62 protein-coding genes (2 of these 62 running past the window's edge) are annotated in these 53,118 nt (G+C 63.5%); 37 read left to right on the top strand and 25 right to left on the bottom strand.

Annotated elements, in window-relative coordinates:
• The 3 genes in view from FJ967_RS28210 to FJ967_RS28200 are tightly spaced (at most 23 nt apart) and all read right to left on the bottom strand, a layout consistent with a single transcriptional unit that may run on beyond the window.
• Positions 1-109: the 5' portion of an SRPBCC family protein gene (locus FJ967_RS28210; protein ID WP_140735587.1), read on the bottom strand. The gene continues 359 nt to the left of window position 1, outside the view; the window shows 109 of its 468 coding nt (coding positions 1-109); it begins with the start codon at positions 107-109; the stop codon falls past the left edge of the window.
• A 20-nt stretch (positions 110-129) separates the two neighbouring features.
• Positions 130-492 (bottom strand): hypothetical protein, encoded by a 363-nt coding sequence (locus tag FJ967_RS28205; RefSeq protein WP_140735586.1) that lies wholly within the window; start codon positions 490-492, stop codon positions 130-132.
• Between the two features lie 23 nt (positions 493-515).
• Positions 516-998 carry an SRPBCC domain-containing protein gene (locus FJ967_RS28200; RefSeq protein ID WP_140735585.1) on the bottom strand — a complete coding sequence of 161 codons (483 nt, stop codon included), beginning with the start codon at positions 996-998 and terminating at the stop codon, positions 516-518.
• Positions 999-1,049: 51 nt separating this feature from the next.
• Between FJ967_RS28200 and FJ967_RS28195 the strand changes: the two genes are divergently transcribed.
• From FJ967_RS28195 to FJ967_RS28180, 4 genes are all read left to right on the top strand, one after another.
• Positions 1,050-1,373, top strand: coding sequence for a helix-turn-helix domain-containing protein (locus tag FJ967_RS28195; protein ID WP_140735584.1), 324 nt, complete (start codon positions 1,050-1,052; stop codon positions 1,371-1,373).
• A gap of 237 nt (positions 1,374-1,610) precedes the next feature.
• On the top strand, positions 1,611-2,360 hold the full coding sequence (locus FJ967_RS28190; RefSeq protein ID WP_140735583.1) for a YebC/PmpR family DNA-binding transcriptional regulator: 750 nt from the start codon (positions 1,611-1,613) through the stop codon (positions 2,358-2,360).
• Between the two features lie 104 nt (positions 2,361-2,464).
• The gene (locus FJ967_RS28185; RefSeq protein ID WP_140735582.1) at positions 2,465-3,250 is read left to right on the top strand and encodes an RDD family protein; all 786 of its coding nucleotides are present in this window, start codon (positions 2,465-2,467) and stop codon (positions 3,248-3,250) included.
• Positions 3,247-3,543 carry a SelT/SelW/SelH family protein gene (locus FJ967_RS28180; RefSeq protein ID WP_140735581.1) on the top strand — a complete coding sequence of 99 codons (297 nt, stop codon included), beginning with the start codon at positions 3,247-3,249 and terminating at the stop codon, positions 3,541-3,543. Before FJ967_RS28185 ends, FJ967_RS28180 begins: the two co-directional genes overlap by 4 nt.
• 22 nt (positions 3,544-3,565) lie before the next feature.
• On the opposite strand, the gene FJ967_RS33545 is transcribed toward FJ967_RS28180, so the two are convergent.
• The 3 genes from FJ967_RS33545 to FJ967_RS28170 form a co-directional block, all read right to left on the bottom strand.
• A complete protein-coding gene (locus FJ967_RS33545; protein ID WP_181176174.1) occupies positions 3,566-3,727 on the bottom strand; it encodes a hypothetical protein in 162 nt (53 codons plus the stop codon).
• Between the two features lie 61 nt (positions 3,728-3,788).
• Positions 3,789-4,265, bottom strand: a complete 477-nt coding sequence (locus FJ967_RS28175) for a DUF1772 domain-containing protein (protein ID WP_140735580.1) — start codon at positions 4,263-4,265, stop codon at positions 3,789-3,791.
• Between the two features lies 1 nt (position 4,266).
• On the bottom strand, positions 4,267-5,094 hold the full coding sequence (locus tag FJ967_RS28170) for an NAD(P)H-binding protein (protein WP_140735579.1): 828 nt from the start codon (positions 5,092-5,094) through the stop codon (positions 4,267-4,269).
• 122 nt (positions 5,095-5,216) lie between these two features.
• On the opposite strand from FJ967_RS28170, the gene FJ967_RS28165 reads away from it, so the two are divergent.
• Positions 5,217-5,846 (top strand): TetR/AcrR family transcriptional regulator, encoded by a 630-nt coding sequence (locus tag FJ967_RS28165; RefSeq protein WP_140735578.1) that lies wholly within the window; start codon positions 5,217-5,219, stop codon positions 5,844-5,846.
• A gap of 71 nt (positions 5,847-5,917) precedes the next feature.
• Here FJ967_RS28165 and rpmE read toward each other — a convergent pair whose 3' ends face one another.
• Positions 5,918-6,139, bottom strand: coding sequence for a 50S ribosomal protein L31 (gene rpmE, locus FJ967_RS28160; protein ID WP_010912060.1), 222 nt, complete (start codon positions 6,137-6,139; stop codon positions 5,918-5,920).
• Positions 6,140-6,345: 206 nt separating this feature from the next.
• On the opposite strand from rpmE, the gene FJ967_RS28155 reads away from it, so the two are divergent.
• Entirely contained in the window at positions 6,346-8,145 is a 1,800-nt protein-coding gene (locus FJ967_RS28155; protein ID WP_140735577.1) for an ABC transporter transmembrane domain-containing protein, read from the top strand.
• A 69-nt stretch (positions 8,146-8,214) separates the two neighbouring features.
• On the opposite strand, the gene FJ967_RS28150 is transcribed toward FJ967_RS28155, so the two are convergent.
• On the bottom strand, positions 8,215-10,185 hold the full coding sequence (locus FJ967_RS28150) for a DUF3857 domain-containing protein (protein ID WP_246675418.1): 1,971 nt from the start codon (positions 10,183-10,185) through the stop codon (positions 8,215-8,217).
• A gap of 151 nt (positions 10,186-10,336) precedes the next feature.
• The gene (locus FJ967_RS28145; RefSeq protein WP_140735575.1) at positions 10,337-11,821 is read right to left on the bottom strand and encodes a carboxypeptidase M32; all 1,485 of its coding nucleotides are present in this window, start codon (positions 11,819-11,821) and stop codon (positions 10,337-10,339) included.
• Between the two features lie 239 nt (positions 11,822-12,060).
• Between FJ967_RS28145 and FJ967_RS28140 the strand changes: the two genes are divergently transcribed.
• Positions 12,061-12,414 (top strand): DUF1304 domain-containing protein, encoded by a 354-nt coding sequence (locus FJ967_RS28140; RefSeq protein ID WP_140735574.1) that lies wholly within the window; start codon positions 12,061-12,063, stop codon positions 12,412-12,414.
• Between the two features lie 95 nt (positions 12,415-12,509).
• Here FJ967_RS28140 and FJ967_RS28135 read toward each other — a convergent pair whose 3' ends face one another.
• The 7 genes from FJ967_RS28135 to FJ967_RS28105 all read right to left on the bottom strand — a co-directional run bounded on the left by FJ967_RS28135 (position 12,510) and on the right by FJ967_RS28105 (position 18,702).
• Positions 12,510-12,935, bottom strand: a complete 426-nt coding sequence (locus tag FJ967_RS28135; protein WP_140735573.1) for a hypothetical protein — start codon at positions 12,933-12,935, stop codon at positions 12,510-12,512.
• A gap of 247 nt (positions 12,936-13,182) precedes the next feature.
• Positions 13,183-14,214 carry a peptidoglycan -binding protein gene (locus FJ967_RS28130; protein WP_140735572.1) on the bottom strand — a complete coding sequence of 344 codons (1,032 nt, stop codon included), beginning with the start codon at positions 14,212-14,214 and terminating at the stop codon, positions 13,183-13,185.
• Between the two features lies 1 nt (position 14,215).
• Entirely contained in the window at positions 14,216-15,241 is a 1,026-nt protein-coding gene (locus tag FJ967_RS28125; RefSeq protein ID WP_140735571.1) for a MotA/TolQ/ExbB proton channel family protein, read from the bottom strand.
• 179 nt (positions 15,242-15,420) lie between these two features.
• Positions 15,421-16,107, bottom strand: a complete 687-nt coding sequence (locus FJ967_RS28120) for a hemolysin III family protein (RefSeq protein ID WP_140735570.1) — start codon at positions 16,105-16,107, stop codon at positions 15,421-15,423.
• Between the two features lie 158 nt (positions 16,108-16,265).
• Positions 16,266-17,066 carry an inositol monophosphatase family protein gene (locus FJ967_RS28115; protein WP_140735569.1) on the bottom strand — a complete coding sequence of 267 codons (801 nt, stop codon included), beginning with the start codon at positions 17,064-17,066 and terminating at the stop codon, positions 16,266-16,268.
• A gap of 83 nt (positions 17,067-17,149) precedes the next feature.
• Positions 17,150-17,716: an elongation factor P gene (gene efp, locus FJ967_RS28110; protein ID WP_140735568.1), complete on the bottom strand. Its 567-nt coding sequence runs from the start codon at positions 17,714-17,716 to the stop codon at positions 17,150-17,152.
• 116 nt (positions 17,717-17,832) lie between these two features.
• Positions 17,833-18,702: a LysR family transcriptional regulator gene (locus FJ967_RS28105; RefSeq protein ID WP_181176172.1), complete on the bottom strand. Its 870-nt coding sequence runs from the start codon at positions 18,700-18,702 to the stop codon at positions 17,833-17,835.
• Positions 18,703-18,807: 105 nt separating this feature from the next.
• On the opposite strand from FJ967_RS28105, the gene FJ967_RS28100 reads away from it, so the two are divergent.
• Positions 18,808-19,824 carry an NAD(P)-dependent alcohol dehydrogenase gene (locus FJ967_RS28100; RefSeq protein ID WP_140735566.1) on the top strand — a complete coding sequence of 339 codons (1,017 nt, stop codon included), beginning with the start codon at positions 18,808-18,810 and terminating at the stop codon, positions 19,822-19,824.
• A 6-nt stretch (positions 19,825-19,830) separates the two neighbouring features.
• Here the strand turns inward: FJ967_RS28100 and FJ967_RS28095 are convergent, their stop codons facing one another.
• The 4 genes from FJ967_RS28095 to FJ967_RS28080 form a co-directional block, all read right to left on the bottom strand.
• Positions 19,831-20,871, bottom strand: a complete 1,041-nt coding sequence (locus FJ967_RS28095) for a tetratricopeptide repeat protein (protein WP_140735565.1) — start codon at positions 20,869-20,871, stop codon at positions 19,831-19,833.
• Between the two features lies 1 nt (position 20,872).
• Entirely contained in the window at positions 20,873-21,520 is a 648-nt protein-coding gene (locus FJ967_RS28090) for a thiamine phosphate synthase (RefSeq protein ID WP_140735564.1), read from the bottom strand.
• Between the two features lie 84 nt (positions 21,521-21,604).
• The gene (locus FJ967_RS28085; protein WP_140735563.1) at positions 21,605-22,270 is read right to left on the bottom strand and encodes a PH domain-containing protein; all 666 of its coding nucleotides are present in this window, start codon (positions 22,268-22,270) and stop codon (positions 21,605-21,607) included.
• Positions 22,271-22,277: 7 nt separating this feature from the next.
• Positions 22,278-23,183 (bottom strand): DMT family transporter, encoded by a 906-nt coding sequence (locus FJ967_RS28080; RefSeq protein WP_140735562.1) that lies wholly within the window; start codon positions 23,181-23,183, stop codon positions 22,278-22,280.
• A gap of 132 nt (positions 23,184-23,315) precedes the next feature.
• Here FJ967_RS28080 and FJ967_RS28075 point away from each other — a divergent pair, with 132 nt between their 5' ends.
• The 3 genes from FJ967_RS28075 (at position 23,316) to FJ967_RS28065 (ending at position 25,435) form a co-directional block, all read left to right on the top strand.
• Positions 23,316-23,768, top strand: coding sequence for an Lrp/AsnC family transcriptional regulator (locus tag FJ967_RS28075; RefSeq protein WP_140735561.1), 453 nt, complete (start codon positions 23,316-23,318; stop codon positions 23,766-23,768).
• Positions 23,769-23,822: 54 nt separating this feature from the next.
• Positions 23,823-24,551, top strand: a complete 729-nt coding sequence (locus FJ967_RS28070; RefSeq protein ID WP_140735560.1) for a class I SAM-dependent methyltransferase — start codon at positions 23,823-23,825, stop codon at positions 24,549-24,551.
• 113 nt (positions 24,552-24,664) lie between these two features.
• Positions 24,665-25,435, top strand: coding sequence for a sulfite exporter TauE/SafE family protein (locus FJ967_RS28065; RefSeq protein WP_140735559.1), 771 nt, complete (start codon positions 24,665-24,667; stop codon positions 25,433-25,435).
• A gap of 35 nt (positions 25,436-25,470) precedes the next feature.
• Here the strand turns inward: FJ967_RS28065 and FJ967_RS28060 are convergent, their stop codons facing one another.
• A complete protein-coding gene (locus tag FJ967_RS28060; protein WP_140735558.1) occupies positions 25,471-26,022 on the bottom strand; it encodes a DUF2269 family protein in 552 nt (183 codons plus the stop codon).
• A 343-nt stretch (positions 26,023-26,365) separates the two neighbouring features.
• On the opposite strand from FJ967_RS28060, the gene FJ967_RS28055 reads away from it, so the two are divergent.
• The 8 genes from FJ967_RS28055 (at position 26,366) to FJ967_RS28020 (ending at position 31,764) form a co-directional block, all read left to right on the top strand.
• A complete protein-coding gene (locus tag FJ967_RS28055) occupies positions 26,366-26,746 on the top strand; it encodes a hypothetical protein (protein ID WP_140735557.1) in 381 nt (126 codons plus the stop codon).
• A 368-nt stretch (positions 26,747-27,114) separates the two neighbouring features.
• Complete coding sequence (locus FJ967_RS28050) at positions 27,115-27,648, top strand: DUF1465 family protein (RefSeq protein ID WP_140735556.1); 534 nt, start codon at positions 27,115-27,117, stop codon at positions 27,646-27,648.
• Between the two features lie 67 nt (positions 27,649-27,715).
• Positions 27,716-28,225: a crossover junction endodeoxyribonuclease RuvC gene (gene ruvC / locus FJ967_RS28045; RefSeq protein WP_140735555.1), complete on the top strand. Its 510-nt coding sequence runs from the start codon at positions 27,716-27,718 to the stop codon at positions 28,223-28,225.
• 61 nt (positions 28,226-28,286) lie between these two features.
• On the top strand, positions 28,287-28,538 hold the full coding sequence (locus tag FJ967_RS28040) for an AbrB/MazE/SpoVT family DNA-binding domain-containing protein (RefSeq protein WP_140735607.1): 252 nt from the start codon (positions 28,287-28,289) through the stop codon (positions 28,536-28,538).
• 2 nt (positions 28,539-28,540) lie between these two features.
• A complete protein-coding gene (locus tag FJ967_RS28035) occupies positions 28,541-28,954 on the top strand; it encodes a type II toxin-antitoxin system VapC family toxin (protein WP_140735554.1) in 414 nt (137 codons plus the stop codon).
• A gap of 15 nt (positions 28,955-28,969) precedes the next feature.
• A complete protein-coding gene (gene ruvA / locus FJ967_RS28030) occupies positions 28,970-29,590 on the top strand; it encodes a Holliday junction branch migration protein RuvA (RefSeq protein ID WP_140735553.1) in 621 nt (206 codons plus the stop codon).
• Positions 29,591-29,633: 43 nt separating this feature from the next.
• Positions 29,634-30,671, top strand: a complete 1,038-nt coding sequence (gene ruvB / locus FJ967_RS28025; protein ID WP_140735552.1) for a Holliday junction branch migration DNA helicase RuvB — start codon at positions 29,634-29,636, stop codon at positions 30,669-30,671.
• A 196-nt stretch (positions 30,672-30,867) separates the two neighbouring features.
• Positions 30,868-31,764, top strand: a complete 897-nt coding sequence (locus FJ967_RS28020) for a metallophosphoesterase (RefSeq protein ID WP_140735551.1) — start codon at positions 30,868-30,870, stop codon at positions 31,762-31,764.
• An 8-nt stretch (positions 31,765-31,772) separates the two neighbouring features.
• Here the strand turns inward: FJ967_RS28020 and FJ967_RS28015 are convergent, their stop codons facing one another.
• Complete coding sequence (locus FJ967_RS28015) at positions 31,773-33,023, bottom strand: cellulase family glycosylhydrolase (RefSeq protein WP_140735550.1); 1,251 nt, start codon at positions 33,021-33,023, stop codon at positions 31,773-31,775.
• 52 nt (positions 33,024-33,075) lie between these two features.
• Between FJ967_RS28015 and ybgC the strand changes: the two genes are divergently transcribed.
• The 11 genes from ybgC to ftsH all read left to right on the top strand — a co-directional run bounded on the left by ybgC (position 33,076) and on the right by ftsH (position 43,583).
• Positions 33,076-33,558 (top strand): tol-pal system-associated acyl-CoA thioesterase, encoded by a 483-nt coding sequence (gene ybgC / locus FJ967_RS28010; RefSeq protein ID WP_140735549.1) that lies wholly within the window; start codon positions 33,076-33,078, stop codon positions 33,556-33,558.
• Positions 33,559-33,654: 96 nt separating this feature from the next.
• The gene (locus tag FJ967_RS28005; RefSeq protein ID WP_140735548.1) at positions 33,655-33,930 is read left to right on the top strand and encodes a type II toxin-antitoxin system ParD family antitoxin; all 276 of its coding nucleotides are present in this window, start codon (positions 33,655-33,657) and stop codon (positions 33,928-33,930) included.
• Complete coding sequence (locus FJ967_RS28000; protein WP_246675417.1) at positions 33,927-34,157, top strand: type II toxin-antitoxin system RelE/ParE family toxin; 231 nt, start codon at positions 33,927-33,929, stop codon at positions 34,155-34,157. Before FJ967_RS28005 ends, FJ967_RS28000 begins: the two co-directional genes overlap by 4 nt.
• Positions 34,158-34,343: 186 nt before the next feature.
• Positions 34,344-35,054: a protein TolQ gene (tolQ, locus tag FJ967_RS27995; RefSeq protein ID WP_140735547.1), complete on the top strand. Its 711-nt coding sequence runs from the start codon at positions 34,344-34,346 to the stop codon at positions 35,052-35,054.
• A 10-nt stretch (positions 35,055-35,064) separates the two neighbouring features.
• Positions 35,065-35,520, top strand: a complete 456-nt coding sequence (gene tolR, locus FJ967_RS27990) for a protein TolR (RefSeq protein WP_140735546.1) — start codon at positions 35,065-35,067, stop codon at positions 35,518-35,520.
• A 7-nt stretch (positions 35,521-35,527) separates the two neighbouring features.
• The gene (locus FJ967_RS27985; RefSeq protein WP_140735545.1) at positions 35,528-36,685 is read left to right on the top strand and encodes a cell envelope integrity protein TolA; all 1,158 of its coding nucleotides are present in this window, start codon (positions 35,528-35,530) and stop codon (positions 36,683-36,685) included.
• Between the two features lie 38 nt (positions 36,686-36,723).
• Positions 36,724-38,028: a Tol-Pal system beta propeller repeat protein TolB gene (tolB, locus tag FJ967_RS27980; protein ID WP_140735544.1), complete on the top strand. Its 1,305-nt coding sequence runs from the start codon at positions 36,724-36,726 to the stop codon at positions 38,026-38,028.
• A gap of 246 nt (positions 38,029-38,274) precedes the next feature.
• Positions 38,275-38,781 (top strand): peptidoglycan-associated lipoprotein Pal, encoded by a 507-nt coding sequence (pal, locus tag FJ967_RS27975; RefSeq protein ID WP_140735543.1) that lies wholly within the window; start codon positions 38,275-38,277, stop codon positions 38,779-38,781.
• A 214-nt stretch (positions 38,782-38,995) separates the two neighbouring features.
• Positions 38,996-40,105, top strand: a complete 1,110-nt coding sequence (gene ybgF, locus FJ967_RS27970; RefSeq protein WP_140735542.1) for a tol-pal system protein YbgF — start codon at positions 38,996-38,998, stop codon at positions 40,103-40,105.
• A 58-nt stretch (positions 40,106-40,163) separates the two neighbouring features.
• A complete protein-coding gene (tilS, locus tag FJ967_RS27965; RefSeq protein ID WP_140735541.1) occupies positions 40,164-41,531 on the top strand; it encodes a tRNA lysidine(34) synthetase TilS in 1,368 nt (455 codons plus the stop codon).
• 84 nt (positions 41,532-41,615) lie between these two features.
• Entirely contained in the window at positions 41,616-43,583 is a 1,968-nt protein-coding gene (gene ftsH, locus FJ967_RS27960) for an ATP-dependent zinc metalloprotease FtsH (RefSeq protein ID WP_348643118.1), read from the top strand.
• Between the two features lie 286 nt (positions 43,584-43,869).
• Here the strand turns inward: ftsH and FJ967_RS27955 are convergent, their stop codons facing one another.
• Positions 43,870-44,328 carry a hypothetical protein gene (locus FJ967_RS27955; protein WP_140735539.1) on the bottom strand — a complete coding sequence of 153 codons (459 nt, stop codon included), beginning with the start codon at positions 44,326-44,328 and terminating at the stop codon, positions 43,870-43,872.
• A gap of 339 nt (positions 44,329-44,667) precedes the next feature.
• A complete protein-coding gene (locus FJ967_RS27950; RefSeq protein WP_348643117.1) occupies positions 44,668-44,988 on the bottom strand; it encodes a winged helix-turn-helix transcriptional regulator in 321 nt (106 codons plus the stop codon).
• A 233-nt stretch (positions 44,989-45,221) separates the two neighbouring features.
• Between FJ967_RS27950 and FJ967_RS27945 the strand changes: the two genes are divergently transcribed.
• On the top strand, positions 45,222-45,986 hold the full coding sequence (locus FJ967_RS27945; protein WP_140735537.1) for an SDR family oxidoreductase: 765 nt from the start codon (positions 45,222-45,224) through the stop codon (positions 45,984-45,986).
• Positions 45,987-46,027: 41 nt separating this feature from the next.
• Complete coding sequence (locus FJ967_RS27940; RefSeq protein WP_140735536.1) at positions 46,028-46,903, top strand: NAD(P)-binding domain-containing protein; 876 nt, start codon at positions 46,028-46,030, stop codon at positions 46,901-46,903.
• 74 nt (positions 46,904-46,977) lie between these two features.
• Here the strand turns inward: FJ967_RS27940 and FJ967_RS27935 are convergent, their stop codons facing one another.
• Complete coding sequence (locus FJ967_RS27935) at positions 46,978-47,811, bottom strand: hypothetical protein (protein WP_140735535.1); 834 nt, start codon at positions 47,809-47,811, stop codon at positions 46,978-46,980.
• Between the two features lie 369 nt (positions 47,812-48,180).
• Between FJ967_RS27935 and glmM the strand changes: the two genes are divergently transcribed.
• The 5 genes from glmM to FJ967_RS27910 all read left to right on the top strand — a co-directional run.
• The gene (gene glmM, locus FJ967_RS27930; RefSeq protein WP_140735534.1) at positions 48,181-49,533 is read left to right on the top strand and encodes a phosphoglucosamine mutase; all 1,353 of its coding nucleotides are present in this window, start codon (positions 48,181-48,183) and stop codon (positions 49,531-49,533) included.
• Between the two features lie 246 nt (positions 49,534-49,779).
• Positions 49,780-50,613 carry an outer membrane protein gene (locus tag FJ967_RS27925; protein ID WP_140735533.1) on the top strand — a complete coding sequence of 278 codons (834 nt, stop codon included), beginning with the start codon at positions 49,780-49,782 and terminating at the stop codon, positions 50,611-50,613.
• 206 nt (positions 50,614-50,819) lie between these two features.
• Entirely contained in the window at positions 50,820-51,602 is a 783-nt protein-coding gene (locus FJ967_RS27920; RefSeq protein WP_140735532.1) for an outer membrane protein, read from the top strand.
• A 63-nt stretch (positions 51,603-51,665) separates the two neighbouring features.
• Positions 51,666-52,238, top strand: a complete 573-nt coding sequence (locus FJ967_RS27915) for a WG repeat-containing protein (protein WP_246675416.1) — start codon at positions 51,666-51,668, stop codon at positions 52,236-52,238.
• A 202-nt stretch (positions 52,239-52,440) separates the two neighbouring features.
• Positions 52,441-53,118, top strand: the 5' portion of a protein-coding gene (locus FJ967_RS27910) for a phosphoserine transaminase (protein ID WP_140735531.1). It continues 498 nt past the right edge of the window; 678 of the gene's 1,176 nt are visible here — the first part of the coding sequence; it begins with the start codon at positions 52,441-52,443; the stop codon falls past the right edge of the window.

The raw sequence follows: 53,118 nt of genomic DNA, 5'->3' as shown, positions 1-53,118 counted from the left end.
ACCAGAATTTTGTCGTGATCGCCGGGTCGACAATGGCCTCGAACACTTCGGCGACGGGTCGCCGGATCAGCATGCCCGCTTCGGCTGTCGGCGTTTCATGAATCTGCATTGCCGTTCTCCTTTCCGAACTCACCAGGCATCGGGCTCACGAACCATGTGAACGATGCTGGCCGGGTTGGTGATCCAGCCACCGCGGAAACCCTCGCCCAGGGGCTCGATGGCATCGCAGCGTACGACGCCGGCCTCGGCGAGGCGCTCGGCGGCGGCTGGAAAATCCTGCGTGAAAAGCTCCAGCCAAACCTCGGCCTGGCTCAGCATGGGCGCTTCGTCGATCCACAGCCTGTTGGGGCCGAGTTCGAAGCCGACGGCCGGCGCCTTGGCCGTGAACGGTTTCAGACCGACAACGTCGCGATAGAAGGCGATCGTCGCCTCATACTGGTGCGGGGGGACCTTCATGGCGATGTTGACGCCGCCGGTGATCTTCGCGGTCATTTCTGGCTCCGTTTTCCTGGAGTTCAGATGTTGTTTTCACTGGCCGGTTCGCCGCGCATCTCGCTGCGGTAATAACCGTCGCGCAGGTTGATGCCGTATTCGACATAGGCCTTCATGCAGGCCAGCATCTGCGACCAGCCCTCGCAATTGAGGTAGGATTTCTTCAGGCCCACCGCGCCTTCGTGCCAGCCGCTTTCGGCGATGGTAACGAAGGTGCCGCCATCGTCGAGCGGCTCGAAATCCATCTCGATGCGGGTCTTGTAGGCCGGCTTGCCGTCGGCGTCGGTGGCATCCCAGCGCAGCACGATGCGGCTGTCCTTGACCACCTCGTCGACCTCGACCGGAACCTTGCCCCACCAGACGACGCCGACACCGGGCTGCAGCGGCGCGCTGGCGCCGCCGATGGTGGTGAAGTAGCCGCTCAATTTGTTCGGATTGACGACGGCATCGAAAACCTCGGCGACCGGCCTGCCGATGCGGCCGGAAACCTTGAATCCAAGGGACATATCCACAGCTCCTTCCTTGCTTGGCCAAACGATATGTTATAGAAACATAACATGTCAAGCCAATCTCAGGACGACAATGTTTTCAAGGCGCTGGCGCATCCGCGCCGGCGCGAAATGCTGGATCGGCTGAAAGACGAGCCAAAGACTACCGGAATGCTGTGCGAGGCCTTTCCCGATATCGACCGGTGCACCGTCATGCTGCACCTCAAGGTGCTTGAGGAGGCCGAACTGATCGTGGCGCGGCGCGAGGGGCGCGAGCGCTGGAACCATCTCAATGCGCTGCCGATCAAGCAGATACACGACCGCTGGATCAGCCAGTATGCCGGCCATGCGCTCGGCATCATCGACCGGCTGAAGTCCGACCTGGAGGGGTAGAACGCGGGCCCCGAAAGAGCCTGCTTGCCTGATCTCCTCAAGCCGGATGCCCGGCAACGCGGCGCGGCTGGACGAATTGAGCCGATTTATCTATAAGCCGGCCATTCCGACAAAGAGCGCCGCGCGTCCACCCGGACGCATCAGGGACGCTCTGATATTTTGAATTCGAGCATTTTGCGGAAGGCGAGGTGACCCATCTCGCGGCAAGACGCTCTAGCCGAACACGACAGGGGTGCCATGGCTGGCCATTCACAGTTCAAGAACATCATGCACCGCAAGGGCCGTCAGGACGCGGTGCGGTCGAAAATGTTTTCCAAGCTGGCGCGCGAAATCACCGTTGCCGCCAAGAGCGGGACGCCTGACGTATCGATGAATCCGCGCCTGCGCCTTGCGGTGCAGAACGCCAAAGCGGTGTCGATGCCGAAGGACAATATCCAGCGCGCCATCAACAAGGCTTCGGCGGGCGATGCCGAGAATTACGAGGCGGTGCGCTATGAGGGCTACGGCCCCGGCGGCGTGGCGCTGATCGTCGAGGCGCTGACCGACAACCGCAACCGCTCGGCGTCGAATGTGCGGGCCGCCTTCACCAAGGCCGGCGGCGCGCTCGGCGAAACCGGTTCGGTGTCGTTCATGTGGAACCGTGCCGGCGAAATCTATTATCCGGCATCGGTCGGCAGCGCCGACAAGGTGATGGACGCGGCGATCGAGGCCGGCGCCGACGACGTGGAGAGCGACGAGGAAGGCCACACCATCTATTGCGGCTTCGAGAGCATGGGCGAGGTGTCGAAGGCACTGGAAGCTTCGCTCGGCGAAGCGGAATCGGTCAAGCCGATCTGGCAGCCGCAGAACAACGTGCCGGTCGACGAAGAGCGGGCGCAGTCGCTGATGAAGCTGGTCGCCACGCTCGAGGACGACGACGACGTGCAGAGCGTCTACGCCAATTTCGAGGTCGACGACGAGACCATGGCCAAGCTCAGCGCTGCGTGATCGGCTGAGCGATGGCCAACGGTGCTAGTGGCGGGTAGCATGGCCTCGCTGCTTGGGATTTCCGCCAAAGGTTGCAGCTCAGTCAGTTGTCGGTGAGGGGGAAGATGACTGACGAAGGCGGTGAGCCTGCAGTGACCTGGCCTCGGCCAGGCGGTCTTTGGCGGCGGCTTCTCGCTTCGATTGTCGACTACCTTGTCATCTTCGTCGCTCTTTATGCGCTTGTCGCGACCCTGTTTCTGATGACCGATGGCGGCGTAAAGGGCAGTTTCTGGCTGAACTGGAAAACCTGTCAGTCCGCCAGTTTGAAGGGGACAAGCGATCCCGTGCTTTCCCGTTACGACTGGCAGGTCTGTGCGACATCCTTCTTCGGTTTTCCAGTGGCCAGATGGGCAGCCGGCACAAGCACGGACTCGCAATCGAAGGCAGTATCGACCCTTTCGATAGACCTCGATTCAAACGGAAATTTTCGATCCGCGGCACTGGATCTAGGCTTCCTCCAGGTCCTGGTCCTGGCGATCTATCTTCTTGTGATGGAGGGGGCTTTCAGCCGGTCGCTTGGCAAGGGGGTACTGGCCCTTTTCGTCCATGACGAGTTGGATTGGCATAGGGAAGGCCTCGCCTTGCAAAAAGCCGTTCGTCGGCAGGTGGTAAAATTCCTGGGCTACCTACCCGCTACGCTGGTCGGAGCTTTCTTTGCTTTCCAGGCGTGGAAAACCTTTCCGATACCCGTGCAGAGCTATTCCCAACTGGAAATCGTAATCGCGTTTGCCGCGTCTGCCCTGGCTTTCCTCTGGCCATGCTGGATCGCGCTGGCCATCGCATTCGGCAATGAGCCAATACATGACCGGATTGCCGGCACGACCGTGCGCGTTCTGGAGGCGGACCAATGAACACATCGGATAAACCTAGGATCGTCGTCACCTACTGCACGCAGTGCATGTGGCTTCTGCGTGCCGGCTGGATGGCGCAGGAACTGCTCTCTACCTTCGGTACCGATCTCGGCGAGGTGACCTTGGTCCCCGGCACCGGCGGCATCTTCACCATTTCGTGCAATGATGTGCTGGTCTGGGACCGCAAGCGCGACGGTGGTTTTCCGGAAGCGGCGAAACTCAAGCAACTGGTCCGCGACGTGATCGCCCCGGACCGCGACCTCGGTCACGCCGACCGCAAGGCGAAGAGCTGAGACCCTGCGCGAAGCCGGGCGATCATTCGCCGCGCCGCTTTCCGAAAACAGCACCGATGCCGGCGCCGATAGCGATGCCCACGCCGATGCCGACGGCAGGCTCGTCCATGGCTGCACCAAAAGCAGCGCCAAGGCCAACCCCGATCGCGATGCCGATGGCCATGGTGGAATAGGGATCGTTCACGGCTCTTCTCCCGAATGCCCCGGCCGCCACAATGCCCCAGATATGGCGGCCCGGGATATTGTCAACGCGCGGCGAACCAGAAGCATGCCATCGCCACGATGGCGGTGACGGTGCGCACGTGGTTCCACATCACCCATTGGCTCAGATGGTTCGCCCAGACGGCGGCGCCGTTACCGCTGGCCGGGTCGACGGCGGCGAGCGCATCGTTGAGCGGCACGTTGAAGATCATGGTGACGATCGGATTGCCGACCAGGTAGATCACCGCGCCGGCCAGCAGCCAGTATGAGCCGGACTGGCTCCAGCCCATGAAGACGGCGGCGATAAGCACCAGACAGATTAGCCCGGTGCCGAACAGCGCCGTCATGAAGGTCGGGGTGATCACGGTGACGTTGATCGAATTCATCGCCGCGATGCCGCTGGGCACGGGCAGCCGGGCAAGTGCTGCCATGACGAAGTTCGAGAAGGCGAAGAACACGCCGCCGACGACGCCCGCGCCGATTGCGGCAATGAAGGTGAGGGTGGGAAGAAGCTTGATCATCTCAGTTGCTCCAGATGCCGGTTGCGGCGGTTTCATCTGCGTAGGTGGAGAAATCCTTCGGCGCGCGGCCGAGCACGCGCTGGACGCCATCGGCAAGCGATGCGTTGCGGCCGTCCAGCACTTGCGTGAACAGCTCGTTGAGCAGCCAGGCGAATTCGGCCGGCAGGTCATGCGCTGCCATCGCGGTGGTAAACGCGTCATGCGAAATCCTGACAAAGCGGATGTCGCGTCCGGCCGCCCTGGCGATTTCGGCAACCGCCTCGGCGAAGCTCAACAGCCGCGGCCCGGTCAGTTCATAGAGCTGGCCGACATGGCCTGGTTCGGTCAGCGCGACGAAGGCGGCTTCGGCGATGTCGTCGACGTCGACAAAGGGCTCGCCGACAGGTCCGGCCGGCAGCGCCACTTCTCCCGCCAGCAGCGGCTCGATGAGAAAGCCTTCGCTGAAGTTCTGCGAGAACCAAGCGCAGCGCAGGATCGTCCAGTCGGCGCCGGAGGCCTTCAGCATCTCTTCGGCGCGCTGTGCCTCGTATTCGCCGCGACCGGACAACAACACCAGCCGGCGCACGCCATGCTGCACGGCAAGGCGAGTAAAGGCATCGACGACTTCGGCGGCGCCCGGCACGGCGATGTCGGGATAGTAGCTGATGTAGACGGCGCCGACGCCTTCGAGTGCCGGTCCCCAGGTGGCGGGAACTTCCCAGTCGAAGCGCGGCGTGGCCGAGCGGGAGCCGATGCGTACCGGCACGCCGTGCGCGCTCAGCCGCTCGGCAAGACGGCGACCCGTCTTGCCGGTGCCGCCGAGGATCAGGATGGGTTTGGTGTCAGTCATGATGGTTTCCTCTGTTTCAAAACATGAGTAATCCTCACATTTGCAAAACGTGATAAACCCTCGTATTTTACCTGTCAAGCCATTCGAGTCGATTTTGCCGAGTGCATTTGGTGGAGACAGTCATGGACGGAACGGCGGCCAACGAGCAGATCGCCTCGCCGCGCAGGGCGCCAAGCCAGCAGCGCAGCCGCGAACGGGTCGAGCGCATGTTGGCGGCCGCCTCGGCGCTGATTGCCGAGCAGGGCAGCGATGCCATGCGCATGGGGGAGGTGGCGGAGCGGGCCGGAGTGTCGATCGGCTCGCTCTACCAGTTCTTTCCCGACAAACGGGCGATCGTCTGGGCGTTGGCCGAACGCTATACTGTGGAAAGCCAGGCCTGCATCTCGGAGGCGCTCAGGGATGTCACCGATGCGGAGGGACTGGGCCGGGCGTTTTCGGAGCTGGTCGACATCTATTACGGACTGTTCCTGGCCGAGCCGGTGATGCGCGATATCTGGTCGGGCACCCAGGCCGACAAGGCGTTGCGGGCGCTTGAGCTTGCCGACAGCCGGGCGAACGCGGCGTTTCTGACGGCCGTGCTCAAACGCTTGCGGCCCGATGCCGATCCTGTGGCGCTCGATACGACGGCATTCCTGGTCTGGCAGACGGGCGAGGCCGCCATACGGCTGGCGATCTCGGTCGATCGGCCGGAAGGTGACAGGCTGGTCGCCGCCTACAAGCGCATGGCGCTGCGGGAGCTGCTGGATCCGTAGGCAAGGGCTGCGCGGGCAACAAAAAACCCGCCACCAGGGCGGGTTTCTCAAATTCCGTAGGCGAGTACGGCTTAGAGGCCGAAACCTTCGAAACGCTTCTTGAACTTCGACAGGCGGCCGCCGCGGTCGAGCAGGGTCTGCTGGCCGCCGGTCCAGGCCGGGTGGGTCGTCGGGTCGATATCGAGGTTCATCGTATCGCCTTCCTTGCCCCAGGTCGAACGGGTCGTGTATTCGGTGCCGTCGGTCATGACGACCTTGATGGTGTGGTAATCGGGATGAATGGCGCTCTTCATGGCTCGGTTCCTGGCTTGCTGGCGCGGCTGACGGGCAGAAGCCTGCGTCGATGCGCCCCTTTTTAAAACTCGAAGCCGCAGCTATTGAGGAGCCACGGCTTCTAAAACGGTCGGCGTCGCTATACATCAGCCGAAATTGAATCACAAGGCCGTGGCAAGCGCATATTGAGGCGCATGCGACAAGGCGGCTAGAGGAAAACATCGAGATGGCGCAATCCAGCAGCGCAGACGGGCGCCGCCGCTCGCTCAAGCCGCTCAGCCGCCTGTTCCCCTATATAGGCCGCTACCGGAAAATGGTGGCGGGCGCTGTCGTTTCATTGGCGATCGCTGCGGTGACGACGCTGGCGCTGCCCTTGGCCGTGCGGCGCATGATCGATCATGGCTTCACGCCGTCGGGATCAACGTTCATCGCCGAGTATTTCGCGGCGCTGGTGGCGATGGCGGCGCTCTTGGCGGCCGCCTCGGCCGGCCGCTACTATTTCGTCATCACGCTCGGCGAGCGCGTCGTCGCCGATATCAGGCGCGACGTTTTCGCCCATGTGACGACGCTGTCGCCGGCCTTCTTCGACAGCGCCCAATCCGGCGAAATCGTGTCACGGCTCGCCGCCGACACCACGCAGGTCAAGTCGGCGGTCGGCGCCACCGCGTCCGTGGCGCTGCGCAACGTCATCCTCGGGCTTGGCGCCGTGGCGATGATGGTTTTCACCAGTCCGAAACTGTCGAGCCTGGTCATTGCAGCCATTCCCATCATCGTGCTGCCGCTGGTCGCCTTCGGGCGTTCGGTGCGGCGCAAGTCGAGGCAGGCCCAGGACACGCTGGCCAATGCCACCGCCTATGCCAGCGAGCAGATCGGTGCGGTGCGCACGCTGCAGGCCTTCACCAATGAGAAGCTGGTGACCGGACGCTTCTCCGGCGCGGTGGAGGCCGCCTTCGAGGCAGCACGCGCCTCGATCTTCGCGCGTTCCTTCCTCACCTTCTTCGCCATCTTCACCATTTTCTCCTCGGTCGTGGCGGTGTTGTGGTTCGGCTCGCGCGACGTGCTCGAGGGCACGCTGTCACCCGGAACGCTCGGCCAGTTCCTGCTCTATTCGGTGTTTGCCGCCGGCGCGCTCGGCGCGCTGTCGGAGGTCTGGGGCGAACTCGCGCAGGCGGCCGGTGCCGCCGAACGGCTGACCGAGATACTGGCCGAGACGCCGGCGATCCAGGCGCCGGCCGATCCGAAACCGCTGCCGGCAACGGCGAAGGGCGCGATCAGCTTCGAGGATATATCCTTCTCCTACCCGGCAAGGCCCGACCGCGCCGCCGTCCATGGCCTGAGCTTTCAGGTCAAGCCCGGTGAAACGGTGGCGATCGTCGGTCCCTCGGGCGCGGGAAAAAGTACGGTCTTTTCGCTGATCCTGCGCTTCTACGATCCGGAAACCGGCAGGATCCTGATCGATGGCGTCGATGTGCGTGAGGCCGATCCCGTCGCCATCAGGCAGCGCATCGCCATCGTGCCGCAGGACGTCACCATCTTCGCGGCGAGCGCGCGCGACAATATCGGCTTCGGCCGGCCGGGCGCCAGCGAGGCCGAGATCGAGGCCGCGGCCAAGGACGCGCTGGCCGACGAATTCATCCTCAAGCTCGACAAGGGCTACGACAGCCAGGTCGGCGAGCGCGGCGTGACGCTGTCGGGCGGCCAGCGCCAGCGCGTGGCGATCGCGCGTGCCATCCTGCGCGACGCGCCGATCCTGCTGCTCGACGAGGCGACGTCGGCTCTCGACGCCGAAAGCGAGACGCTGGTGCAGATGGCGCTCGAGCGGCTGATGCGGGGGCGCACCACCATCGTCATCGCCCACCGGCTGGCGACGGTGCTCAAGGCCGACAGGATCCTGGTCATGGATGGTGGCCGCATCGTCGAGGAAGGCACGCACCAGACCCTGGTCGCCAAGGGCGGCATCTATGCCCGGCTGGCCAAGCTGCAGTTCGAGACCGGCGCCAGCGCCTTCAGGGGCGCGGCCGAATAGCAGGCTCTACTTGCTTGTCTTGATGCACATGGGTTCGCCCTGAGCCGATGCTGCTTCACGCGACAGGCATCAGTTCGCTTCCGTCTCGGCATAGGCGAAATTGTAACTCCAGGACGCGTTGTCGACCATCTTCCTGCGCGACTTCAGATAGGAGCCGATTTCCTTGGCCGGTACCCGGTCGCCGATGGTCTTCAGGAACCAATCGACCTGAAACTCGGTCGGGGTGCTCGACCAGCGCGCCTTGAAGGCGACATAGGGCGTGATCACGTCGTCGGATTTCTCGGGTCCGACAAACTCGGCCTTCAGGTTTCTGACGATGCATTGATGACGCCTGAACATCGGACTGCCGAGCCAGATCGGCCCGCCTCGGCCCACCATGTCCGGCTCAGGTAGATTGCTGATGCCGACATCGGCTTTCAGCGGGAAGTTCTTGGCGAGGTCATCTTCGTCGAGCGCGTCGGCCGGCAGTTCGTAGGCTTCGACCGTCGTGACGACGTTGCCGTCGCGGTCATCCCGCGTCGACAGCGGTGCCACGCTCGACATTCCGGGATACTGGCGGTTGTAGTACTGGAGATAGTCGTCGGCGAGCTTGGTGGCCGATTGCGAGGCCAGCCTGTAGCGCATGCTGTCGGCATCCGCGTCCCGATAGGTGGTGCTGACAGTCAGCTTCAGCGCCTCGCCCTTGCTCTTCGGGAAGTCGAACGCCTCGCTGACGAAGGTTGTCGGCTGGAAAAGCTCCTTGCGCTCGATCCGCTCCATCCGCGCGCTGCCCGGGACGATCGGCAAGGCGAAGCCGTAGTCGGGCGGAACGAGGTTCTCGGCCCGGCCGCCCTGCAGATAATTGGTCGCGTCGATCCAGTAGGTCTGGCTCCTGATCGACGCCTTGACGATGACGTGGTCGAAGGCCCGGATCGTCGGCAGCATGTCGCCAAGTGTTAGCCCGTCGTCGAGATCGGTCAGCGCGGGATCGGCCTGGACGCCGAGCCGGCGAAGGCTGGAGGCAAGCAGCAAGGCCTTGTCCTTGCAGTCGCCGAAGCCGCTGGCAATCACCGTGCCCGGGCTGCGGGGAATGTAGGAGCCGCGGCCCATCGACAGGCTCACATAGCGGATGGTGTCCTGGACCAGCCGCATTGCCTCGATCATGCGGTCTTCCGGCCTGGCGTAGCGGGCGGCGATGTCGTCTAGCTTGGCGACGTAGGCGGCCGGCAATTCCTGATCGAGCCGGTAGTAGGGCAACATCGCATCGACGACGTCCTGCCATCTGTCGGTCGAAGAGATCTGCACCGTCGGATAGGTCAGGAAATCCGCCGGCAGGTTATCCTCGATCTTGACCGGAGCGGGGTTGCTGCTTTGCCAGGTGTAGGTTTTCGACGCGCCTTCGGTCTTGACCTCCGGCTGGATGTCGGTGCGGACCTGGCGGATGTTCAGGGGCTGGTTTGCCGGCCAGATGACCTTTTCGCGGATGAGCGCGATCGGCTCGCCCCAGGCCACCGCAACGGAGTGGAAAAACAGATCCGCGCCGACGATCGGCGTCCTGATCGTGGTCTTGCCATAGTCGATGATGTCGCCGACGCGGACGTCGTCGACATTGACATAGGCGGTGAGCCAGCCGTCGAACAGGCCTTTCTCCGCGTCCTTCTCGCGCCGGAAGACGTCGAACGTGGCCCCGGGCAGCCGCTCGATGACCACACCGTCGCGGATGATGTTCAGCCAGTTCATCGTGATCTGCGACGTCGCCGGGTCGAATTCGAAATTGATGGCGGCGCCGCGCTCGAGGCCGGTGCGGTCGACGATCTTGTAGGCATAGCGGTCGAATGTCTCGATGCCGTCAGGCCGCTGGCGGATCTGATACTCCGACACAAGGTTCGACGTACCGTTCCTGATCTGGTTGTCGAAACGCGGGTCGGGCCTGGGTAGCTCGACCCTGTCGATCCAGCTACCGGCGGCTCCCTTGTGGATTTCGGCGTCCGCCATGGCCGGCGCGCAGAACATCGTCAAAGCAATCAGGAAGAACAGCCGCTTGATCGCAGAAGATGTCACCGGAAAGCACCCCACCCGCATGATCCGCACGTCTTGCCAAATACCGTCGGATACCACCAGTGATAGAAAAACGGACGCGATCCCGCAAGCTTGACCCCGCACGATGACCAGCAGAGGACCGTGCAAGTCGGGGACGGCACGGCGGCCGGTGTCACCCGCCGTAGCGCTGCTTCAGATGATTGACGAAGTGGACGGCGTTGAGCTTTTCGCCGGTGGCGCGTTCGAGCAGGTCCGGTGTCGACCAGCGCGACCCTTGCGACCAGATCTTTTCACGACGCCAGCCGTTGATGTCGGCGAAATTTCCCTTTGCCAGGTCGTCATCGGCCGAAGGATGCGCGCGCACCAGCGCGGCCCATTGCTGCGCCGCCATCATGGCGCCGAGCGTATAGGAGGGGAAATAGCCGAAGGCGGCGCCCGGCCAATGCACGTCCTGCATCGGTCCGTCGGCGGGATTTTCCGACGTGGAGAGGCCGAGATATTCGCGCATCTTGGCGTCCCAGGCTTCGGGCAGGTCGGCGACCTCCAGGCGGCCGGAGACAAGCTCCTGCTCCAATTCGTAGCGCAGGATGACATGCAGCGGATAGGTCACTTCGTCGGCGTCGACGCGGATCAGGCCACGCTCGACACGATGTACATGCGGCAGGATATCGTCGAGCGACCACGCCTCGCCGAGATGCTTCTCCACCACCGGCAGGGCCCAGCGCCAGAAGGCGGGATTGCGGCCGACCTGCTTTTCGACGAACAGGCTCTGGCTTTCGTGCACCGCCATGCCGCGCGCCTTGCCGAGCGGCCAGTGCGCCCATGCCTTGGGCAGGTTCTGTTCATAGAGCGCATGGCCGGTCTCATGCAGCACGCCCATCAATGCCGAGAGAAAATCCGAGGTCTTGTAGCGGGTGGTGATGCGCACGTCGCTGGGCACGCCGCCGCAGAACGGATGGTGCGACACCGACAGCGAGCCGTGGGTGAGGTCGAAGCCGACAGCAGCCATCATGGCAAGGCCCAGTTCGCGCTGCCGGTCGATGGCATAGGTGCCCGAAAGTGGCTTCAGCGGATGCTTGCGCAGCCGCGCGTCCTGGATCGCCAGCGCCTCCGGCACGAACCCTTTGAGGAACGCCTTGAGATCGGCGAAGACGGGGGTGATGTCGGCGACGCGGTTGCCGGGATCGTATTGTTCCATCAGCGCGTCATAGGGAGCGAGGCCGAGGACATCGGAGCGCAGTGCGGCCTCTTCGCGAACCAGCGCCACCACGCCCGCGAGAGCCGGCTGAAAACCGGCCCAGTCGTTCTTGGCGCGCAGGTCGCGCCACAATTGCTCGCAACGCATGCGCGCCGTCGTCTGGCGTTCGACGAATTCGACCGGCAGGCAGGTCAGGTTGGTGTATTGGCGCCGCAGTTCGGCGAGAGCCGCACGCTGCTCGTCGTCCAATGCCTCGCCTTCGGCTGCAGCGATCCAGTCCGCTATCTCCGGCGCGGTCGCCCTGGCGTGGTACATGCCGGCAAGGGCGGCCATCGCCTCGGCGCGCTTCTCGCCGCCACCGACGGCCATATGCGTTGCTTCGTCGGCACCCAGAATGGCCAGCGCATGTTCAAGCGCTTCGAGCTTGTGGCCGAGGTCGTCGAGTTTGTGAAAGGACATGGCGGCTTCCGTGATTGAGAACGGCGCGAAAAGACACCAACGCAAAAGCGTTGGCAACCCACAGAGCGGTTCGCCGGTTCACAGAAACCGGCAACCGCTCCAACCCTGTTCGACGCAATTTTGGACGGAAAACCCGCTTCACACTTTTCCTGGAATTGCTCGGATGCCATCGCGCAGATGCGCCTTGCGCAAGCGAGGCCGAGCGTGAAATGCTGCCGCAACGACATGGAGGGGAGCAGATGATCGGCAACATCCTGGTCGGGCTGGTGGCCTTGATCCATATCTACATCGTCTATCTCGAGATGGTGCTCTGGGACACGCCGCGCGGGCACAAGACATTCCGGCTGACGCCGGAATTCGCCAATGCCTCGAAAGTGCTCGCCGCCAATCAGGGTCTTTACAACGGCTTTCTCGCCGCGGGCCTGATCTGGGGGCTTTACCTCGGCGCCGGCGGGTTCCAGGTCAAGGTCTTCTTCCTGTTGTGCGTGGCCATTGCCGGCCTCTACGGCGCGGCAACGGTGGGTCGCAAGATCCTGTTCATCCAGACCGTGCCGGCAGTGGTCGCTCTGATTGCGATCTGGTTCGGCTGGTAGGCGAGATGGGCCGGTAAGAAAAAGGACGCCCGCGGGATTGGGGTCCCGAAGGCGCCAGGTGTCCCTTCCTCCTGGACCTGCCCAGAGGGGATGCTTCAGCCGTTCGGATAGTTTCCGCCGTCGGAGCCATCGCCCATCAGGAAACCGCTGCCGGTGTCGATCCTCAGACGCTGGTCGACACGGTCGAGATGACGCAGCAGGTCATGATATTGCGAGGCTGGTATCCTGCCGTGATCCGACGCGGCAATCCTCTCGGCCGTCTGGCTGATCTGATTGGTGCGCATTTCCAGGTGTTGCGCCACGGCCGGGGTGATGTTGTTGGCCTGCCGTGCGTCGACTATGCCCTGTCGGACGCCTTGAGCCTGTTCAATGAGAGCTTCGACTCGCGGCCCCGTCAAATCGGTAGGGGCCGTCGCGTCGAGGGCGCCCTTGTGATGGCCCGCGGCGTAGGCGCCGGCCATCGGTGCGGCGATCAGAATTGCGGCGAGCGTTGCAGTCTTGAGAGATGTCGATGCGCGCATGAGCGCGTCCTCCTGCTAGGAAGGGAGCAGCCTTGCCGCTCGGCCTTCCGACCGTTTGGGTCGTCCAGTTCCGTCGCGTCGCGATGGGAGGCATCGCCGGCGGTTCTCGGCCCTGAACGGCAAGCTAGGAGCGCTTCGGCGTGAAGTGTAATTAAAAAAAGATAATCTTTTCAGGCCTTGCCGGCCGTCGCCTGCGCCCTAGAGTTGAGCCGACAAACAAATTCGCGTGAGATCGCGTGATGATGGTTCAACGTTCGGTGAGCTTCAGTTCAATACGGCGGTTCTTGTTGCGCGCCTCGTCGGTATCGGCGGGATCGAGCGGCTGGAATTCGCCGAAGCCGGCGGCGACCAGCCGGTTGGCGGGCACGCCGTTTTCGATCAGGAACTTGACCACCGAGGTCGAGCGTGCCGTCGACAGTTCCCAATTGTCGCGGTAGCGGCCATTGCCGGAAAGCGGCTTGTTGTCGGTGTGGCCGTCGACGCGAAGCACCCAGTTGATCTCCGGCGGAATCTCTTTCTGCAATTCGATGATGGCGTCGGCGAGCTTTTTCATCTCGACCTTGCCGGCATCGTTGATCACTTCGGAGCCGGTAGGGAACAGCACTTCCGACTGGAACACGAAGCGGTCGCCGACGATGCGGATATTCTCGCGGTCGGCGAGGATTTCGCGCAGGCGTCCGAAGAAGTCGGAGCGGTAGCGGTTCAGTTCCTGCACGCGCTGGGCCAGCGCCACGTTCAGCCGGCGGCCGAGATCGGCGATCTTGGTGTTGGAGTCGCGGTCGCGGGTTTCGGAAACGTTGAGCGCGTCCTCGAGCGCGCCGATCTGCTTGCGCAGCGCCGCGATCTGCTGGTTCAGGATCTCGACCTGGCTCAGCGCCTGCTGGCTGATCTGGCGCTGGCTGTCGAGTTCGCCACCCAGTTCGGCGGCGCGCTGGTTGGCTGCGTCGCCGGCGCCGGCACCTTGTGCCAGCAATTGTTCGAGCCGGCTCTTCTCGGCTTGCGCCGCCGACAGCGACGCCTGCAGATTGGCGAGCGAATCGTCCTTGTCCTGCGCATTCGAGCGCTCCAGGGCCAACAACTGGGTCAGTTCGTTGATCTGCGAATTGAGGCGCGACAGCGCCGTATCCTTGCCGGAGATTTCGCGGCCGAGCAGGAACTGCGCCAGCACGAAAACGGTGAGCAGGAACATGATGGCGAGCAGCAGCGTCGACAGCGCGTCGACAAAGCCCGGCCAATAGTCGATGCGGCGATCGGTACGCCGGCCCCTGGCAAGCGCCATGCTAGTGCACTCCGGGCTTCTTCAGCGCGTCGGCGATCTTTTCCAGCGTGTTGCGCATCGCCTTCTGTTCGTCGGACTGGGCTTCGACCCAGTCGCGCATAATCTGCTGCTCGGAACGCATGTTCTTGACCAGGCCGGAAATGCCGTCCGCGAGATTGGCCATGGCGGTGGCGACGCGCGGGTTGGAGCCGCCGCCATTCTCCTGCATGCTGCGCAGCCGCTCCGACAACAGTCGGATTTCGTCGGAGGGTTCGGTCTTGGCCGGATCGGAAACGACGATGTCGGACGACAGATCGGTTACCGAGGACAGCCAGTTCTCGAGTTCGGTGTAGAAGCGCGTCTGGGCGCGGCCTGCCTGCAGGTCGAGGAAGCCGAGCACGAGCGAGCCGGAGAGGCCGAACAGCGAGGACGAGAAGGCGGTGCCCATGCCGGCCAGCGGCGCTGACAGGCCTTGCTTCAGGGAATCGAGCACGGCCGCCGCATCACCGGTGCCGGGATCGAGCGATTCGATGGTCTCGCGGATCGAACCGATCGTGTTCAGCAGGCCCCAGAAGGTGCCGAGCAGGCCCAGGAACACCAGCAGGCCGACCAGATAGCGCGAGGTATCGCGGCTTTCGTCGAGGCGCGTGGCGATGGAGTCGAGCATCGTGCGCATCGACGAGGTGGAAAAGGCCGTCGCCGAGGAACGGCCGATCATTGCCTTCATCGGTGCCAGCAGCACGGGTTCGGTGGTCTCCGAGCCGGCGCGGAAGGAATTGACCCAGCGCACCTCGCGAAACAGCCGCCCGACCTGGGCGAAAGCCAGCAGGATACCAACGACCAGCACGCCGACGATCAAGCCGTTGAGGCCGGGATTGGTGACGAAAGCGGTCGAGATCTGCCGCGTCAGGATGGCAGCGATGAAGGCGACGATGGCCAGAAAGATGACCATGGTCAGCAGAAAGACCTGCGGACTCGACAATTTATGCGGATCGTAGATCAGAACGTCGGAGCGCCTGCCCATGCCGAAGGATCTGAGAAAAGCCATCCGTGCCCCGTTTCCGATGCTCTGTTTGCCTTGACGCAATTCCGAACGGGAAACCGATCACACTTTCCCTCGAATTGCTCCAGTGCCGCCGATCACGTAGTTCGCGACTCTAAACGGAATTGTGACCAAATTGAATGGTGCTTGGCAATATTGCCACAGGCCCCCTTTGAGGCCGCTGCTCAGAGGCGGTTGATGACCAGACAATCGACCATGGCGGCAAGGTGCAGGCCGGCGCCGGTGACGACGAAGCCGTGCCACAGCGCGTTGTGGAAGCGCAGGCCCTTCCAGGCGAAGAAGATCACGCCGCAGGAGTAGACGACGCCGCCAGCGACGATGAGCACGATCGACGTGGTCGGCAGCGTCTCGACGAGTGGCTTGACCAGCACGACGCCGCTCCAGCCAATGGCCAGGTAGAAGCCGATCGCCAGCCGGTCGAAGCGGCCGGGTAAGAATACCTTTACGGCAATGCCGGTTGCCGCCGCGGCCCAGACCAGGACGATCATCCAGCGCGCCAGGGCGGAGTCTCCCAACTGGGCGAGAAAGGGCGTGTAGGTGGCGGCGATCAAGAGATAGATCGCGGCGTGGTCGAAGCGCCGCAAGATCCATTTCGCCGGCGAGGTCACCGGCCATAGATTGTAGGTCAGCGACACCGACAGAACGGTAAGCAGCGAGACGACATAGAAGGCGGCGGCGATGTATTCGCCGGGCCCGACCCGGAACGCCGCGAGTGCCAGCAGCGCCGAACCGGCCGCGATCGCCAGGACAATGCCCACCGCATGGACGATCCCGTCGGCGATCATCTCGGCGCGCGAATAGTGCCAGCGTCCGATGAAAGGCATCTCGATCTGTAGCGGTGTCTTGGTCATCCAGCGTCCTGCATCGCCCCTAATCTGGGCAATCGAAGGACAGTATTTCAAGCTTTGTTTGCGGTTTTGCGACTGCGTCGCTTCAGCGCGCGGCAGGCCCTTGCCCGATTCCGCCGGGGAAGCGCCCCGCGCTTTTCCGGCACTGCGCCGGGATCGCCTCAGCGGGGCGCGTACGGGATCTTCACCGTCTTGAGCAGGGCGCGCTGGATCACCTCATTGCCGGCGACGACCGAGCCGTTGTCCAGCATGTCCTGTCCGCCGTCCATGTCGGAAACGAAGCCGCCCGCCTCGCGGATCAAGAGCAGGCCGGCGGCGATGTCCCAGGCCGACAGGCCGACTTCCCAGAACCCGTCCATGCGCCCGGCGGCGACATAGGCGAGATCGAGGGAAGCGGAGCCGAGGCGCCTGACGCCGGAAACCTCGGCCATCACATTGCGCAGCTCGACCAGGAACTGGCCGTGCTGGCCACGCCCCAGATGCGGCACGCCGCAGCCGACGACGGAGTCGATGAACTTGGTGCGGCCGGCGACGCGCAGGCGGCGATCGTTCATGAAGGCGCCGCCGCCGCGCTCGGTCGTATAGAGTTCGTCCATGGCTGGATTGTAGATGACGCCGGCGACGATCTGGCCCTGGCGTTCCAGGGCGATAGAGACGGCGAACAGCGGAATGCCGTGCAGGAAATTGGTGGTGCCGTCGAGAGGATCGACGATCCAGCGGTGCTGGCTGTCGTCGCCTTCAATGACGCCGCGCTCTTCCATCAGGAAGCCGTAGCCGGGGCGCGCCTTCGACAGTTCGGCAAAGACGATGTCCTCGGCCTTGCGGTCGGCCTGGCTGACATAGTCGCCCGGGCCTTTCATCGAGACCTGCAGGTTCTGGACTTCGCCGAAGTCGCGCGACAGCGAGCGGCCGGCCTTCATTGCGGCCTGGACCATGACGTTGAGGAGGGCGGAGCGTGCCATAGTGCTTCTTCCTGGTGCGGCGCGGCTAGATTCTGTCTCGGTGCATGTCAGTGACTACAAAATCGGCCACTGGTCGAGATGCATCAGTCGGCGCGGCGCACGTAAGTGATTTCGTTGGTGTCGACGATGATGCGTTCGCCGGCGCCGATGAAGGGCGGCACCAGCACCCGGATGCCGTTTTCCAGCACCGCCGGCTTGTAGGAGGATGCCGCCGTCTGGCCCTTCACCACGGGATCCGCCTCGGTAATGGTCAGGGTGACATAGTCGGGCAGCGAAATGCCGATCGGCTTTTCCTCATAGAGCTGCACCGTCACCATCATGCCGTCCTGCAGAAAGGCCGAGCGGTCGCCGACGAAATCCTTGTTCAGTTCGAGCTGCTCGTAGCTTTCGGTGTCCATGAACACCAGCGCTTCGCCCTGCTCGTAGAGGAAGGAGAAATCCTTGAGATCGAGCCGGATCTGCTCGACGGTCTCGGCCGAGCGGAAGCGCTCGTTGAGCTTGGTGCCGTTGATGAGGTTCTTCAGCTCGACCTGGTTGTAGGCGCCGCCCTTGCCGGGCTTGACGGTGTTGGTCTTGACCGCGACCCAGAGGCCGCCATCGTGTTCGATGACATAGCCGGGACGGATTTCGTTGCCATTGATCTTGGCCATGATGATTGGATCCGGAATGAGATTTTCGCCGGGACAGGCGATTTAGGGGCTCCCAAGACCACAAATCGCCCGGAGAGGCAAGGGAGGCCGGATCGGCTCACCCCGGCCGACCGGCATCAGCTCTCTATCCGGATGGCCTCGCCGACGGTCCTTGCAATGGCCTCGGCGACCTTGGCCAGGCGGTTCAGATGGGGAGAACGCAGGGCCACGACCTGCAACGAAAGATCGAAATCCGGGCTATCGACAACGGTAAGGCCGTCGGGAAGCCCACGCGCCGCGAGCCGCAACGGCATGAGGCCCAGCCCGTGTCCGCGACGGACCCATTCCATCTGCATCGCGGGGTCCTGAATTTCCGCCGCCACGACGAGCCGGTGCCGCTCGCCGCCCAGAATGGACAGAAGCCTCTGGCGCGCGTCGCAGGGTTCGGGGCTGAGCACCCAGGGCAGCGAAGCTCGAGCGGTGTCCGTAAAATTGGGTTCCGCGTCGCCAGCCCTTGCTATGACCGCCAGACGTTCGGTGCCGAGCGCGTTCGGCTCCGGGGGATGGGCAGGTCGCAGAACGATCGCCAGGTCGAGTTGGCCGCGTTCGAACTGCTCGACGAGTTCCGCGCTCCAGCCGGTCTTGAGCCGCAACGATATTTTTGGAAACGCGGACGCCGCGCGGGCGATGGCGCCCGCGACGCCGACGTCGGACAGGCCATGCACCAGGCCGACACGCAGCACGCCTTGCGGTTCGGCGTCGGCGGCGAAGGCTTTCAGGGCCTCGACCGAAGCCAGTATGTCCTTCGCGCGCTCCAGGACCTCCAATCCCGCTGTGGTCAGGCGCGGCGGTTTCTGCCGGCGATCGAGAAGTGTCGTGGCGAGCATGTCCTCCAGCCGCTGTATCTGACGCGTGACGGCGGGCTGGGTCAAAGGCAGGCGGCGGGCGACATTCTGGATCGAGCCCTCCTCGGCGAACAGAACGAGCGTGCGCAATTCCTCGATCATACACATGCTCTTAAATGCATAATCATTCTGATTATTATGAATTTGAAATCAGGGTGAAGGCAAGCGATTTTCCTTTCCACGGAGCTCAGACAGAAAGGGTCGACAATGAAGGCCATCGAATTGCAGGAGCCTGGCGGGATCGACAATCTCAGACTGGTCGAGCGGCCGATGCCGGAACCGGGTCGTCAGGAGATGATCATCCGGGTCAAGGCTACCGCCCTCAATTACCGCGATGTCGAAATCGCCCGCGGCAGTTACCACACCGCGTTCGCGCTGCCGCTGGTGCCGCTTTCGGACGGCGTCGGTGAGGTGGTCGCGGTTGGCGCCGAAGTAAGCCGCTTCAAGGTCGGCGACCGCGTCTGCGCCACTTTCTGGCAGCGTTGGGTCGGCGGCGGTTTCGCCATGGCCGAATCCTCCTATCAACGAGGCGGCCCCATCGACGGACTGCTCAGCGAGTTCGCCCGGCTGGATGAACAGGCCGCGGTTCTCGCGCCGGAGCACCTGAGCGATGTCGAGGCGGCGACATTGCCCTGCGCCGCCGTGACGGCCTGGCACGCGCTGTTCACCGAAGACCGGCTGAAGCCCGGCGAGACGGTGCTCAGTCTCGGCACCGGCGGGGTCTCGCTGTTTGCGGTGCAGTTTGCCGCCGTCGCCGGCGCACGCGTCATCGTCACGTCGAGCAGCGACGACAGGCTCGTCCGCGCGAAGGCGCTTGGCGCCCATGACGGCATCAATTACCGCAAGGAGCCGGATTGGGGGTCGGCGGTGTTGGCGCTGACCGGTGGACGAGGGGCCGATCACGTCATCGAAGTCGGCGGCCCGCAAAGCTTCGTCCAGTCACTGCGCGCTTCGGCGCGCGGCGCGCAGATCAACGTGATCGGCTATCTCGGCGGCAATGAGGGGGCAATCAATCCGCTCGACATCTTCCGCCGCCAGGTGAGGGCACGCGGCATACCGGTTGGTTCGCGCGAATCCTTCGAGGCGATGAACCGCGCGCTTGTCGTCAACCGGTTGAGGCCGGTGATCGACAAGGTGTTGCCATGGCGGGAGGCAGCCGGGGCGTTCCATCATGTCGAACACGGCTCACCCTTCGGCAAAGTCGTCCTGGATCACACGCGCTGACCGGCCTCAGGGCAGGCGGTTCGCCTTCTGCAGGGCCTGCTTGGTCTGGTCGTCGCTCAGGCCTTGCAGGAAATCGTCCATCTCCTGATCGATGAGGCCGGCGCGGCGGGCGACGATATACCAGGCGCCGGCGAGCACCAGGTCCGGATCGGTGCCGATGCCTTGCATGTAGAGTTTCGCCAGGCGGTTCTGGGCCGCGACATTGCCGCCTTCGGCGGCCTGCTTCGTCCAGCCGAAAGCCGATTTCAGGTCGCGCGCGCCGCCGCGGCCCTCGATCATCCAGGCGGCGAGGTCGATCTGCGCGGTGTCGTAATTCTGGCGCGCGGCCTGCGCCAGCAGGCGTCGCGCCTGCGCGTCGTCACGCGGCTTGCCGCCGACGCCATTGGCATAGATCTGCGACATGGCGTATTGCGCGTCGGCGAGGCCGGTCGCGGCGGCGCGCTCGTAATAGGACACCGCTTTGGTGAGGCCGGCGTCGCCGGGATCCTGCTGCACCAGCATCTGGGCGAAATTGAACTGCGCCAGCTGGTTGCCGGCCTCGGCCGCCGCCTGCATCAGCGCATAGGCCTCTTTGGTGTCTTTCTTGACGTAGCGGCCATCGAGCAGCATCAGCGCATATTGGAACTGCGATTCCGGAACGCCCTGTTCGGCGGCAAGCGCATACCATTTCGCGGCTTCCGCCGAGTTGACCGGAACGCCGAGCCCCCGCGACAGAATCTCGGCCACCAGCGTCTGCGCCGCCGGGTCGCCGTTCTGGGCGCGGACAAGCGCCAGATTATAGGCCGTCTTGTAGAGGCCGCGCTGGAAGGCGCCGTAGGCGGCGTCCGCCGGCTTGGCGCCGAAGCGGTCGGGATTGATGGTGTCGGCCGACGGCAGCGGGGCCGGCTCGGCGGTGGTGGCGGGCTGCGGCAGCTGCTTTTCGATCGGCTTGTCGGTGTGCACGCCGGCTTCCGGCCTGGCCTGCGGCAAGGGAATCGTTTCGGCTCCGGCGGCCTCAATCATGAGCGCCGCAAGCAGGGCCTGAAAGGAAAGCCTCGCCAGCGACACGTCAATCCTCGAAACGCGGCGCGGTTTCGTCGAGCAGCGCATTGGCCCGGGCGACCGCCGCCCTGGCATCGACGCCGTCGGCGAATACGGCGCTCGACAGCGCGACGAATTCGGCACCGGTGGCAGCCACGGTTTCGACCGAGGCAAGATCGGAACCGGCCTCGACGACGCAGGGGATCTGGATCATCTGCGCCCACCATTGCCCCAATGACAGGTTGCGCGGATGCGGCTCGGGCTTGTTGTCGTAGCCGAAGCGGCCGAAGAACATGTAGTCAGGCCTTGTCTCGCCAAGCTCGAGCGCATCGTCGCGCGTCTTGGCGCCGCCGGCGCCGACCGTCATCTTCGCCTGAAAATGTTCGACCGTCTCGGCGAGTTCTGCCTTGGAAACCTCGACATGGATGCCGTCGGCCTGGACGCGCCCGGCGATGCGGGTGTCGCCGGCAATGATCACGGCGGCACCAGCGGCCTGCGCCGCGGGCACGATTTGCTCGGCGAAGGCCTGGAAGGTGGCCTCGTCCATGCCGTTCTCGGGCAGGATCAGCGAGGCGACGTCACCGCCATCGAATGCGGCGGCGATGCGGGCGGCCGGCACGCCGGGCGGCGCGATCAGCACAATGCGGCAGCGGTTGGGGGGCGTTGCGTCATTCATGGTTCTTCGATCCCGGTTTTCGCCTATGCCGGGCGAAGATGGTTGGATTGCGGCATAGAGCAAAGCGCCGAGATTGAACAGATGTCAGCCGCCCGACGACACTGGGCGGTCATGACGAAGGGCATTGCCGGCCTTCGTGACGATGTCGAACACTTTCGACGGATACTCAATGCCAAGAAATTGCGGCACGGGGTCGAGGGCCGGCGACCAGCTGCCGAAACCTTGATAACGGGACCGAGGCCAGGCGCCCGGGCTTCCGAAGAATGACGTCGCGGCGCCGAAGCGCAATGTGCCGCGCTTTTCTCCCTCGCCGCTCAGCTGAATGTCGGGGAGCCGCTCCAGATCGATGGACGTGAAATTGGCGAAAGGAGCGGTGCGCATAATGAGAATGCGCCTGTCGGTGACCGCGTAGGAGATACGTCGCCTCAGCCATGCGTCGACGGCAAACCTGCCAAAGACGAAGAAGAGCCCGATGCAGATGAACATCGCTCCCCAGGCGTCAAAGAAAAGCGGCGCGCCTTGCCTGGCGGCCATATAAGTCCAGAAAATCGCAAAACCGCACCAGAGCAGGCTGAACGGAATCAGAAACATATCCCGCCCGGTGAAAAATACGCCCTGTGCGGGCATACCGCTCCACAGGACGCGTTCACGGGGCAGCAGTCGTCTTTGAAAGGCTCCGATGTGCACGCCACCACCCGTTGCCTGCACCGGATCGTCAATCGCATGAGATTTGCGTCCGGTGCAAATCACCTTCGCCTTATCTGCTGGGCTGCGTGTTTTCCGCTGGTGTTCTCGACTTCCACAGCGTCCAGCCGAGGTTCATGCCGGCGGCGGCGATCAGGATGGCGGCGGCGCCGACGATCTGGCTGAGATGCAGCCGATGGCCGAAAGCGGTGACGTCGACCAGTATGGCGACGACCGGATAGATGAAGGACAGCGACCCCTGCAGGTGCGTCGGCAGCTTCTGGATGGCGCCGTACATCAGGATGTACATCAGGCCGGTGTGGACGACGCCGAGCGTTGCGAGCATCGCCCAGCTCCATGGATCGGCGGGGAGATGCCTGAGATCGGCGAAGGGCGCCAGCATGAGGACGCCGACACAGACCTGGATCAGCGCGATCAGATGCGGCGGCGTGCCCTTGAGCTTCTTGGTGACGATGGCCGCGACGGCCCAGAAAAAGGCGGCGGCGAGCGCCATCACGATGCCGGCGAAATAGTTGGTGCCGATGTCGCCGGCGTCGGGGGCGGCCTGGACGATCAGCACCATGCCGGCGAAGGCGATCGCCAGCCAGGTCAGCTTGGTCAATGTCAGGCGCTCGCCGAAGAAGAGCGCGCCGAAGCCGACCAGCATGAAGGGCTGCGTGTTGTAGACCGCGGTGGCGATCGAGATGGAGGCGCGCGAGAAGGCGCTGAACAGGAGCAGCCAGTTGACGACGATAGCCGCACCCCCAAGCGCCGCGATGCCGATGATGCGCAACGACAGCCTGTCGCGCAGCAATCCAAGGCCGGTGCAGATGACGAGAAGTGTCACCGCGCCGAAAGCGCAGCGCCAGAACACCACATCCATGATCGGCTGGCCTGACATGACGACAAACCAGCCGATCGTCCCCAGGATCGCCATTGCCGCCGACATCTCGACCGTGCCGCGCACCGTTTCGTTCATGATAAGCCTCCGAACCCGTTGAGCCTGTATAATCTCATGAGGTACGCGGGCTTTCCATCAGCTTAGAAAGGTACTATGAGGAGTTTGCCTAATTATATTAGGAATGCGGCGAGAAAGCCTGGAGAAAAGCAAATGCTGGACGACCTCGACCGAAATCTGCTGGAAATCCTGGTCAGGGATGCACGGACATCGCTGAAGGAGCTGGCGGCTCAGGTCGGGCTGTCGTCGCCGAGCGTTTCGGAGCGGCTGCGGCGGCTCGAGGAACGCGGCGTCATCCGGGCCTTCACCGTCGAGATCGATCCCTTGGCGCTCGGCTACACGCTGCAGGCGATCGTGCGGATCAAACCCTTGCCGGGCAAGCTGCACATCGTCCAGAAACTGATCGAGGAGATCGAAGAGTTCGGCGAATGCGACAAGGTGACGGGCGACGACTGTTTCGTCGCCCGGCTCTTCGTGCGCTCGATCGGCGATCTTGACGGTATTCTCGACCGTATCGCCGACAAGGCCGAGACCAGCACCGCCATCATCAAGGCACAGCCGATCCGCCGGCGGCCGCCGCCACTCGGGTTGCCGTCGGCCTCGTAGTCTTGACGCCGAGGGCGCGGCCGCCAGATGACCGTCTGAAGAGTGAGAAAGAGCATGGCGCAGAACATTTACGATCAGCCGGATTTCTTCGCGGGCTACGGCCAGCTTGGTCGCTCGGTCGAAGGCCTGGACGGCGCCGCCGAGTGGCCGGCGCTTCGCGCGATGTTGCCTGAGGTCGACGGCCTGCGGATCGTCGATCTCGGCTGCGGCTTCGGCTGGTTCTGCCGCTGGGCGCATGAGCATGGCGCCAGGCAGATCCTGGGACTGGACCTGTCGGAGAAGATGCTTGACCGTGCGAGAGCGGCCGGCCCGGACACCGGCATCACCTATGCGCGGGCCGATCTCGACGAGCTCAGCCTGCCACCGGCAGGCTTCGACCTCGCCTACAGTTCGCTCGCCTTGCACTATGTCGAGAACATCGAGCGCCTGTTCGGGACCGTGCACCAGGCTCTCGTGCCTGGCGGCCGTTTCGTCTTTTCGACGGAACATCCGATCTACATGGCCCCAACCAGTCCCGGCTGGTCGATCGATGGGGACGGGAAAAAGACCTGGCCTGTCGACCGGTACCTGGTGGAAGGGCCGCGCCAGACCGACTGGCTGGCCAAGGGCGTGGTCAAACATCATCGCACCATCGGCACCACGCTCAACACGCTGATCCGGACGGGCTTCACGATCGGGCATGTCGAGGAGTTCCGTCCGACCGACGCGCAGATCGCGGCCAGCCCGGACCTTGCGGAAGAACTCGAGCGGCCGATGTTCCTGCTGGTTTCGGCGCGCCGATAATTATTCGAGGTCGGTTGGGCAGGCTGTCGCAGCCGGCCATATTTGCGGTCGCCGAGCACGCGATTCTGGGCTATCAGGCGTTGACACGCTTTCCCTCCAGACCAGTTCCCCCCATGTCAGGCCTGCTTCTCGATCCGTGGTTCTATGCGGCCGCCATTCCTGCGGTCATCCTGGTCGGCCTGTCCAAGGGCGGCTTTGGCGGCGCCGTCGGCTTCGTCGGTGTGCCGTTGATGGCGCTGACCATGCCGCCGGTGCAGGCCGCCGCCATCCTCCTGCCGATCCTGTGCCTGATGGACATCGTCTCGGTGTGGACGTGGTGGGGTGTGTACGACCGCAAGATGCTGGTCGACATGATGCCGGGCGCGGTCATCGGTATCGGGCTCGGCTGGCTGACGGCGGCACTGGTCACAGAGGAGGCGGTACGGCTCATCGTCGGCGCCGTTGCCATCATTTTCGTGCTGCGCTGGCTCTATCTGCAGTTTCGCCATGGCTCCGACCATGCGGCCGCGCCCAATCGCGTGGCCGCTGCCCTGTGGGGCACGGTCGCCGGCTTCACCAGCTTCGTCGCGCATGTCGGCGGCCCGCCCTTCCAGGTCTATGCCTTGCCGATAAGGCTCGACCCGAAGGTGCTGTCCGGCACGGCGGCGATCTTCTTTGCCGCCACCAATGCGCTGAAGCTGGTGCCCTATTTCGCGCTCGGCCAGTTCGACACCGCCAATCTGACGGCGTCCGCCGTGCTGATGCCGCTGGCGCCGCTGTCGACCGTCGCCGGCGCCTGGCTGGTCCGGCGCATGCGGCCGGAGGTCTTCTATCCCTTCACCTACGCCACCGTCGCGGTCGTCGCGGTGAAGCTCCTGTGGGACGGCATCGCCGGACTGATGTAGGGGCGACGCGCGGTGCGGGCCACGCTCGCCTTCGATCAAACCGCGCTCGTGACGAGCCGGCGGCTGCCGCCAAAGGCCAAGGCGGCGCCGATCGCCACGACCACCGCCATGCCGGCCAGAATGCCGGTGTCGTGCAGCGTCGGCTTGAGCACCATGTCGGCAACGATGACCAGCATCACCGCATAGTCGAACCGCGCTACGCGCATCATGCGCTGGCCGATCTCAAGCGCGGCCGGCGTGACGCCGTCCTTGGCGATCATCGCGCCCATGCGCTCGCCGGTCGGCTTGAAGATGAACATGCCGATGGAGAAGGTGGTCGCGTAGCCGAAGAGGCCGATCACGATCCACAGATCGGAAAAGCCGACCCAGAAGCCGCACATGGTGAGGCCGAAGACCAGGGTCAGCAGCGACATCGGCGCGAAGAACTTGCCGCCCAACTGACCGCTGGCGCGCATGGCCTGCAATTTGTCCTCGATGTTGTCGGCGCGCTCGGCGATCACGCCGAGCAGGAACAGCACGAACCCGCCTCCGACCCAAAGCGTTGCCGTGACGACGTGAAGGAACTTGACGATCGAATACCAGTCCATGAGTTGCTCCTGGGGCAGTTTTCCGGTTTGCGGCGGCGCGGATTTGCGCCGGCCGCCAGAGGAGCGGGCGTCTAGCGCGGCGCCTGTTTCGGAACGATGTCGCGGAAAATCCGGCTCTGTTTCGGCCGTCGTCGAGCGGAGCGCAATCATCGAACAAGTGCGCGCTAATATCGTGACCCGACATAGGTTTTTCTGCTAGCGTAGCCGGGCTGGGAGGGGCGGCGCGACATCGTCCGGAAATCACCGATGCGAGCGCGCCGACGCCGGGAGCCCGGCGGCGATGAAAATCGCCTGAGGATCAACCCATTCCCGTCAACGGGAAAAGGCAATTCGGGGGACTGACATGCAAGGGGCAGCTCGGAATTTCTTCACGCTGGCGATCATCTATGCGCTGTGCGGCATGGCGCTCGGCATCCACATGGCCATCAGTGAAGACCATGGCCAGATGCCGACCCACGCCCACACGATGGTGGCGGGATGGCTGATGTCGGCGGTCTTCGCGTTCTTTTACCACCTGTTTCCGGCCGCGGGGCAAAAGACGCTGGCCCTCGTCCATTTCTGGTTGACGGCAATCAGCGGCATCGGGCTCATGATCGGCCTTTACATATTGCTTGCCGGAAATCCGGGGATCGAGCCGTTGCTGGGGATATCGTCGATCGGCTTCTACGCAGGCATGCTGCTGTTTGCCTTCATCGCCTTGCCGGTGATCTGGAAGAAGGCCTGAACGATGCCCTTGGTGCCGGAACTGTTTTGTTACGGCACAGGAACCGGGGCTTCGGTCGAAAAATATCGGCACCGTTAAGGGTTCATTAAGCTTTACAGGCGTTTACTATGTCCATCCAGTGATCTGGATTCTTACCGAGTGGTTGGAGCCACTTTGTTTGACGCCTCCCTGTTAAACTCCTGAGAGCCGCCTTATCCGCGGCTCTTTTTTTGTCCGCCTGGCGGGCGACCGCACGCCGTTAACCTTCTGTTAAACATGTGCTTGCCTTCGCTCGGGACGAAGCGCATTTTCAAGCTTCAGTCATATAGGGTGCCGGGTGTATCGGCAGAGAACCGAATCGGCCGGTTGCAAGTGCAGGGGCGTTATCAATGAACGAGCCTTCGAAGGGCAGTGCGAAAACCGTCAAGCTGGCGGAGCGGCGGGTTTTTTCGCATTCCTTCAAACCTCTCTACCAGGAAGGCATGGGGCTCGTCGAACAGGCGGCCGAGTATCTCGACGGCAAGGGCCGGGCCGAGGCCAAGAAGCTGTCGCGGCTGGCGTCCACGCTTTACGCTGCCGAATCGATGCGGCTGACCACAAGGCTGATGCAGGTTGCCTCTTGGCTGCTTTTGCAGCGCGCGGCGAACTCCGGCGAGATGACCCGCGACCAGGTCGCCTCGGAAAAATCCAAGGTGCGCCTCGACACGGCTTCCGCCCATGACGAGGCCGCCGGCTGGGCTGAACTGCCCAAGGATTTCCTCGACCTCGTCAACCGGTCGCTGCGCCTGCAGGCATTGGTGCGCCGCATGGACGAAGAAATCTACGGCGCCGGCGCGATGGTCGACCTGCAGCCGGTGGCGCGCCGGCCCAATCCGGTCTCGGATCAGATAAGCCTGCTCAACACGGCGTTTGCCCGCAACTAAATCCTCCGTTTCCGGTTTGTTCACATTTCGCTGGCATCGCTGTCCGCCCAGGGAGTAGGTTGGACGGATGGGGGACGCGATTCGCATTATCGGGATTGATCCGGGGCTCAGGCGCACCGGTTGGGGCATCGTCGAGAGCCTCGGCAATTCCTTGCGCTTTGTCGCCTCGGGCACCGTGCGGTCCGAGGACAAGGCGGCGCTGGCGACACGGCTCTGCCAACTGCATGACGGGCTTGCCGAGGTGCTGCACCAGGCCATGCCGCATGAGGCCGCCGTCGAGCAGACCTTCGTCAACAAGGATGCCGTGGCGACGCTGAAGCTCGGCCAGGCGCGCGGCATCGCCATGCTGGTGCCGGCGCGGGCGGGCCTCGTCGTCGCCGAATACGCGCCCAACGCCGTGAAGAAGGCCGTCATCGGCGTCGGCCACGGCGATAAGAAGCAGATCCACATGATGGTGAAGGTGTTGCTGCCGAAGGCGATCTTCGACACCGAACATGCTGCCGATGCGCTGGCGATCGCCATCTGCCACGCGCATCACCGCCAGAGCGCCGCCTACCGGATGGCGCTTGCCGGCTAGGGATGTTCTTGACTTGTTCACTTAGTTGGAATATTCCTTACTTGTAAGAAAGGTGTATTTCATGCGTGTGACGAGCAAGGGCCAAGTGACAATCCCGCGGGATCTGCGGGAGACATTCGGGATCGACGCCAACAGCGAAGTCATCTTCGGCATTGAGGGCGGCAAGATCACGATCACGCCCAAGCATGACAGAGGACGGCTTGCGGATCGCGAGAGGCTCGACCGGTTTCTCGCTGCACTCGATCGGCTGGCGGGGAGCGGCGATCAGTCGATGAACGCGGATGACGTCATGGCTTTCACTCGGGATCGCTGATCTTGGCGACGCTCGTCGACACCAACGTGCTTATCGATATCGCGGTTCGCGATCCTGTGTGGTCGAGATGGTCGCGGTCGAAAATGACGGCTGCGCTCAAACAGGGCAGCCTGATCATCAATCAGATCATCTATGCCGAGTTCTCGATGCGCTATGAGACGATAGATGATGTCGACAGTGTCTTGCCGGAAGACGAATTCCGGCGGGAGGGTTTGCCGTTCGAGGCGGCCTTCGCGGCGTCGAGGGCGTTCTCGATCTACCGCCGGATGGGCGGTCCGCGTGAGAAGGTGATGCCCGACTTCCTGATAGGGGCACATGCCGTCATTCGCGGCTATCCCATTCTTACGCGCGATCCGACAGGTTTCAGGACGTACTTTCCTGACGTCGAGCTTATCGCGCCCGACACAGACCCCTGATTAGGAAGCCCCGAAATGATCGGAAAGCTCAAGGGCACACTCGACGAGATCGACGAGGACCACTGCCTGGTCGACGTGCACGGCGTCGGTTACGTAGCCTACTGCTCGGCGCGCACGCTGGCGGCCCTGCCTTCGCCTGGCGAAGCGGTGGTTCTGTTCATCGAGACCTATGTGCGGGAGGACATGATCCGGCTCTACGGGTTCCAGTCGGGGCTGGAGCGCGAGTGGTTCCGGCTCTTGATGAACAATGTGCAGGGCGTCGGCGCCAAGGTGGCGCTCGCCATCCTGTCGACACTGGCGCCGGCGGACCTCGCCAATGCCATCGCGTTGCGCGATATCGCGATGGTGTCGCGCGCGCCCGGCGTCGGCAAGAAAGTGGCCGAACGCATCGTCACCGAGTTGAAAGCCAAGGCGCCGGCCTATGCGGGTGCCGCCTCCGGCACGATCGGCCTGAAGCAGGAACTGGGCGAAGGCGTCGCCCCGGCTCCGATCACAGACGCGGTCTCGGCGCTCGTCAATCTCGGCTATTCCCGCGACATCGCCGCCAATGCGGTGTCGGCAGCCCTGAAGACGGCGGGCGAGGGCGCGGATGCGTCCAAGCTGATCCGTTTCGGGCTGAAGGAATTGGCGCGGTGAGCGCTGGCTTGTCGGGCTTTTGCCCATATGCGAGTAAGGCCGCATGACCCTGTCCCCCCGTCTGATCGCGCCGGAAAAACGCGGCGAGGATGCCGACCAGACCTTGCGGCCGCAGACGCTTGACGATTTCGTCGGCCAGGCGGCGGTGCGGGCCAACCTCAAGGTCTTCATCGAGGCCGCCAAGGGGCGCAAGGAAGCGCTCGACCATGTGCTGTTCGTCGGGCCGCCGGGGCTCGGCAAGACGACGCTGGCGCAGATCATGGCGCGCGAACTCGGCGTCAATTTCCGCTCGACCTCCGGGCCGGTTATCGCCAAGGCCGGCGATCTCGCGGCCCTGCTCACCAATCTCGAAGAAGGCGACGTTCTGTTCATCGACGAGATTCATCGGCTCAACCCGGCAGTGGAGGAAATCCTCTATCCGGCAATGGAGGATTTTCAGCTCGACCTGATCATCGGCGAAGGACCGGCGGCGCGCTCGGTCAAGATCGACCTTGCGCGCTTCACCCTGGTCGCCGCCACCACAAGGCTCGGGCTGCTCACCAATCCGCTGCGCGATCGCTTCGGCATTCCGGTGCGGCTCAATTTCTACACGGTCGAGGAGTTGGAGCAGATCGTGCGACGCGGCGCGCGCATCCTGCAGATGCCGCTCGGCGAGGATGGCGCGCTGGAGATCGCGCGGCGCGCGCGCGGCACGCCGCGCATCGCCGGCCGGCTGTTGCGGCGCGTGCGCGATTTCGCCTCGGTCGCCGGCGACGGTCATGTCGACCGGCTGATCGCCGACGAGGCCTTGACCCGGCTGGAGGTCGACGCGCTCGGGCTCGACGCTCTCGACCGGCGGTATCTCTCGATGATCGCGCGCAATTTCGGCGGTGGGCCGGTCGGCATCGAGACGATCGCGGCGGGTCTCTCCGAACCGCGCGACGCGATCGAGGACATCATCGAGCCCTATCTCATCCAGCAGGGCTTCATCCAGCGTACGCCGCGCGGGCGCATGCTGACCGCCAATGCCTGGCGGCATCTCGGCCTCGATGCGCCGAAGGACCTGGCGCAGCAGCAGATCAACCTGTTCCAGGAAGAGTAGCGGGCAAGCGATCAGCCACGGCTTCCCGGACCAGCGATCAAGCATCAGTGAACGGGCCTGCGCAAATTCTCCTCATCTTCGCCGGCTTGCCGGCGTATTCCTGGATTGTATCGGCGCGCTGCCTTCGTTCGCATGTGGTCTTCCCTTGAGCGACATGCATCGGGTGCAAGCCGGATGATCCAGGTGGAGCCATGGAATGATAAGCAGACGCGGGTTCCTGCGCTTCATCGGCGGGTCGTTCCTGTCGGTCGCCTCGTTCAGCGCCTATGCCGTCGGCATCGAGCCGATGCTTTTGACGCATGTGAAGCGCTATGCTCTGACGCCGCCGCACTGGCCTGATGGCCTGAAGCTGCGCGTCGTGGCGCTCGCCGACATCCACGCCTGCCGGCCATGGATGACGCCTGAGCGCATCGCTTCGCTGGCCGAAGAGGCGAATGCCTTGCAGCCGGACCTGATCGTGCTGCTCGGCGACTACATAGCCGGCAGGAGCCTGGTGTCGCACAGGGTGACGCCGCCGGAATGGGCCGGCGCCCTGTCGGGCCTCAAGGCGCCGCTCGGCGTGCTGTCGATCCTCGGCAATCACGACTGGTGGGCAGACGGCTTCGCGCAACGCGCCGAGGTCGGCCCGACGATCGCCCGCAAGGCGCTGGAAAAAGCCGGCATCCCGGTTCTGGAGAATGACGCCGTGCGCCTGGAGAAGGACGGGCACGGCGTCTGGATCGCCGGCCTCGCCGACCAGTTGGCGCTGCTGCCGAGAAAGAAGCACGAGCCGCCCAGGGGGCTGGACGATCTCGACGGTACTCTGGCCAAGGTCAGCGATGCTTCGCCTGTCATCCTGCTGGCGCACGAGCCGGACATTTTTCCAAAAGTGCCGTGGCGTGTGTCGCTGACGCTGTCGGGGCACACCCATGGCGGCCAAGTGCGGCTGTTCGGCTATTCGCCCATCGTGCCGTCGCAGTTCGGCAATCGCTACGCCTATGGCCATGTCGTGGAGAACGACCGCAATCTGATCGTCTCGGGCGGGCTCGGCTTCAGCAATCTGCCGATCCGTTTCGGCATGCGCCCGGAAATCCTGCAGATCGACCTCGGCTGATCCACGCCTCAGGGCAGGTTTCGGATCGCATCCATCACATCCGGTTCAGCCTTGTCACCGTTGAACGCATCGACGATGCCGAAAGCGCCGCCATAGCTCCACACCGACCATGAAAAGCCGTGGGCCTCCGCGCGCGCGACCATGTCCCTGACGTAGGCGGCACGGTATTGCGCCGGCATGACATAGGCGTTGCCATATTCCTGGCGGATCATGCCGAACTCGCCCAGCGTAATGTCTTCCGGCTTGACGCCGTTCGCCTTTGCCCAGGCCTCGACGGCCTTGAACGGCGCATCCATCAGCCCGAGCAGCTTGTCGGGGCTGTCCATGCCGGCGACCTGTTCGTCGAGATAGGCAAGCAGGCCGTTCCGCCGCGCCCACGGCGCCTCGGCCCTGATCCGGGCGCGGATGGTGTCGAGCGTCACGTCGAGCTGCGCCTTGGGCACCGCTGTCAGCGGATAGGGCAGGCCGGTCACATAGGGAATGAAGTCACCGGCCCAGGTCGCGCCCTGATGGGTGAGCAGGAACGGATCGTAGGAATGGAAGGTCCAGATGACGTTGTCGTCGGGGATCGCCTTGGGATCGATCTTTTCCAGTGACGAAGCGGCGGAATAGCAGGCTCCGGTCAGGATCAGCGTCAATTTCGTCGCCGAGGATCGTGCTGCCGCGAACAATGCCCGCTGGCGGTCGGGCCAGAGGCTGGTGCCATCGGCGTCGCAGTCGACGATCGGCTCGTTCATCGGTTCGAAGGCGACTTTCCCGGGATCCTCGTCGGCAAGCGTGCGCGCCATCTTGCGCACCATGTCGACATAAAGGTCGAAAGTCTGCGGGTCGCCCATCACCTCACCCATGCCGATCTTGCGGCTGCCGCCGGCCGGGATCAGGTGCATGTCGACGATGACCTTCAGTCCGGCGCGGTTGATCATGCGCGCCGAGTCCAGCACGCTGGCATAGAGCTGGTCGCGCAGGCCGGACGTCTTGTCCGAGAGGAAAGGCGACGGATCGACCGGCATGCGCAGGAAATCGAAGCCGGCCGCCTTCAGCGCCTTGAGGTCATCCTCATTGAGAAATTTGCGCCATTCCGGGTAGGGCAGAATGGCACTGGCATTGCCCCACTGATCCTCGCCGGGCCAGGTCACCCACTGGTCGAGATTGAGGCCGCGCTTCATCGAGAAGGTTGCCGCGCCGCCTGGAAGCGTGGAAGCCGCCAGCGCCAGCACGGCTGCCATCAAGGTCTTGATCATCGTCGTCAACAGTGCCATCGGATCATTGCGCCAAAATACCTGCCGCGTCGGCATCCAAAAGGGAAGCGCAATGGGCGATCATGGTGAATCGGCGGCATTGCTGGCGGGGCTTTCCGGCGCGCTGACCGCGTCCGGGCACCGATTGATGGCGCGTGTCTATTATGCCGACACCGATTTCTCCGGCGTCGTCTATCACGCACGCTATCTCGAATTCCTCGAACGCGGCCGCTCCGACTATCTCCGGCTCACCGGGGTGCATCATACCGAACTCGCCGACGGCAAGCATGGCGAGAAGATCGTGTGGGTGGTGCGCCGCATGGAGATCGACTTCCGCAGCCCTGCCCGCATCGACGATATCCTGACTGTCGACACCCGCACGCAGGAGATATCGGGCGCGCGCATCTTCATGGCCCAGCAGCTCAAGCGCGGCGAGGAGGTGCTGGTCGAGGCCAAGGTCGAGGCCGCGATCATCGGTGAGAATGGCCGGCCACGGCGATTTCCCAGGGAATGGGTCGCGGCCTTCATGCCGAAGTCTCCCACCTCAGCTGGTTGACCGGATTTGCCCTGCCGGCATGAAGGCGTGTGGCAGGGGCAATGTGAGAGTTCGCTGACCGTAAAATAGTGTGACAGTGTCATACATCGTGCTGCAATGTCAGCCACGAGAACCAGCAAGCCAATAAGCGTGACGCTCGGACGCCAGCAGAGCAGCCTCGACGCCCGACTGGCGTCGGGAGCGTATGATTCTGCAAGTGAAGTGATGCGCGCCGTGCTTCGCGCCCTTGACCGTGAGGAGCAGGTCATCGCCGCCATCATGCGAGCTAAGGTGCAGGAGGCACTCGACGACCCGCGCGTGGATATCCCGGCCGAGGACGTATTCAAGGTATTGCGCCAGCACCATGCGGATCGCATGAAGGCCGAGAAGTGACGCATAAGGTCGTTTTCAGACCCTTGGCGCGGTCGGACCTCTTTGCCATTTACAGTTACATCGAGAAGGAAAGTGGCGCCGCGCGTGCCGGTGGCTATATCGAGCGCATCGAGGCGGCGTGCATGGCGCTATCCTACCTTCCCGGCACGCGGCACCGTTCGCGACGCCATCGGACCCGCCACCGGGCGCGGCAATGCGCCGCGCCTTATATACTAACCCATCCTTAACCATAACGGTTCATGAAGAGATTGGTGAAGATTGGCGTTATCGCGCGCCTTCCTTTCACCAATATTTGCCCCGAAAAGGCCGCGAAAGGCTCGGTTTGGGGTGTCCGGTAGCTTCGTGCGAACCGACCACAAGGGATGCCAAGGGCCAGCCGCCAGCTTCGCCCGGAAAATCTTAAGGACGTTACGATGGAAAATATCGCACTCGCCGAACCGGGCGCGCAATTGTCGATTTGGGCCTTGTTCATGCAGGCCAGCTGGGTGGTCAAGCTGGTCATGATCGGGCTGCTCTGCGCCTCGGTGTGGACCTGGGCGATCATTGTCGACAAGCTCGTGTCCTATGGCCGCATGCGGCTGGCGCTGAACCGCTTCGAGCAGGTTTTCTGGTCCGGGCAGTCGCTGGAGGAGCTCTACCGCACGCTCGCCGACCGCAAGACCACGGGCATGGGCGCCATCTTCGTCGCCGCCATGCGCGAATGGAAAAAGAGCTTCGAGAAGGGCGCCAAGTCGCCGCTCGGCCTGCAGACCCGCATCGACAAGGCCATGGACCTGGCGCTGACGCGCGAGATGGAGAAGCTGGAAGGCCGCCTCGGCTTCCTCGCCACCACAGGTTCGGCCGCACCGTTCATCGGACTGTTCGGCACCGTCATCGGCATCATGACCTCGTTCCAGGCCATCGCCGGTTCCAAGAACACCAGCCTCGCCGTGGTCGCCCCCGGCATCGCCGAAGCGCTGCTGGCGACCGCCATCGGCCTGCTCGCCGCCATTCCCGCGGTCATCGCCTACAACAAGCTGTCGTCGGACGCGAGCAAGATCGCCGTGCGCATGGAAGGGTTCTCCGATGAGTTCTCCGCCATACTCTCGCGCCAAATCGATGAAAAAGTCGCGCCGAAGGCCTGAGGAGTAACTGATGGGTATGTCCGTAGGCATGGGTGGAGGACGCGGCGGGCGCGGACACAGGCGGCGCGGCCGTCACCATGCATTGATGTCGGAAATCAACGTCACGCCGATGGTCGACGTGATGCTGGTGCTGTTGATCATCTTCATGGTCGCCGCGCCGATGCTGACCGTCGGTGTGCCGATCGACCTGCCGGACACGCAGGCCAAGGCGATGAATGCCGATACGCAGCCGATCACGGTCTCGATCGACGCCACCGGCAAGATCTTCCTGCAGGAAACCGAGATTCCGATGGAGGAGCTGGTCGCCAAGCTGCAGGCGATCTCCAAGACCGGCTACGAGGAACGCATCTTCATCCGCGGCGACAAGTCGACAGACTACGGCACGGCCATGAAGGTCATGGCCCGTATTTCGGCCGCCGGCTACAAGAACATCGGCCTGGTTTCACTGCAGGAACAGGATCAGTAGACGCAAGATGAAGACCGGCCTCACCACATCGGTGATCTTGCATACGGCGGTGCTGGCCTTCGGCCTGTTCACGCTGTCGGCGCCGGCCGCGCTGCCGTCCGCGGATGTGGAGTCCGTCGCGGTCGACATCGTGCCGATGGAGGCCGTAGCGCAGACGTTGCAGGGCGACAAGAAGGCCGTGATGCATGAGAAGCCGGCGCCAACGCCGACCAAGCGTCCTGATATCGTGCCCGATGCGCAAAAGGTGGGTGAGAACAGCACGGACACCGACAAGCCGATAACGCCGGAGGCCAAACCGAAGCCGGTCGACACGACGTCGGCTCCGCCGCCGGCGCCGACGCCCAAGGAACAGCCGAAAGCCGAGGACGTGCCGAAGCCGCAGGAAAAGCCGAAACCCACTCCGGCGACGGAAGTGGCGCCGGCGCCGACGCCCAAGGAAGAGGTCAAGCCCGAGCCGGTCAAGCAGACGGAGCCCAAGCCGACACCGGCCAAGCCGGCGCCGACACCGCCGCCGCAGGACAAGACCGCGGCCATCGATCCGACGCCCGAGGTCAAGCCGGACGCCGTCGCCGAGGCGATCGCCAAGGATCCGCCGCCCGAGGAGACACAACTGCCAAGTTCGGCGCCGGCGCCCGAAGCGCGGCCGAAGCCGCAGCCGGCGCCGGCCGAAAGCGCCAAGGCGCCGGACCGCAAGGATGCCGACAAGCCGGCCAAGCAAGCGTCCTCGAAGCCGAAATCGGACGACAAGCAGTTCAACGCCGATGAGATAACGGCCCTGCTCGACAAGCAGAAGCCATCCGGCGGCGGCGCCAAGCGCTCGACGCAGCAGGCCTCGCTGGGCGGCGAGAAGGACCAGGGCCAGAAGCTATCAAAGTCCGAGCAAGGGGCGTTGGAAGATCAGCTCGGTCATTGCTGGACCCTTCCGGTCGGCCTCGAAGGGTCCGAGGATTTCACCGTGGTCATCCGCTTCAACCTGGACGCCTCGGGCAAGCTGGAAGGCCGCCCGACCGTCGAAAAGTCCAGCGGCAACCCCCAATTCGACGCCAGCGCGGTTCGCGCCGTGCAGAAATGTGACGTTGCCGGATTACAGGTTCCCGCAGGGAAGCAGGACATATGGTCTGACGTTCGCGTCAACTTCGATCCAAGAGCGATGCTTGGCCTTTAGCCTGAGCACCCAGAAATCAGCAAGAGAAGCGAGAAGACATGAAATCCATCCTCAAGCCGCTCCTGATGGTCGCCGCGATGGCGATGGGCATAGTTTCTGTCGCTACTTTGCCTGCTCGGGCAACCCTCGAGCTCAACGTCAACAAAGGCAATGTCGAGCCGATGCCGATCGCCATCCCCGACTTTCAGGGAGAGCTCGGAGCGCAGATATCGGCAATCGTCACAGCCGATCTGAAACGGTCAGGACTTTTCGCGCCGATCGACAAGGCCGCCTTTGTCGAAAAGATCACGAACCCCGACGCCCCTCCCCGCTATGAAGACTGGAAGGTCATCAACGCGCAGGCTCTGGTGACCGGAAGCGTCAGCAAGGAAGCTGATGGCCGCATCCGCGCCCAGTACCGGTTGTGGGACATTTTTGGCAACACGCAGCTGGCCGGCGAGCAGTTTTTCGCCAACGACGCCAATCAACGCCGCGTCGCCCACATCATCGCCGATGCGATCTATGAGAAGATCACCGGCGAGAAGGGCTATTTCGATACCCGTGTCGTGTTCATCGACGAGTCCGGCGCCAAGAACGCGCGCAAGAAGCGCCTCGCCATCATGGACCAGGACGGCGCCAATGTGCGCTATCTCTCGGATGGCAAGTCGATCGTGCTGACGCCGCGTTTCTCGCCGAACCGGCAGGAAATCACCTACATGTCCTATGAAAGCGGCCAGCCCCGGGTCTATCTCCTGCAGATCGAGACCGGGCAGCGCGAACTGGTCGGCAATTTCCCCGGCATGACGTTCGCGCCGCGCTTTTCGCCCGATGGCCAGAAGGTGATCATGAGCCTGCTGCGCGATGACGGCAATTCCAACATCTTCGCCATGGACCTGCGCAGCCGCTCGACGACGCGGCTGACCAATTCGACGGCTATCGACACCTCGCCCTCCTATTCGCCCGACGGCAGCAAGATCGTCTTTACATCGGACCGCGGTGGACGGGCGCAGATCTACGTCATGGGCTCCGACGGTTCGGGCCAGACCCGTATTTCGTTCGGCGACGGCGTCTATTCGACGCCGGTCTGGTCGCCGCGCGGCGACCTCATCGCCTTCACCAAGCAGTCGGGCGGCGAATTCCAGATCGGCGTCATGAAGACCGACGGCTCCGGCGAGCGCATCCTGTCCTCCGGTTTCCAGCAGGAAGGGCCGACCTGGGCGCCGAACGGCCGCGTCCTGATGTTCTTCCGCGACTCCAATGGCGGTCCGAAACTCGTTTCGGTCGATCTCACCGGCCGCAACGAGCAGCCGATCCCGACCGCGAATTTTGCCTCGGATCCTGCCTGGTCGCCGCTGCTGGAGTAAGGGAGGCCGCGAGACTACAGTGATGCGAAAAGGGGCCGTTTGGCCCCTTTTTCACAACCTCGTCGCGTTTTGGCCGCATTTCCGCCTAGGGTCCGCGCGCAATGTCGCCCCTGGTTCAGCGTTGGGGCGTAACGGCCGCGGACGGCGGCTTAAACCAAATTTTAACCGTGTTTCTTGAATGCCGGTTAACCCAAACGTGGTTACTGGGTGATCAACGAAATCACTCGAATGCGAAGGAGAGGCGGCATGGGCCGTATCGCAGCACTTACCAGGAATCCGGCCATGATCGCGCTGGTGGCAGCGCTCGCCATCACCGGCTGCGCCTCGAAGAAGACGCCGAACAGCGCTGCTGATCTCGGCCTCAACGGCGCGGGTGCCGCTACGCCCGGCTCGGCGCAGGACTTCACCGTCAATATCGGCGACCGCATCTTCTTCGACACCGATTCGACCTCGATCCGTGCCGACGCGCAGACGACGCTCTCGCGCCAGGCGCAGTGGCTGAACCAGTACAAGCAGTACGCCATTGTCGTTGAAGGCCATGCCGACGAACGCGGCACGCGCGAATACAATCTGGCTCTCGGCGCCCGCCGCGCCGCCGCCACGCGCGACTTCCTGGTTTCCAAGGGCGTTTCGTCCAGCCGCCTGAAGACCATATCCTACGGCAAGGAACGTCCGGTCGCGGTGTGCGACGACATTTCCTGCTGGTCACAGAACCGCCGCGCGGTCACCACGCTCAGCGGCGCTGGCTCCTGAGGCGTTCGCGCGCCGAAGGGCGTGCACCGCAACGGTTGATAAAAATACAACACCTGTTTGCGAAAGGCGGCCTCAGGGCCGCCTTTTTCATATCCTGATGCCCGAAACAAAATTTGGCCGAAGTCTCGCGCCCTGCTATGAGCCGAGGGCGCTTGGCTGGTCTCACATCGATTGGAAGGCGCGAACAAGCTAACGATTGGACGGCGAGAGGCACATGCATTTGAGATCGGTTCTGAGCGGCACGCTGGCGTTGCTGCTCCTATCAGGCGTAACCGCTTCGGCGAGCGGCACCGGGCAATCAACCGAGAGCGGGTTTTCCTTCCATCTGCCGACACTCGAACTGCCAAGCCTTTTCGGTGAGCAGAAAAAGCAGGACCAGGTCCAGCTCGCGCAGTCGAGCGGCGCCGGTGTGACGGGTCTCGAGGACCAGCTGCGGCAGCTCAACGGCAAGGTCGAGGAACTCAACTTCCAGATCCTGCAGATGCAGGAACAGATCCGCAAACAGCAGGAAGACAACGAGTTCCGCTTCCAGCAACTCGAAGGCGGCGGCCAAGGCGGGCAGGCGCCGGCGCAGAAGAAGTCACAGGCCGCGCCGGCCGACGGCAACACCAGCGTGGCCGAGGCGCCGGCCGGCCAAGCGCCGGCCGACACCGGCAATCAGGCCGCCAGCCAGTCGTCGGGCGGCCAGAGCGTCGAAGACGTCATCGTCGAATCCTCCAATGGCGACCCCGGCAAGGTCATTCCGGGTACCGGGACCGGGACGGGCGCGCCGGAAAAGACCTTCGGCACCATCACCGTCGACAAGAACGGCAACGTGGTCGATGCCGGCGGCAGCACCCAGTCGACCGCGCCCATGCAGGACACGGCGCCCGCTACCGGAGCGCCGGCGGCCAAGACCGGCAAGTCCGGCGGCACGGTGGTCGCGGCGCTGCCCGACACCAACAATCCGGAAGAGCTCTATCGCAACTCCTACCAGTTCATCCTGTCGGGCGACTACGGCACGGCCGAGCAGGGCTTCCGCGATCATATCTCCCGCTTCCCCAAGGACGCCAAGACGGCGGACGCGCATTACTGGCTGGGGGAATCGCTGCTTGGCCAGCAGAAGTACCGTGACGCGGCAGAGGTCTTCCTCGCCGCCAGCAAGGACTATCCCAAGGCCAAGAAAGCGCCCGACATGTTGTTGAAGCTCGGCGTCTCGCTGGTCGGCCTCAAGCAGCACGACGTCGCCTGTGCCACCTTCAGCGAGGTCGGCAAGCGCTATCCCGACATTTCCAACGCCCTCAAGGAACGCGTCAAGCAGGAGAAGGCCCTGGCTGCGTGCTGATTCCTCTCGCCCATGTCGCGGTTCAGAAGCCGGGACCGTTTTCGGGCGACATGCGTTGATGCTCGACGCCGAGCCTGATCTTTCGACACGACTTTTCTCGCATATCGATTTTGCCGACGGCGCCGTTGCCGCCGTATCCGGAGGCAGCGACTCGACCGCGCTCCTTCTCCTTCTCAAAGATCATCTCGACCGAACCCTACCGTCCGCCAGGCTGCTGGCCGTCACGGTCGACCATGGCTTGCGGCGTGGTTCGGCCGACGAGGCGCGGGCCGTGGCGGAGCTTTGCGCGGAGCGCGGCATTGCCCACCGCATCCTGGACTGGACGGGAGAAAAACCGTCGACCGGCCTGCCGGCGGCGGCGCGGGCGGCGCGCTACCGGCTGCTGTCCAGCGCCGCGCGGGCGGAAGGCGTCGGCCTGATCTTGACCGGCCACACATCGGACGACCAGGCTGAGACAGTGCTGATGCGGCGCGATCGCAAACTTGGCGCGCGTGACGACGGACGCGGCCTTGCCGGCATGGCGCCCGCCACTTTGCATGACTGGCGCGACTGGATCGTGCGCCCGCTTCTTGGCGTGCGGCGCGGCGTGCTGCGCGATTTCCTGCGGCGCCAGGAAGTCGGCTGGGCCGAAGACCCGACCAATGCCGATGAAGCCTTCGAGCGGCCGCGCATGCGCGCGACGCTTGCCGGCGAGGCGGGCGCGCGGCGCATGGACGATGCGCTGGCGTTGGCGGCGCGGGAGGCCGGCGCCCGTGCGCGGCTCGGCGCCGAGGCCGCCCGCCTGATCGAGCGTTTTGCCAGCCAGCCGGCGGCAGGCCTCATTAGGCTCGATCCGGCTCTGCTCGGCGCCGGCGAGGACCCGGCCGCCATCTACGCGCTGCGCATTCTCCTGGCGACATCGGGAGGAATTGCCTTCCTGCCGGACCAGGCTCGCAGCGAAGCGTTGTTCGCCCGGCTGAAGGCCGGATTTCTTTGCGCCACATTGTCGCGGACGGTGGTCGATTCCCGGCGCGCCGGCATTTTCCTGCGCCGCGAGATGCGTGGCTTGCCGGCCGCCGAAGCAGCGGTTGACGCCACCCTGTGGGATGGCCGGCGCCGGATCACATTGGGCGACGGCGGCGACGCATTGTTGATCGCGCCATTGGGGGCGGCGGCCGCGAAGCGGCTGCCGGCCGGCCGGGTTGAAACCCCGCCAAGCCTGATGCGGGCGGCATTGGCGGCTGAACCGGCCTCACAGCCGTTAGGCGGAAGCGCGGGTGCGGCCCCTGATCGGCCGGCATCGCGGGGGTTCCAGGCCTCGCCCGTGGTCGCGCCCTTTGCCCGCTTCCTGCCGTCCTTCGACCTGGCCGTGGCGCGCTCCGTCGCCCGGTTGATTGGCGCTTGCCCGCTTCCCGCCTTGCCATTCGCCGGCCACAGTGCCGGTTGATGCTGGGCGAAAGCTTAACCCAGACATGCTGTTCTGCTTGGCAAGGGGGAGTGCTCTCCCTATGTTAGGCCCAAGTTTCCTCTCATGACACGTGTCCGCTCGCGGACGCCAACGGGACAATTGATGAATCCGAATTATCGCAACCTCGCGCTCTGGGCGATCATAGCGGTCCTGCTCATTGCGCTGTTCAATCTGTTCCAGACGCCGCAGACGCGCGGGGCTTCCAGCGATGTGCCTTATTCGCAGTTCCTGCAGGATGTCGCGGCCGGCCGGGTCAAGACGGTGACCATTGCCGGCGCCCGCATCACCGGCACCTACACCGATAATTCCAGCGGCTTCCAGACCTATTCGCCCGGTGACCCCTCGCTGGTCTCGCGACTGCAGGACAAGAACGTCACCATCAATGCGCGGCCCGAGACCGATGGCTCCAACTCGCTGTTCGGTTACCTGATCTCGTGGCTGCCGATGATCCTCATCCTGGGCGTCTGGATATTCTTCATGCGCCAGATGCAGTCCGGCTCCGGGCGCGCCATGGGCTTCGGCAAGTCGAAGGCCAAGCTTCTGACCGAGGCGCATGGACGCGTCACCTTCCAGGACGTCGCCGGTGTCGACGAAGCCAAGGAAGACCTGGAGGAGATCGTCGAGTTCCTGCGCGATCCGCAGAAGTTCCAGCGCCTCGGCGGCAAGATTCCGCGCGGCGTGCTGCTGGTCGGCCCTCCCGGTACCGGCAAGACGCTGCTCGCCCGCTCGGTCGCGGGTGAGGCCAACGTGCCGTTCTTCACCATTTCGGGTTCGGACTTCGTCGAAATGTTCGTCGGCGTCGGCGCCAGCCGCGTGCGCGACATGTTCGACCAGGCCAAGAAGAACGCGCCCTGCATCATCTTCATCGACGAAATCGACGCCGTCGGCCGGCATCGCGGCGCCGGGCTGGGCGGCGGCAATGACGAGCGCGAGCAGACGCTGAACCAGTTGCTGGTCGAGATGGACGGCTTCGAATCCAACGAGAGCATCATCCTGATCGCCGCCACCAACCGGCCCGACGTGCTCGACCCGGCGCTGCTGCGTCCGGGCCGTTTCGACCGCCAGGTGGTGGTGCCGAACCCCGACATCGTTGGCCGCGAGAAGATCCTCAAGGTGCATGTGCGCAACGTGCCGCTGGCGCCCAATGTCGACCTCAAGGTGGTCGCGCGCGGCACGCCGGGCTTCTCCGGCGCCGACCTAATGAACCTTGTCAACGAAGCGGCTCTGATGGCGGCAAGGCGCAACAAGCGTCTCGTCACCATGGCCGAGTTCGAGGACGCCAAGGACAAGATCATGATGGGCGCGGAGCGCCGCTCCTCGGCCATGACGCAGGCCGAGAAGGAACTGACCGCCTATCACGAGGCCGGCCACGCCATCCTGGCCCTCAACGTGCCGTCGGCCGACCCGCTGCACAAGGCGACCATCATTCCGCGCGGCCGCGCGCTCGGCATGGTCATGCAGTTGCCGGAAGGCGACCGCTACTCGATGAGCTACAAATACATGGTCTCGCGCCTCGCCATCATGATGGGCGGCCGCGTCGCCGAGGAGTTCAAGTTCGGCAAGGAGAACATCACGTCCGGCGCCTCCTCCGATATCGAGCAGGCAACCAAGCTGGCGCGCGCCATGGTCACGCGCTGGGGCTTCTCCGACAAGCTCGGCCATGTCGCCTATGGCGACAACCAGGAGGAAGTGTTCCTCGGCCACTCGGTGGCGCGCACGCAGAACATCTCGGAAGAGACGGCGCAGATCATCGACGGCGAAGTGCGCCGCCTGATCGACGAGGCCTATTCGACTGCGAAGTCGGTGCTGACCAAGAAGAAAAAGGAATGGATCGCACTGGCGCAGGGCCTGCTCGAATACGAGACGCTGTCGGGTGACGAGATCAAGCAGCTGATCGCCGGCGAGAAGCCCGCACGCGACCTCGGCGACGACACGCCGCCAAGCCGTGGCTCGGCCGTGCCGAAATCCGGCGGCCGCCGCAAGAAGGGCCCAGAGCCCGAAGGCGGCATGGAGCCGCAGCCGCAGGGCTAGTCGAGATCAGGGCGCTTCACCGTTCCAGGGAACGCAGAAGCGCTCTGTTCTTTGATCGACCCTACTCAACGGCCTTCACGCCGCGCGCCATAGATCAGGAGGCGCGCCGGACGAACTTTGGAACGTCGTCCTCGGGCTTGTCCCGAGGACCTGCCAACGCAACCGAGTTCGCGGTTCCCAAAGGTCATACACGGCGCCCAGATACTGCCCGACAGCAGATCCTCGGGACAGGCCCGAGGACGACGGCTCGGCGGCTGCAGGAATCGCTTTATCCGCCGTTCTATTTTTATGATTCAGCTTTCAGCCGCGCATTGCACAGGCTGTAATAGCCGCCGCCCTTCTGGATCCAGCGAAGGCCGTTCAACGTACCGGCTTCCTTATTGCCGTGGTAGCCCTGCAGGCAGGTCTTCATCCGCGCCTTCGCGGGCTTTTCGGTCTTGAACTCGGCGGCCAGCGTGGTCGGGAATGTCACGCCCGCCGGCGCCACAGTGGGGGCGACCGCCGCGCTGGCTTCCTTTTTCGGCGGCAGCGCGGTTTTGACCGTGTCCTCGCTGGCGCTCTCCGCCGCGGATGTCGCGCATTTCTCCTTGCGGAAAGCGGCCCAATCCATGCCGTTCAGAGTGCCGCTCTCCTTGGCTGTCCGATAGGTTTCGCCGCATTCCTTCATCGTCAGCGCGCTCGCAGGAGCGACGCTCCAAGCGACCGATGCCGCCACAGCCAATACTGCCAATTTCAAACTGCGCATAAGACCCTCCCGGTTGATAACAAGTCAGATGTCTTTTTGTATACTGTTTGTTCTTCATATGTTCAACCGGAATCTTTGATAGGCTTGGCGGTAGGCAGTGTGGGCGGATTGATAGTTCCCACGGCTTCCCGCGATACAGATCATCGACGACGAAGTGCGCGCGGCCCTGGCGACGACACGCCGCCGAGCCGTTGTTCGGCCGTGCCCGGGTCCGGCGACCGCCGCAACAAGGGTCCAGGGTCCGAAGGCGGCATTGAGCCGCGGCCGTCAAGCTAAACAGAGATCGCTCGCTTCAAGAAAAACGCCGTGGCTCGAACCGCGACGTCTTCAGGCCGCATGTCACGCAACATGCGGCGCGGGCGTGCTTGCCTTGCCTGGGCGCCGCCCGCTTGCACGGTCGGCATGTTGTTTGCCCCACAGGGCGAGGGGGATCAGCGCATTATCCAGCTCGATGCCGAACTCGGTGATCGAGTATTCGACCCTGGGTGGGACTTCAGGGAAGATTTCCCGATGGACGATGCCGTCGGCCTCCATCTCGCGCAGCTGCTGGATCAGCATCTTCTCGCTAATGTCAGGCACCAGGCGCTTCAGTTCACCGAATCGCGCCGGCGCCTTGTGGATTTGCCAGAGCAGCAATGCCTTCCATTTGCCGCTGATCACCTCAAGTGCCGGTCCCAATCCGCAACTATCGGGCTGTTTCTTTCCCATGTTTCATCCAATTCTGAGCAATCGGTGGGTGGCTTACATTTTTGTCGGTACTTGAGAAAAACCAAGCCGGTCCATAGCTTGGGACCAGATCGCCGAAGGCGGCGAATACCACAACATCATATCGGTACCCTGCTTCGGCCTGCAAAGGCCGTCGGAGGGAGGATTTTGTCAGAAGGATAGATATCATGACCCAATATTCGAACAGGACGGCCGTGGTCATAGGCGGCACGCACGGCATGGGGCTTGCCGTCGCCGAGGCTCTGGTCGAAGGCGGCGCGAACGTCCTGATTACCGGTCGCGACGAACGCAATATCGACGTCGCCCGCGCCAAGCTGCTTTCGCGAGCCCATGTCGTTCGCTCCGACATCAGCGACATGACCGACATCGTCACGCTCGGCGCCGAAGTGGGACAGAAACTCGGACAGATCGATTTCCTTCACATGAATGCAGGTGTCGCGGATATCGCGCCGGTGGAACGGGTCACCGAAAGCAGCTACGACCACATCTTCAACATCAATGCCAAAGGCGCCTTCTTCACCGTGCAGCGCCTGTTGCCGCTCATCAGGGATGGCGGCGCCATCGTCTTCACCTCGTCGATCGCCGATGAATCCGGCTCCGGAGGCATGAGCGTCTATTCCGGGTCCAAGGCAGCGCTTCGCGCTTTCGCCAAGGTGCTGGCCGCCGAGCTTCTGCCGCGCCGGATCCGCGTCAATGTGGTCAGTCCGGGGTTCATCGATACGCCGACGATGGGTGTGGCCGGCGCCTCCGCCGAGGAACGTGCGGCCTTCATGGCAATCGGCGATGCAGTCACGCCGATGAAACGTCACGGCACCGTCGAGGAGGTCGCGCGGGCCGTGCTGTTCCTGGCTTTCGAGGCGACGTTCACCACGGGTGCACGGCTGACGGTCGATGGCGGCCTGGGCCAGGATCTGAGCCCTTTGCCGGCATGACATCCCAATCCAACCTTCGCAGCGGAATCAGGAAAAGCATCATGAGTGATATTGCCGTAATCGGCCTCGGCGCCATGGGCACGGCTCTCGCCGGAGCCTTTCTCGACAAGGGACATTCGGTGACGGTGTGGAACCGCTCACCGGCAAGGACAAAAGCCCTGGCGGCCAAGGGTGCAATGGTGGCGGCGAGCGTGGAGGAAGCCATTGGATCGAGCCCGCTGATCGTGGCGTGCCTCCTCGTTTACGACACCGTCCACCAGGTGCTTGATCCCGCGCGACAAGCCTTGTCGGGGCGGACATTGGTCAATCTCACCAACGGCACACCCGAACAGGCGCGGGCGATGTCCGTCTGGGCCGCCCAATGTGGCGCCGACTATATCGACGGCGGCATCATGGCGGTGCCGCCGATGATCGGCGGACGGCATGCCCTGATACTCTACAGCGGCTCCGGTCAGGCATTCGATAGCCATTCGGGACGGCTCGACGCGCTTGGCACCAGCAAATATCTCGGCGAGGATGCCGGTCTCGCGCCGCTCTACGACATCTCGCTTCTGGCCGGCATGTACGGGTTGTTCACCGGCGTGCTCCAGGCATTGGCGCTGACGGGCAAGGCTGGAATCCCGGCCGGCGAATTCATGCCGCTGCTGACATCGTGGCTTCAAGCGATGCAAGGCGGGTTGCCGAAATGGGCGCAGCAGCTCGACAGCGGAGATCACACCAGCAATGTCGTCTCCAATCTGGGCATGCAGGCCGATGCCTATGTCAATCTGGTCGATGCCAGCAGGGCCGCCGGTGTCAGCACCGAACTCATCCTGCCGATGCAAGGCCTGATGCGACGCGGCGTGACGGCTGGCAGGGCCGACGCCGATCTTTCAAGTCTGGTCGCGCTCCTGCAGTCTTCAGAACAAAGCATTTGAGACGCAACCGGGCGCGGCAAAAAGCCCGCAAACCTTGCGGTTTGCGGGCCTTGCGTCTCAGATGATGACGGGTATCAGCCCTTCAGCTTGGCATTGCAGAGGCTGTAGAAGCCGCCGCCCTTCTGGATCCACTTCAGGCCGCCGAGCGCGTTGGCGTCCTTGAGGACATAGTACTGGTCGAGGCAGGTGTGCATGCGGCCCTTTCCGGGGGTTTCGCTGGCATACTTCGCCGAGATCGCGGACGGGAAGGTGACACCCTTGGGTGCAACCGTCGTCGGCTTTGCCGGCTCCTTGGTATAGCTCGCCTCGCTGGGAGCGGGCACGGTGTCGTCATCGGATGCGCCGGCGCCGCATTCGGCCTTGCGGAAGTCGTTCCACTTCATGCCCTTCAGCGTGTTCGCCGTCTTGGCCGCCTGATACTTGGTGCTGCATTCGGCCATGGACAGGCCCTTGCCGCCAGCGTCGGCGGCGGCCTTGGTGGTCGCAGGCTTGGTGTCGGCGGCAGCGGATGCGCCGGCGGCGCATTCGGTCTTGCGGAAGTCGTTCCACTTCATGCCGTTCAGCGTGCCGGCGGCCTTGGCCGCCTGGTACTTGGTGCTGCATTCCTTGGCGGTCAGCCCCTTGGCTGTACTGTCGGCCGCGGCTGCGGCGGCCGCGGGCTTTGCCTTGGCCGGTTTGGTCTCGGCAGCTTTGGTTGTTGCCGGCTTGGTGTCCGTGGCAGCCGCGGCGTCGGCGCCGCACTGCGCCTTGCGGAACTGGTTCCAGGTCTGTCCGGAAAGTGTTCCCGCGTCCTTGGCGGCGTTATACTTCGTGCTGCATTCGGCCATCGTCAGCGCGTTGGCTGGCGCGGCCAGGAACAACGTTGCTACGGCAAGGCCGGTCAGAGTGGCAAGTCGGTGGATGAGCATAGCGTTTCTCCGTTGCTGCAGCCCATTATACGTCCCTGCGAATCAATAACGCTCAACAGTCAGTTGCGCCAGATGCCAAGTGGCGCATATATCGCCGAAAACCGCGTTCTAACGACAAGGTGATGAAATCATTGGGCCTTGCGGCTGCCGCGACAAGAATTTTCAGCGTGCATCTGCGCCGAATGGCTCGCAAAACTGGTATATTGTGGCGCAACGGTGTTCCCATGCTAGCCTGCGGCTATGTTGTGTGCAGCGCACAACAATGATTTTCTAAGGATTGGTAACATATAATCACACAATGTGATCAAGGCGCGCGGGTCAATTGTGGCATGACGTGCCGGCTAAGGACAATCAGGGATACTGGCTAGCATGGCAGGGAATTACTTCGGCACGGACGGCATTCGCGGGCGCGCCAACAAGTTTCCAATGACCGCCGAAATCGCCATGCGGGTCGGCATGGCCGCCGGCCTTTCTTTCCAGCGCGGCAGTCATCGCCATCGTGTCGTGCTCGGCAAGGACACCAGGCTTTCCGGCTATATGATAGAGAACGCCATGGTGGCGGGACTTTGCGCGGCCGGCATGGACGTGTTTCTGCTCGGCCCGATCCCGACACCGGCGGTCGCCATGCTGGTGCGGTCGCTGCGCGCCGATATCGGCGTCATGATCTCGGCTTCGCACAATCCCTATTACGACAACGGCATCAAGCTGTTCGGGCCGGATGGCTACAAGCTCTCCGACGAGATCGAAGAGCGTATCGAAAGCATGCTCGACAAGGACATCGAACTGGCGCTCGCCGATTCCGACGGGCTTGGCCGCGCCAAGCGCGTCGACGGCGTGCATGACCGCTATATCGAATTCGCCAAGCGCACCTTGCCACGCTCGATGTCGCTTTCGGGGCTGCGGATCGTCGTCGACTGCGCCAACGGCGCGGCCTACAAGGTGGCGCCGGAAGCCCTGTGGGAACTTGGCGCCGATGTCGTCGCCATCAATGTCGAGCCCAACGGCTTCAACATCAACAAGGAATGCGGCTCGACCCATCCGGCCGGCCTGCAGAAAAAGGTGCACGAAGTGCGCGCCGACATCGGCATCGCGCTCGATGGCGATGCCGACCGTGTCGTCATCGTCGACGAGAACGGCGCCATCGTCGATGGCGACCAGATCATGGCGCTGATTGCCGAGTCCTGGCATCAGAGCGGGCGGCTGGCCGGCGGCGGCGTCGTTTCGACGGTCATGTCCAATCTCGGCCTCGAACGCTTCCTCGGCGACATGAAGCTACAGTTGCACCGCACCAAGGTCGGCGACCGCTATGTCGTCGAGCACATGCGTGCCCACGGGCTCAATGTCGGCGGCGAGCAGTCGGGTCACATCGTGCTGTCGGATTTTTCGACCACGGGCGACGGCCTGGTCTCCGCGCTTCAGGTGCTGGCCTGCATCAAGCGGCAGGGCCGCTCGGTCAGCGAGTTGTCGAAGAAGTTCGAGCCGGTCCCGCAACTGTTGAAGAACGTTCGCATCGCCGGCGGCAAGCCGCTGGAGGAAGCCCCGGTCAAGGCCGCTATCGAAGACGCCCGCAACCGTCTCGGCAACGCCGGACGGCTGGTCATCCGGCCCTCCGGCACCGAGCCGCTGATCCGTGTCATGGCCGAAGGCGACGATCCGCAACTGGTCGAGGCCGTCGTCAACGACATCGTCGGGGTGATCTCGGAAACCCGCAGCGCCGCCTGATTTCCGGCAGGCCCGAAACGCCTCTCGAAAGAACCCGTCCAAAGAGCCCGCTCGAGTGGGCTTTTTTGTTGGCCGCCGATGCGCTCCCGGTGGTCGAGATCAATCCCTGGTCTGTCGAATTTTACAGATTCGTGGTTAATCGACAGGGTTAAACGCCTTTTAACCTTTGCAATTCATTATCCACGCCTGAAAGCCAATTTCATTCGGACACGATCGGCGTTCCGAGGGTTTCTAGGGGTGACAAGCATGTTCAATACAGCAAGAAAGGCCCTGTTCGCGTTGCTGTTCGCGGGCTTGGCATGGCCGGTGTTCGCAGCCGACCTTCCGGAACCGCAGGTCGAAGAGGCCCCGCCGCCGGTCTACGAACAGCCTGTCGACGTCGGTGGCTGGTACATTCGTGGCGACATCGACTACCACAAGTCCGATATTCGCGGCATCGACTACTCGACCTACAGCCTCGATCCCTGCAATTGCGGTGACATCCTGGTGGGTGGCAAGAGCTTCGACTACGCCAAGCTCAAGGGCGGTTTCTCGCTGGGCGCCGGTGTCGGCTACAAGATCAACGACCATTTCCGCACAGACTTGACCGCCGACTACTGGTTCAAGTCGAACTTCAACGGCGGTACTTCGGATCTCGTCACGAGCTCGACCGAGGTGTCGAAGATGAGCGCCCTGCTGCTGTTGGCCAACGCTTATGTCGACATCGGCACCTGGCATGGCATCACGCCTTATGTCGGCGCCGGTATCGGCGGTGCGCGCGTCAAGTGGGATACGGTCTACGATCCGAACACCCCCGAGACCAATCCCGGCGCATCCAGCTGGCGTTTCGCTTACGCGCTCATGGCCGGTGCTTCCTACTGCCTGACCGACAAGGTCATCCTCGATGCCGGCTATCGCTTCAGCCATATCCAGGGCGGCCGCATGTTCGAATGGGATCGCAGCAGCGCAGGACCCGGCTTCGACGGTGGCATCAACACCCACGAAGTGCGCGGCGGCCTGCGCTACCAGTTCGGCGGCAACAATGGCTGCAGCGTCCCGGTGGCCTATCAGCCCGAACCCGAGCCGATCTACACCAAGTAGCCGCCTCGACAGTCCTGGAATTCGTCAACCGCCCGGCACCAGCCGGGCGGTTTTCGTTTGGGACGATCCGGACCGGCCCTTTTGAAATCAATTGGCTAACGGTCTGTTAGCCTTAACCGGCACTTAACCACTATGGTTAACAATGGCTCATGAAACGATGGCTGTCTGCGTGATCGCAGGTGTCGCCAAATCGGGAGCCGGGGACCATGAAACTCATATCGCGTATTGCGTTGGCGCTTGCCGGATCCGGCCTGTTGCCACTGACATCGGCATTCGCCGCCGACTACGATCCGCCGATCTATGTCGACCAGGCGCCTGACTACGTGCCGGTTGAAGTCGGCTCCGGATGGTATCTGCGCGGCGACGTCTCCTATCTGGTGCAGAAGAGCTTCAAGAATGGGGATTTCACCTTCCCCTCGACGCTCAACAACGAGAACTTCAGCGAGAGCGAAGACGCAGTGTTTGCGAGCGTCGGCTTCGGCTACCATTTCAACGATTACCTCCGCGCCGATGTCAATTTCGGTTATCTGCCGGGTAACAAGGCCAGCTTCGGCTACGACGATTCAGCGGTCATCGCACTGCCGACATTGCCGACCCAGGGATCGGGATCGCTGAAGAACTATGCCTTCTCGGGAATACTCAACGGCTATGTCGATCTCGGCACATATGTCGGGGTCACGCCTTATGTCGGCGCCGGCATCGGTTTTGTCCGCAGTTCGCGGAAGCTTTCGGCGATTTACACGGACAACAACGTCCCCGCCAACAGTTTCAGCGTGCAGGACAATGCGACGCAATACTCGCTCGCCTATACGCTGAATGCGGGGCTGGCTTACCAGGTGACGAAAAACGTCTCCGTCGATCTGGGCTACCAGTATTTCTCCGCTCCGAGTGCCGAATACCAGACGGCCGAGAGCCTGACTTCCTTCCCGGTCCGCAAGGGGATCAGCAATCACCAGGTCAAGCTCGGGCTGCGCTACGATCTCTGGTAGGCTTGAGCTCGCGGTTTGATCTGGGCGAGAAATGTGACCTTCCTGCCTCTCAAAAGCGCGGCGTTGATCCGCGCTTTCGTCTTCTCGGCCATGTTCGCCGCGACCGGGTGGTCCGCGGCGAACCCGGTGGCCAATCAAGACTACCGTTGTGTTTACGCTCCCAAAGCCAAGGGCGATATCGTTGATGCCGAGCATTGCGCATCGTCGGACGCCGCCGGCCATATCCACCTGAAGCGCAAGCATCTCCTCGCGCTGGATTTTGACCGGCACGGCCTCGCGAGCATCAACATCAATGGCGGTTGGTATTATGTGCGACAGGACGGCCGATTGGCTCCCGTCATGGCGATGGACAATTGGGCCGAACCATTCGCCGATGGTCTCGCGAGGTCGCCTGTCGGCAGCAAGATCGGCTTTATCAACCGCAATCTGGCGCTGGTCATCCCAGCTCGATACGATGGAGCGTTGCCGTTCGAGCATGGCCGGGCGGAGGTGTGCATCGATTGCAAGCTGGTCCCGGACGGCGAACATTTCCGCTATGTGGGCGGCCGCTGGGCTTGCATCGACCGCCATGGCCATGAGCGGGGACCATTCAGGCCTGACCGGAGCGCTGGCGATGTCTGCGGCAATGACGGTTGATGGACCTGGCGGACGAACGCATGAAGTAGCGAGCGCCAGCTTCGCGGTTTGCGTTTGAAGTCACGACATTCTGATCTCGTGTCGCCAGGTATCCTGCCAGCGACAAAAACTTTCCTCTTGACGCCGGAAGGCTGAACGCATATCGCCGTCCGTGGGCCACCCCTCCCCAACGAGGGGCCACTATCTGGAAGGATAGACCACGATGACGACACCTACGAAGCCCGGACTCCGTCCGGCAAACCCCAATTTTTCCTCAGGTCCCTGCGCAAAACGCCCCGGCTGGTCTGTCGAGGCGCTGAAATCCGCCGCGCTCGGCCGTTCCCACCGCGCCAAGATCGGCAAGACCAAGCTCGAGCAAGCGATCGAGTTGACGCGCGAGATCCTCAAGGTGCCGGCCGACTACCGCATCGGCATCGTGCCGGCCTCCGACACGGGTGCCGTCGAGATGGCGCTGTGGTCGTTGCTCGGCGAGCGCGGCGTCGACATGGTCGCCTGGGAGAGCTTCGGCGCTGGCTGGGTCACCGATGTGGTCAAGCAGCTGAAACTCGCCGATGTGCGCAAGATCGAGGCCGGCTATGGCGAACTGCCGGATCTCGCCAAGATCGATTTCGACCGCGACGTGGTCTTCACCTGGAACGGCACGACCTCGGGCGTGCGGGTGCCGGACGGCGACTTCATTCCGGCCGACCGCAAGGGCCTGACCATCTGCGACGCCACTTCGGCTGCCTTCGCGCAGCGGCTCGATTTCGAGAAACTCGACGTCGTCACCTTCTCCTGGCAGAAGGTCCTGGGCGGCGAGGGCGCGCATGGCATGCTGATCCTGTCGCCGCGCGCGGTGGCGCGGCTGGAGAACTACAAGCCTGCATGGCCGCTGCCGAAG

It is taken from the genome of Mesorhizobium sp. B2-3-4 (assembly GCF_006442315.1).
Lineage (GTDB): Bacteria > Pseudomonadota > Alphaproteobacteria > Rhizobiales > Rhizobiaceae > Mesorhizobium.
The sequence above is the reverse complement of the archived record's forward strand: the minus strand, read 5'-3'. Positions and strand labels throughout refer to the sequence as shown.

What these genes read in the sequence shown, in the direction of transcription:
- FJ967_RS28205 (WP_140735586.1), bottom strand. Translation starts at nt 492, where the DNA reads ATGACCGCGAAGATCACCGGCGGCGTCAACATCGCCATGAAGGTCCCC.
- FJ967_RS28200 (WP_140735585.1), bottom strand. Translation starts at nt 998, where the DNA reads ATGTCCCTTGGATTCAAGGTTTCCGGCCGCATCGGCAGGCCGGTCGCC.
- FJ967_RS28195 (WP_140735584.1), top strand. Translation starts at nt 1,050, where the DNA reads ATGTCAAGCCAATCTCAGGACGACAATGTTTTCAAGGCGCTGGCGCAT.
- FJ967_RS28190 (WP_140735583.1), top strand. Translation starts at nt 1,611, where the DNA reads ATGGCTGGCCATTCACAGTTCAAGAACATCATGCACCGCAAGGGCCGT.
- FJ967_RS28185 (WP_140735582.1), top strand. Translation starts at nt 2,465, where the DNA reads ATGACTGACGAAGGCGGTGAGCCTGCAGTGACCTGGCCTCGGCCAGGC.
- FJ967_RS28180 (WP_140735581.1), top strand. Translation starts at nt 3,247, where the DNA reads ATGAACACATCGGATAAACCTAGGATCGTCGTCACCTACTGCACGCAG.
- FJ967_RS28175 (WP_140735580.1), bottom strand. Translation starts at nt 4,265, where the DNA reads ATGATCAAGCTTCTTCCCACCCTCACCTTCATTGCCGCAATCGGCGCG.
- FJ967_RS28170 (WP_140735579.1), bottom strand. Translation starts at nt 5,094, where the DNA reads ATGACTGACACCAAACCCATCCTGATCCTCGGCGGCACCGGCAAGACG.
- FJ967_RS28165 (WP_140735578.1), top strand. Translation starts at nt 5,217, where the DNA reads ATGGACGGAACGGCGGCCAACGAGCAGATCGCCTCGCCGCGCAGGGCG.
- rpmE (WP_010912060.1), bottom strand. Translation starts at nt 6,139, where the DNA reads ATGAAGAGCGCCATTCATCCCGATTACCACACCATCAAGGTCGTCATG.
- FJ967_RS28155 (WP_140735577.1), top strand. Translation starts at nt 6,346, where the DNA reads ATGGCGCAATCCAGCAGCGCAGACGGGCGCCGCCGCTCGCTCAAGCCG.
- FJ967_RS28145 (WP_140735575.1), bottom strand. Translation starts at nt 11,821, where the DNA reads ATGTCCTTTCACAAACTCGACGACCTCGGCCACAAGCTCGAAGCGCTT.
- FJ967_RS28140 (WP_140735574.1), top strand. Translation starts at nt 12,061, where the DNA reads ATGATCGGCAACATCCTGGTCGGGCTGGTGGCCTTGATCCATATCTAC.
- FJ967_RS28135 (WP_140735573.1), bottom strand. Translation starts at nt 12,935, where the DNA reads ATGCGCGCATCGACATCTCTCAAGACTGCAACGCTCGCCGCAATTCTG.
- FJ967_RS28130 (WP_140735572.1), bottom strand. Translation starts at nt 14,214, where the DNA reads ATGGCGCTTGCCAGGGGCCGGCGTACCGATCGCCGCATCGACTATTGG.
- FJ967_RS28125 (WP_140735571.1), bottom strand. Translation starts at nt 15,241, where the DNA reads ATGGCTTTTCTCAGATCCTTCGGCATGGGCAGGCGCTCCGACGTTCTG.
- FJ967_RS28120 (WP_140735570.1), bottom strand. Translation starts at nt 16,107, where the DNA reads ATGACCAAGACACCGCTACAGATCGAGATGCCTTTCATCGGACGCTGG.
- FJ967_RS28115 (WP_140735569.1), bottom strand. Translation starts at nt 17,066, where the DNA reads ATGGCACGCTCCGCCCTCCTCAACGTCATGGTCCAGGCCGCAATGAAG.
- efp (WP_140735568.1), bottom strand. Translation starts at nt 17,716, where the DNA reads ATGGCCAAGATCAATGGCAACGAAATCCGTCCCGGCTATGTCATCGAA.
- FJ967_RS28105 (WP_181176172.1), bottom strand. Translation starts at nt 18,702, where the DNA reads ATGATCGAGGAATTGCGCACGCTCGTTCTGTTCGCCGAGGAGGGCTCG.
- FJ967_RS28100 (WP_140735566.1), top strand. Translation starts at nt 18,808, where the DNA reads ATGAAGGCCATCGAATTGCAGGAGCCTGGCGGGATCGACAATCTCAGA.
- FJ967_RS28090 (WP_140735564.1), bottom strand. Translation starts at nt 21,520, where the DNA reads ATGAATGACGCAACGCCCCCCAACCGCTGCCGCATTGTGCTGATCGCG.
- FJ967_RS28080 (WP_140735562.1), bottom strand. Translation starts at nt 23,183, where the DNA reads ATGAACGAAACGGTGCGCGGCACGGTCGAGATGTCGGCGGCAATGGCG.
- FJ967_RS28075 (WP_140735561.1), top strand. Translation starts at nt 23,316, where the DNA reads ATGCTGGACGACCTCGACCGAAATCTGCTGGAAATCCTGGTCAGGGAT.
- FJ967_RS28070 (WP_140735560.1), top strand. Translation starts at nt 23,823, where the DNA reads ATGGCGCAGAACATTTACGATCAGCCGGATTTCTTCGCGGGCTACGGC.
- FJ967_RS28065 (WP_140735559.1), top strand. Translation starts at nt 24,665, where the DNA reads ATGTCAGGCCTGCTTCTCGATCCGTGGTTCTATGCGGCCGCCATTCCT.
- FJ967_RS28060 (WP_140735558.1), bottom strand. Translation starts at nt 26,022, where the DNA reads ATGGACTGGTATTCGATCGTCAAGTTCCTTCACGTCGTCACGGCAACG.
- FJ967_RS28055 (WP_140735557.1), top strand. Translation starts at nt 26,366, where the DNA reads ATGCAAGGGGCAGCTCGGAATTTCTTCACGCTGGCGATCATCTATGCG.
- FJ967_RS28050 (WP_140735556.1), top strand. Translation starts at nt 27,115, where the DNA reads ATGAACGAGCCTTCGAAGGGCAGTGCGAAAACCGTCAAGCTGGCGGAG.
- ruvC (WP_140735555.1), top strand. Translation starts at nt 27,716, where the DNA reads ATGGGGGACGCGATTCGCATTATCGGGATTGATCCGGGGCTCAGGCGC.
- FJ967_RS28040 (WP_140735607.1), top strand. Translation starts at nt 28,287, where the DNA reads ATGCGTGTGACGAGCAAGGGCCAAGTGACAATCCCGCGGGATCTGCGG.
- ruvA (WP_140735553.1), top strand. Translation starts at nt 28,970, where the DNA reads ATGATCGGAAAGCTCAAGGGCACACTCGACGAGATCGACGAGGACCAC.
- ruvB (WP_140735552.1), top strand. Translation starts at nt 29,634, where the DNA reads ATGACCCTGTCCCCCCGTCTGATCGCGCCGGAAAAACGCGGCGAGGAT.
- FJ967_RS28020 (WP_140735551.1), top strand. Translation starts at nt 30,868, where the DNA reads ATGATAAGCAGACGCGGGTTCCTGCGCTTCATCGGCGGGTCGTTCCTG.
- FJ967_RS28015 (WP_140735550.1), bottom strand. Translation starts at nt 33,023, where the DNA reads ATGGCACTGTTGACGACGATGATCAAGACCTTGATGGCAGCCGTGCTG.
- ybgC (WP_140735549.1), top strand. Translation starts at nt 33,076, where the DNA reads ATGGGCGATCATGGTGAATCGGCGGCATTGCTGGCGGGGCTTTCCGGC.
- FJ967_RS28005 (WP_140735548.1), top strand. Translation starts at nt 33,655, where the DNA reads ATGTCAGCCACGAGAACCAGCAAGCCAATAAGCGTGACGCTCGGACGC.
- tolQ (WP_140735547.1), top strand. Translation starts at nt 34,344, where the DNA reads ATGGAAAATATCGCACTCGCCGAACCGGGCGCGCAATTGTCGATTTGG.
- tolR (WP_140735546.1), top strand. Translation starts at nt 35,065, where the DNA reads ATGGGTATGTCCGTAGGCATGGGTGGAGGACGCGGCGGGCGCGGACAC.
- FJ967_RS27985 (WP_140735545.1), top strand. Translation starts at nt 35,528, where the DNA reads ATGAAGACCGGCCTCACCACATCGGTGATCTTGCATACGGCGGTGCTG.
- tolB (WP_140735544.1), top strand. Translation starts at nt 36,724, where the DNA reads ATGAAATCCATCCTCAAGCCGCTCCTGATGGTCGCCGCGATGGCGATG.
- pal (WP_140735543.1), top strand. Translation starts at nt 38,275, where the DNA reads ATGGGCCGTATCGCAGCACTTACCAGGAATCCGGCCATGATCGCGCTG.
- ybgF (WP_140735542.1), top strand. Translation starts at nt 38,996, where the DNA reads ATGCATTTGAGATCGGTTCTGAGCGGCACGCTGGCGTTGCTGCTCCTA.
- tilS (WP_140735541.1), top strand. Translation starts at nt 40,164, where the DNA reads ATGCTCGACGCCGAGCCTGATCTTTCGACACGACTTTTCTCGCATATC.
- ftsH (WP_348643118.1), top strand. Translation starts at nt 41,616, where the DNA reads ATGACACGTGTCCGCTCGCGGACGCCAACGGGACAATTGATGAATCCG.
- FJ967_RS27955 (WP_140735539.1), bottom strand. Translation starts at nt 44,328, where the DNA reads ATGCGCAGTTTGAAATTGGCAGTATTGGCTGTGGCGGCATCGGTCGCT.
- FJ967_RS27945 (WP_140735537.1), top strand. Translation starts at nt 45,222, where the DNA reads ATGACCCAATATTCGAACAGGACGGCCGTGGTCATAGGCGGCACGCAC.
- FJ967_RS27940 (WP_140735536.1), top strand. Translation starts at nt 46,028, where the DNA reads ATGAGTGATATTGCCGTAATCGGCCTCGGCGCCATGGGCACGGCTCTC.
- FJ967_RS27935 (WP_140735535.1), bottom strand. Translation starts at nt 47,811, where the DNA reads ATGCTCATCCACCGACTTGCCACTCTGACCGGCCTTGCCGTAGCAACG.
- glmM (WP_140735534.1), top strand. Translation starts at nt 48,181, where the DNA reads ATGGCAGGGAATTACTTCGGCACGGACGGCATTCGCGGGCGCGCCAAC.
- FJ967_RS27925 (WP_140735533.1), top strand. Translation starts at nt 49,780, where the DNA reads ATGTTCAATACAGCAAGAAAGGCCCTGTTCGCGTTGCTGTTCGCGGGC.
- FJ967_RS27920 (WP_140735532.1), top strand. Translation starts at nt 50,820, where the DNA reads ATGAAACTCATATCGCGTATTGCGTTGGCGCTTGCCGGATCCGGCCTG.